We start from the raw sequence: 57,671 nt of genomic DNA on the forward strand, positions 1-57,671 counted from the left end.
TGATCGATGCCTGGCTGGCCGCCGGGATCACCCCGGTCTTCTCGGGGGGAACGCCGGGCCGGCCTGTGGGAGCACGAGCAGCCCCGGGGAGTACACGCGGGCCTTCGCGGCCGGCGCCGTGGACAGAGAGGACCTGATCGCCCCATTCAGCAGCCGGGGACCGGCCTCGCCGGAGAATGGCGGGAGCATCAAGCCCGATGTCGTGGCCCCCGGGGTGAGCATCCGCTCCGCAACCCATCTCTGCGACAGTTGCTACGGCCTGGCCAGCGGGACCTCCATGGCCGCCCCCCACGTGACCGGTGTCGTGGCCCTGGTCCTCTCCAAGAACCCCACGCTCGCGCCCGGTCGGCAGCGGGTGATCGTTGAGCGGAGTGCCCGCGCGATCCAGGACCTGACCTGCGGCGGCCGTCCAAGCGACTACAACGTGTACGGTTGGGGGCGCATCGACGCGCTGCGGGCTGTGAACGCCACGCCTGCGGTGTTGCCCTGAGAGAGGAGGTGAGAGCCGCGGGCACCTCTGCGCCGGCCCGCTGACCGGAGGGACCATTACGAGGACGGAGGGGGTGATCGAGGCCGACAGGCAGGATTCCAACATAGAGGAGGGACAGAGATGCAGCGCGTGGTTCCGATGCTGGCGGTCTTCCTGCTGGGTGTGGCCCTCACCTGGGCGTCCTTCAGTGCCTCCTCGGCGGCGCAAGGCGCCGCCCCCGGGGTCAACGGTGAAGGTGCCGAGATCGACATCCCCGCCGGGCAGGCGTTCTTCACCACGACGCACTTCACCACCGGGGTGGTGTTCCCCAACTTTGCGTTGATCCCGGGTGTCGTAGGAGCAAGCAACGGAACGGCGACTCGCACCGTCGTCGTCCGGTTCAGCGCTGATGCCTACAACTCTTCCAGCGCCAGCCGTTCGGTGGTGAGGCTGCGCGTCGACGGCGGTCCATGCATCGTTGCTGGCCCGGAACTCTTCAACAACAGCCATACCGGTTCGGGTGTCCCCCTCGAGGTCCGCACCTGGCAGGGCGTCGTCCGGGCGGGGCCGGGCTTCCACACCTACCAGATGTGCGGGGCGGTCTTCCCGGCTGGCGCCGGCACCGCCTCCTGGGGCTTCCGCACCCTCACCGTCGAGGCACGCGCTAGCACGCCAGTGCAAGTCCGCTTCGCGCTCTTCCCCCGGAGGAAGCTGGCCGCGTGGGCGGCTTCCTCCGGGGTCCTGTTCCGGGATCCCCCGAATTCTCCGGGATCTCCCCGGGAGCCCAGCACCGAGCCCACCCCTGTTGACGCCGCCGTCGGTCCAGGCCATCCTTGAGGGGTAGTGTAGACCGACGCGTCGGTCTCTTCCAGCAGGCACAAGGGGTTCTACGGAAGTGGCCAGATCTACCGCAGACACCGCCATGCGGGAGCGCCTCCTGGCCGCCGCCATGGAGGTCTTCGCCGCCCGGGGCTACCACGGTGCAGGGGTGGAGGACATCGTCGCCGCCTCCGGGGCTTCCAAAGGGGCCTTCTACCACTACTTCGAGAGCAAACAGGCCATCTTCCTCACCCTGATGGAGCGCCTGGCCGACCTGGTGGAGACCTCGGTCGAGGGGGCCATCGCCGCCGAGGAGGGTGGGGGAGCGCTGCGCAAGGTCGAAGCGGCACTGCGCACGGTGCTCGAGACAGTTGGCCAGCACCGGGACCTGGCGAAGATCTTGCTGGTCGAGGCGGTGGCGGTCGGTCCCGCCTTCGAGCAGAAGCGGCTGGAGATCCACCGACGGTTCGCCCGCCTCATCCAGCGCCACCTGGAACGGGCGGTGTCGGAGGGCTCGATCCCTCCCCAGGACACCGCCCTGGCCGCCCAGGCCTGGATGGGCGCGCTCGCCGAGATCGTCTCCCAGTGGCTCCTCCACGACACGGAACCGTTGGAGCCGCGCCTCCCGGCGCTGCGGGCCCTCCTGCTCCGCAGCATCGGGGCGCCGATGACACCGGGGGCCCTGGCCCAGCACGCCACCGCGGGGGCGGGTGAGGCGTGAGCGTCGTGCGCCCTGTGCCGCTCGAGCGGGTGCTGGAGGCGGTGGAACAGCACCTGGCCAGCCGGCACGTCTGCACCCTGGCCACCTCCCACCAGGACGTGCCCTGGGCGGCGACGAGCTTCTACGTGGCCTGGGGCCTGGACCTGGTCGTCTGCCAGGGACGGCGCGCCCGCACGCTGGCCAACATGCTGGCGAACCCGCGCACCGCCTTCGCCGTGGACGACCGCCGCGCCGACGCCTGGCTGCAGGGGCTGGGGCTGGCCAGGCGGCTGGAGGCGGACGAGGAGCGGCGGGCCCGCGAGGCGCTGCAGCGCGTCGCCCCGGAGTTCACGCACCACTTCACCAACCCCGACTACCCGGTGCTGTGCATCCGCGTCCAGGAGCTGACCTTCGCCGACCGCCCGCACGGGATCTACCCCCGGCAGCGGCTGGTGCGCCAGGGGGAGCGGTGGGCCTTCGGCGACTGAGGGAGGGAGCATGACCGAGAGCACCCCCCGGCGGACAGCCCACCGGCGGTTCTGCGCCGCTCGCCTCCTCGCCGCGCTGTGCCTGGCCGCGCTCGCGGCCGTGCCGGGTCATGATGCGGCCGCGCAAAGCCCGGGCCTCCTGCGCATCCGCGTGGTGCACGTGCCGGTGCTGATCTTCGCGCCGCTGTACGTGGCCATCGAGCGCGGCTACTTCGCCCGCGAGGGTCTCGAGGTCGAGCTGATCGGCACGCCCGGCGGCGCCTCCTCCTTCGTCGTCCTGGCCAGCGGCCGCGCGGAGGCGGTGGTTGGCGGGCTGGGCGCGGCCCTCTTCAACGCCGCCGCGCGCGGGCTGGACTTCAAGGTGGTCGGCCCCGCGCACATGGAGCGCCCGCCGGTGAGCACGCCGCTCGTGGTCAGCCGGCGCGCCTACGAGAGCGGGGAGATCCGCCGGGTGGCCGACCTGCGCGGCAAGCGCGTCTCCGTGAACGTGCTGGGCTCGGCCACGGAGTTCTGGCTGCACGCCGCCTTGCTGCGCGGCGGCCTGACCGTGGACGACGTGCAGATGGTGGCGGTGAACTTCCCCGAGGTCCCGGCGGCCCTGGCCAACGGGGCCATCGCGGCGGGGCTGCTGGGGGAGCCCCTGGCCACCCTGGCCGAGGACCGCGGGCAGATCGTCCGCCTCAGCGACGACTTCATCAACGGCATGCAGGTCACCGCGCTGTACTTCAGCGGCGAGTTCATGCGCGCCCACCCGCGGCAGGCCACCGGCTTCCTGGTGGCCTGGCTGCGGGCGTCGCGCGACCTCCAGGGGGACGCCTACCGCCGCGACGACGTGGCGCGGATCGTCGAGAAGTACACCGGGGTCCCGGCGGCGGTGGTGAAGCGGGCCGCCCCGCCGGTGCACGAGCCCAACGGCCGGATGAACTTCAATGACTTCAAGCGGCTCCAGGAGTACTTCAAGAAGCGCGGCGCGCTCACCTACGGGAAACCGCTCGAGCCGGCGGCGTACATCGACACCCGGTTCGTCCGGGAGGCGCTGCGGATCCTGGGCCCCTACACCGCGCAGCGGTGAGCACGCCGCTGGCCGCGGCCCCCGCGGACACCCGCGCCCCGGCCGGGCGCGCGACGGAGCCGGCGATCCTGGTCGAGGGCCTCACCAAGGTCTACCCCGGGCGGGGCAGAGAGCCGGTCGTGGCATTGCAGGACCTCACCTTCACCGTGGGGCGCGGAGAGTTCTGCGCGCTCATCGGCCCGTCCGGGTGCGGCAAGACCACCCTGCTGCACATCCTGGCCGGGCTGCTCCCACCCACCGGGGGGACGGTGAACGTCCCGGCCCCGTCCTCTCCGGGGCCCGCGCCGCCCCACCCGACCGGCGTCGACCGGACGTGGCCGGGAGCGGCGGCCGCGGTCGTCTTCCAGGGGGTCAGCACCTTCCCCTGGTACACGGTCACCCAGAACGTCGAGTACGGGTTGCGGATGATGGGCGCCCCGCGCGCCCTCCGTCGCGAGCGCGCGGAGGCCCTGATCCGGCAGGTGGGCCTCTGGCCCTTCCGCCACGCCTACCCCCACCAGCTCTCCGAGGGGATGCGGCAGCGCGTGGCCATCGCCCGGGCGCTGGCCACCGACCCGGCGGTGCTGCTCATGGACGAACCCTTCGCCAACCTGGACGAGCAGCACCGGCTGCTCCTGCAGGACGAGCTGCTGCGCATCTGGGAGGCGAGCGGCAAGACCGTCCTCTTCGTCACCCACAGCCTGGACGAGGCGCTGCGGCTGGCCGACCGCGTGCTGGTGATGACCGCCCGGCCTGGGCGCCTCAAGGCCGAAGTCCCGGTGCCGCTCCCGCGTCCGCGCGACTACCGGGAGGTGCGCCGCGACCCGCAGTACGGTGCGCTGAGCGCCCGGCTGTGGGAGCTGCTGCGGGCGGAGGTGGTGGCGTGAGGCCGGCCGCGGGCCACGGAGGTGACGGGGTGAGGCCGCGCACCGGCGCCCCGACGCTCCTCCAGGCAGAGGTGGTCCGGTGAGCGCCCGGGCACCCCGCGGGCTCACGCTGCTCTCGCCCCTGCTCTTCCTCCTCACCTGGGAGGCGCTCAGCCGCGCCGGCGTGCTGGACCCCCGCTTCTTCCCTCCCCCCAGCGCGGTGCTGGCCACGCTGGCGGCCATGACCCGCAGCGGGGAGTTCCCCCACCATCTGGGCGTGAGCGTCCGGCGCATCCTGCTCGGCTTCGTGCTGGGCGCCGCCCCGGCCGTGGTGGCCGGGCTGGCCATGGGGCTGAGTGCCGCCGTGCGCGCGCTCCTGATGCCGCTCGTGGCGGCGATTTACCCCATCCCCAAGATCGCCGTCTACCCGCTCGTGATCTTCTACCTGGGGATCGGGGAAGGGTCGAAGGTCACCATCGTGGCCCTCAGCATCTCCTTCCTCGTCCTGCTGAACACCATGGCCGGGGTGCTGGGGCTCGACCCCGCCTACTTCCGCATCGCCCGTGCCTACGGCGCCCGCGGCTGGGGGCTGTTCCGCACGGTGGCCCTGCCCGGAGCGGCGCCGGCGATCTTCACCGGGCTGAAGCTCGGCATGGGCTTCGCCCTCATCGTCATCGTCGGGGCGGAGCTGCTCGGCTCGGACGCGGGGGTGGGCTTCCTCATCTGGCGCGCCTACCAGATCTTTGCCGTGGACGTGATGTTCGCCGGGCTGCTGGTCACGGCGGTGCTCGGGTGGGTGGCCACGGCCGCCCTGGACTGGCTCGAGCGGCTGGCCCTGCCCTGGCGGCCATGACCGTCGAGCGGACGCCGGCGCCCCACGCGGCCCCGGGCGCCCGGCCGTCGGTCGCAGCCGTCTGGTGGCGCGCCGCCCGCCCCTTCTCCCTCACCGCCTCCCTGACCCCCGTGCTCGTCGGCGTGGCGGCGGCCCACCACGACGGGCGGTTCGACCTCCTGCGCGCCCTGGCCACGCTGCTCGGGGCGGTGGCCATCCAGGTCGGCACCAACCTGATCAACGACTACTACGACTACGTCCGCGGGGTGGACGAGCCCGGCGTGGTGGGCCCCAGCGGGGTGATCCACCAGGGCCTGCTGCCGCCGGAGGTGGTGCGGCGCGGCGGGCTTGTCGCCTTCGGCGTCGGGGCGGCGCTGGGGCTGTGGCTGGCGGCCTCCGCCGGGTGGCCGATCCTGGTGCTGGGCGTGCTGAGCGTGCTGGCGGGCTACGCCTACACCGGCGGTCCGCTCCCTCTCGGGTACGTCGGGCTGGGCGACCTGGTGGTCTGTCTCTTCATGGGGCCGGGGATCGTGCTGGGGGCCTACTATGTGCAAACTCGGGCACTCGGGCCCACGCCCCTGTGGGCCTCGCTGCCGCTGGCCGCGCTCGTCACGGCCATCCTCGTAGTAAACAACCTGCGTGACCTGGAGAGCGACCGCCGCAAGGGCAAGCGGACGCTGGCCACGCTGCTCGGGCGCAGCGGCACGCTGTGGGAGTACGCGCTGCTGGTCGCCGCCGCCTACGCCACCCTCGTCGGCGGGGCGGTGGCCGGGGCCCTGCCGCCGCTGGCGCTGGCGAGCCTCCTGACCCTTCCCGCGGCCTGGCGCACCTGGCAGGCGGTGCGCACGGTCACGGATCCGCCGACCCTCACGCGGGAGGGGCTGCGCGGCACGGCGCGCCTGCACCAGCACGTGGGCCTGGTGCTGGCCGCCGCCCTCGCCGTGACCTGAGGCTGACCCCTCGACCGCGAGTCACGCTGTCCCCCCGGCCGGCGCCGCAGGCCTGCCGTTGAGCGTGTGCCGCAGCAGCCGCTGCGCCTCGCGGTCGAAGTAGAAGTCCCCCTCGAACGGGTGGCCGGCCAGCAGCAGCGGCAGCCAGTGGCGGTCGTCCTCCCACATCTCGTCGTAGGGGAGCGCCTCGACCGGGTGCCAGGCCAGGTGGCCCTCCCGTCCCGCCCGCGCCTCGCCGGCCACCGTGCCCGTGCGGAAGACGTGCACGATCCAGTCGGGGGCCTCCTCCTGGCCGAAGTAGAACCGCAGCAGCCCGGCCGGCTCGAGGTTGGAGACGCGCAGCCCCGTCTCCTCCTCCACCTCGCGCACCGCACCGGCCACCGGGTCCTCACCCGGCCGGAGCTTGCCCCCGGGGGCGTTCCACTTGTCCCCGCCCCACAGGTGCGGGGCCTTGCGCAGGAGGAGGACGCGGCCGTCCCGCACGATGTAGCAGAGCGTGGCGTGGACCGGCATCGCTCCGGTCAGCCCTCCAGGACGCGCACCTCGCGCGGCAGGGCGCTCAGCCGTTCCCCGCCTTGCTCGGTCACCACCACGATCTCCTCCAGGCGCACGCCGAACTCCCCCACCAGGTAGACCCCCGGCTCCACGCTGAAGGCCATCCCCACCTGCAGCGGCAGGTCCGCGGTCTCGGTGATGGAGGGCGGCTCGTGGCCGCTCAGCCCGATCCCGTGGCCGGTGCGGTGGGTGAAGTGGGCGCCGTAGCCCGCGCGGGTGATGACGCCGCGGGCGGCGCGGTCCACCTCGCGCGCCGGCACCCCCGGCCGGACGGCGGCCAGCCCGGCCTGCACCGCCTCCTCGACGATGGTGTGGATCACCCGGTAGCGCGGGGTGGGGGCGCCGAGGAAGGCCATGCGGGTGATGTCTCCCATGTAGCCCTCCACCCGGCCCCCCAGGTCCACCAGCAGCGGCTCCCCGCGCCCGAGCGGCCGGATGGTGCTGTGGTGGTGGGGGAAGGCGGAGTGGGGGCCGCCGGCGACGATGGCGAAGGGGACCTCGGTGGCGCCGTGGGCGCGCAGCGCCTCGCCGGCGACGCGGGCCAGGTCGACCTCGCGCAGCCCCGGCCGGGCGGCGGCGAAGACGGCCTCGACGGCGGCGTCCGCCGCCGCTGCGGCGCGGCGCAGGGCGGCGATCTCCTCGGGGGACTTCACCATGCGCAACGGGGCGAGCACCGTCGATGCCGGGACGAAGCGCGCCTCCGGCCAGGTGGCCTGCAGGAGGAGCAGGGCGTCCGCGCGCATCGTGTCGCCCACCGCGATGGTGCGCAGGGTGCCCAGCCGGCGGCGCGCCTCCCGAAGGGCCTCCGCCGGACCGGTGGCGTCGGCGTAGGGGAGCGCCTCGAACGGCACCCGCGGCGCCGCTTCCGCGGCGTTGAGCTCGGGGACGAGCAGCACCCCGCCGTCGCGGCCGATGAAGAGATAGCAGGGACGCTCGTCGGGGTGCGGGGAGTAGCCGATCAGGTAGAGGAAGTCGTCGCCCGGGGGGATCGCCACGAGGTCGAGGCCGGCAGCCGGCAGGCGGTCGCGCAGGGCGGTCAGGCGGTCGGTCATGGCTCCTCCTCGCAGGACGCGGACGGCACCGCGGCCGGTGTCACGCCTACGAGTGTACACGGGGTAGCATAGAGACGTGCCCGCTCCCGACCTGCAGCTCCCCACCGGCGAAGCACCGGCCGCCGCGCGGCGCCGCGTCCGGCGGATCATCGCCCGGCTGGCCGAGCGCTACCCGCAGCCCCGCGTCCCCCTACGCCACCGCAACGCCTTCGAGCTGCTCGTCGCCACCATCCTCTCCGCCCAGTGCACCGACGCCATGGTCAACCGCGTCACCCCGCAGCTCTTCGCGCGCTTCCGCACGCCGGAAGCCTTCGCGCGCGCCGACCCGCGGGAGCTGGAGGCGCTCATCCGCCCCACGGGGTTCTTCCGCCAGAAGACGCAGGCCCTCCAGGCCATGAGCCGGGCGCTGCTGGAGCGGTTCGGCGGCCGCGTCCCCCGCACCATGGAGGAGCTGATCACGCTCCCCGGCGTTGGCCGGAAGACCGCCAACGTCATCCTGGGCGGGTACTACGGCGTCCCGGGGGTGGTCGTCGATACGCACGTGCGCCGGCTGAGCCAGCGCCTGGGCCTCACCGCCCACGACGACCCCGACGAGATCGAGCAGGACCTCATGCGGCTGGTGCCGCGGGAGGAGTGGTCGGCCTTCTCGCTGCGGCTGATCTTCTTCGGGCGGGAGGTGTGCACGGCGCGCAACCCCCTGTGCACCGCCTGCCCCCTCGCCGACCTGTGCCCGTCGGCACCCTACCGCGGCTCGCCGCCCTGGATGCGCCGACGCCGCCGCGGCGCCGGCGCGCCGGCCTCGGCGCGCGCTCCGGCGTCCCTGTCGAGTCCGGCGGGGCCCGCGCGGACGTCGGCGACGTCGACCGGGACCCGAGCGGCGCCTCGCCCATCGGCCGGGGCGCGTCCTGCCCGCCGGCGCGCCTCCGGTCCCAGCCGCGGGTAGGTGCGGCAGAGGTCGGTGAGGGGGCAGCGGTCGCACCGCGGGCGGCGGGCGGTGCAGATCAGCGCGCCGAAGTCCATCAGGGCCTGGTTGTAGTCGTAGGCCCGCCGCGGCAGGAGCCGCTCGGCCAGCGCCCACAGCGCCCGGTCGGGCGCCGGGCGGCCGAAGAAGACGCGCTGCAGGACGCGGCGGACGTTCGTGTCGAGCAGGGCCGCGCGCCGGCCGAAGGCGAAGGAGAGTAGCGCCCCGGCGGTGTAGGGGCCGACGCCGGGCAGGCGCAGGAGGCGGGCGCGCTCGGCGGGGAGGCGGCCGCCGTGCTCCGCCAGCACGGTGCGGGCGATCTGCCAGAGCCTCACAGGGCGGGCGTTGTAGCCCAGCGGGTACCAGACCTCGCGCACCTCGGCGACGTGGGCGCGCGCCAGCGCCTCGAGGGAGGGGTAGCGGCGCAGGAACTCGCGGTACTTCGGTACGACGCGGTCGACCTGCGTCTGCTGCAGCATGACCTCGGAGACGAGGACGCGGTAGGGGTCGCGCGTGCGGCGCCAGGGGAGGCGCCGGCCGGCGGTGCGGTACCAGCGCAGCAGGCGGCGGACGAAGCGGCGCCGCCGGGTCGGGGACGGGGGCCGGGGCGGGCGGGAAGGCGATGACGGCATCGACCGGGGAGGACGATTCGCCGGACCGTCCGGGGAGCTCCTCTGCCGGCCGCGACCCGATGTTGGGGAGAGCTCCTCCGCCGGCCGCGACCAGACGCGCCGGGGAGCTCCTCCGCCGCGGCACCCGACAGGGGCCCGGCCCTTGCCGCGGTGGGTGCTGACAACGACATATCTTCGTTGTGAGTGAAGGCGGTGCGGACGAGGAGGCAGCGGTGCGCGTCTACATCTCCGTGGACATGGAAGGCATCACCGGCGTGGCGGTCTCCCGACACGTCCAGCCGACGGAGAAGGAGTACGACCGGTTCCGCCGGTTGATGACCCAGGAGGCCAACGCGGCGGTCGAAGGGGCGCTCGCCGGCGGGGCGACCGACGTGGTGGTGGCCGACGGCCACGGCCCCATGACGAACCTCCTGGTGGAGGAGCTCCACCCTGCCGCCCGCCTGCTGAGCGGCAGCGACCGGCTGCTGGGGCAGCTGGAGGGGATCGACGGCGGCTTCGACGCCGCCTTCTTCGTCGGCTACCACCAGCGCGAGGGCGGGGGCGAGGGGATCCTCAACCACACCTTCCTCGGGCGGATCGTCTACGAGGTGCGGCTCAACGGCGAGCCGGTGGACGAGGCGGCGGTGAACGCCGCGCTGGCCGGAGCCTTCGGCGTCCCGGTGGCGCTCGTCACCGGGGACGCCGCCGTCTGCGCCGACGCGCAGCGGCGTCTCCCCGGGGTGGTCACAGCGCCGGTGAAGGAGGCCGTGGACCGCCTGGTGGTCCTCTCCCTCACCCCGGAGCGCGCCCACGCGCTGATCCGTGAGCGCGCGCAGCAGGCCCTGGCGGCGGTGGCCGCCGGTCGCATCCGCCCCACCCCACCGCCGCGGCCGGCCACCTTCGAGGTGGACTTCAAGCGCACCAGCCCGGCCCGCATGGCCACGCTCTTCCCGTCGGTGGAGCGGCGGGGCCCGCGCACCATCGCCGTGACCGACGACGACTACGTGCGCGCCTTCAAGCAGTTCTGGGGGGCGCTGGTCATCGGCTTCGCCACGGCGGAAGGCCTGTTGTGACCCCAGGATCGGCGGGATGAGGAGGACGCAGATGCGCACGCGGTCGACCGTGATCGCCCAGCACGGCGTGGTGGCCACCGGTCACCCGCTCGCCTCGGCCGCCGGCCTGCAGGTGTTGCGCTCCGGCGGCAACGCCATGGACGCCGCCCTGGCGGCGGCGGGGGTGCTCGGCGTCGTCCAGCCCATGATGAGCGGGCTCGGCGGCGACACCTTCCTGCTGTGGTTGGACGGCCGCACCGGCGCGGTGACGGCGCTCAACGGCAGCGGGGCGGCCCCGCTGGGAGCGACGCGGGAGCACTTCGTCGGCCGCGGGTTCCAGACGATGCCGCTGCGGGGGATGGCCTCGGCGAGCGTCCCGGGTGCGGTGGACGCCATGGTCACGGCCCTGGAGCGCTGGGGGAGCGGCCGCTGCTCCCTGGCCGACCTCCTGGCGCCGGCCATCGCCTACGCCGAGGAGGGAGCGCCGGTGGCCCCGCGCGTGGCGGAGTGGTTCGCCGAGAGCGCCGAGGTGCTGGCGCGCTTCCCCTCCTCCGCCCGGGTCTTCCTGCCGCAGGGGCGCCCGCCCCGGGCGGGCGAGGTGCTGGTGCAGCGCGACCTGGCCGCCTCCCTGCGCCTGGTCGCCCGGGAAGGGCGGCGGGCCTTCTACGAGGGGGCGCTGGCCGAGGCGATGGTGCGCTACAGCACCGCCCACGACGGGCTCTTCACGCTGGAGGACTTTCGCCGTCACCGCAGCGAGGTCGTGGAGCCGCTGGCCACCACCTACCGGGGCTGGACCGTCTACACCACGCCCCCGCCCTCGCAGGGGATCATCCTCCTGCTCATGCTGAACCTCCTGGCCCAGGTCCCGCGGGAGCGGCTGCGCTGGGGCGACCCCGAGGGGGTCGTGCTGGCCGTGGCCGCCAAGCAAGCGGCCTTCGCCGACCGGCTGCGCCACCTGGGCGACCCGCGGATGGTCGCCAACCCGCTCGAGGAGTTGCTCAGTCCGGCACACGCACGCGAGCGTCTCGAGGAGATCCGCCGCGCGCTGGCGGCCGGCGTCCCGCGCGGCGCGCTGCAGGCCGCCGGCCCGTCGGGCGGGGACACTACCTACCTGTGCACCGCCGACCGGGAGGGGAACATGGTCTCCTGCATCACGAGCCTCTCGGCGAAGTTCGGGTGCGGTGAGGTGGTCGAGGGGACGGGGATCCTGCTGAACAACCGGGCGGGGCGCGGCTTCCCGCTGGACCCCGACCACCCCAACGTGCTCGCCCCCGGCAAGCGCACGATGCACACCTTGTTGCCGGTGGCCGCGACGGGTCCGGCCGGCGAGCGCCTGGTCTTCGGCACGCCCGGCGGTGACGGGCAGCCCCAGTGGAACCTGCAGGTCTTCCTGAACCTGGTCGAGTCGGGGATGGAGGTGCAGCAGGCGGTAGACGCGCCGCGCTGGCTGCACGTCCCGGGAACCGACCCGGCCACGATCACGCGCGACCCCGAGGTGCGGCTGGAAGAGGGGTTCCCGCCGGCGGTGGCGGCCGCCCTGCGCGCAGCCGGCCACCGCGTGGTCCCCATGGTCACCGAGGAGGGGGGCGGGGCGCAGGTCATCCTGGCGCGCGGCGGGGTGTACGAGGCGGGGTCCGACCCGCGCGTGGACGGGCTGGCCATCGGCTGGTGAGCGGCGCGACACGGTGCCCGGGAATCGCCCGGGTGCTGGACGCTCCACCCGCGCGGCGTGATCCCGGCGTGAGTCTCCGCCGCGCGGCGTGATCCCGGCGTGGGCGCCGCTGCACCGCGCGTCGTGATCCTGGGCGGCGGCTTCGCCGGACTGGCCGCCGCGCTCACCCTGGCCCGCCAGCGCACCGGTGCCGACGTCCTGCTCATCGACCGGCGCAACTACCACCTCTTCACCCCGCTCCTCTACCAGGTCGCTACGGGGCTGGTCGACCCGGACCACGTGGCCCAGCCGCTGCGCTGGGCCGCCCGCGCGGGGTTCCGCTACGAGGCCCGCACCGTGCAGACGGTGGAGTTCGGGGCGCGCCGCGTGGCCACCGCGCAGGGACCGGTGCCGTACGACGTGCTGGTGATCGCGCTCGGCACGGTGACGCACGACTTCGGCCTCCCCGGGGTGCGGGAGTTCGCCTTGCCGCTCAAGACCCTGCCGGACGCCACCCGCATCCACAACGCCGTGCTGGCAGCCTTCGAGCGCGCCGCGCTGGAGGCGGATCGCGCGGCGCGCCGGCGCCTCCTCACCTTCGTCATCGTGGGGGCGGGGGCGACCGGGGTGGAGCTGGCGGGGGCGCTGGCCGACTTCATCCGCCTCAACCTGCGGCGGGACTACCCCACCGTGCCGGCCGACGAGCCGCAGGTCCTGCTGCTCGAGGTCGCCCAGACCGTGCTGCCGGGCCTCGACCCGCGCCTGGCCGGCCCGGCGCTGCGGGTGTTGCAGGCCCGCGGCGTGGAGGTGCGGCTGGGGGCGCGCGTGGCGGAGGTCCTCCCCGACGGCGTGCGCCTCGACGGCGGAGAGCGCCTCGTCGCCGGGACGGTCGTCTGGGCGGCGGGCGTGCGGCCCCACCCGCTCGTGGCCGACCTGGGGCTGCCGACAGGGCGCGGCGGGCGGGTCGTGGTGACGCCGGCCCTGGCACTGCCCGACCGTCCGGAGGTCTTCGTGGCCGGCGACCTGGCGCTCGTCCCGGACCCGCGCACGGGAGGCCCGCTCTCGCAGGACGCGGCGGTGGCCGTCCAGGAGGGCGAGGCGGTGGGCCGCGCCGTGGCGCGGGTCGTGCGCGGGCAGGCGCCCGCGCCCTTCCGCTACCGCCACCAGGGCGTGATGGTCTCCCTGGGCCGCCACGCGGCCGTGGCCGAGGTGCGCGGTCTGCACTTCAATGGGTTTGCGGCCTGGCTGGCCTGGCGTATCATCCACCTGAGCAAGATCATGACCCTCCGCAACCGGCTGGGCGTGGTGCTGGACTGGTCCTTCGCCTACGTCTACCGGCGCAACACCGCCCTCCTGCGGGACGGCATCGACGAGTGAGGACGCGGGAGGCGGAGGTCTCCCGGGAGGTCAGGGATGGGTGAGGTGCGCCGCGAGCGCACGCTGATCTTCGTCAAGCCCGACGGGGTGCAGCGGGCGCTGGTCGGGGAGATCCTGCGCCGCTTCGAGCGCGCGGGGCTGCGCCTAGTCGGGCTGAAGATGGTGCACCCCTCCCGCGACTTCCTGGAGCGCCACTACCCGGCCGACGAGGCCTTCATGCGCACGCTGGGCGGCAAGACGCGCGAGGCCTTCCAGGCGGCCGGCCTGGACGTGAAGGCGCAGACGGGCAGCGACGACCCGCTGGAGATCGGCCGGGCGGTCCGGGGCTGGCTGATCGACTACGTGGCCAGTGCCCCGGTGGTGGCGGCGGTGCTGGAGGGCATCCAGGCGGTGGCCACGGTGCGCAAGCTCGTCGGCGACACGCTGCCGGTGCGCGCCGCGCCCGGGACCATCCGCGGCGACTTCTCGGTGGACTCCCCCACGGTGGCGAACCTGCAGCGCCGCCCGGTGCGCAACCTGATCCACGCCTCGGGCACGCTGGAGGAGGCCGAGCAGGAGATCGCCCTCTGGTTCCGCCCCGAGGAGCTCTTCGAGTACCGGCGCGCCGACGAGGAGATCGTCCAGGGCCCGTGACGCGCGGCCAGCGGACGCTGCTCTGGGCGGTCGTGGCGGCCGCGACGCTGGTGGGGCTGGCGCTGCTGGCCGCCGGTGTGCCCGAGACCGCCGTCGAGCTGGGCCGGGTGGTGCGCCGGCCGGCCGACCCGGTGGCGCTCGGTGCCGGGCTCCTGCTATTGGCGGTCGCGGCGGTGGTGGCCTACCGGCTGCTCGGCCCCCGCTAGGTCCTGCCCCCCGGCGGACGGTCTCCGGTCAGCGGTCCGAGACGGTGCGGCCTACCACCCAGCAGGACGCAGCCAGGACGTTGTCCGGCCGCGGCTCCCCGGGGAGCGTCTCGCGGTCGGCGAGCACGGTGACCTCGACCTCGCTGGCCACGTCCAGGCGCCAGTACGGTGCGCCGGTGGCGGCGTTGGTCAGGAGCCGCGCACGGACCACCACGCCCGTGATGAGCGCTGTGGCCTCGGGTTCGACCCCCGGCTCCGCGTCGGCGGTGTGGCTGCCGACCGCGACGAAGGAGCGCACCGGCGGCTGGTAGGTCATCTGCCGCACCGCTTCGTACGCCGCGGCGCTGGGGAAGAGGTGCGCTTCGTGTACGAGCCCGGCGAACTCCACGGTGAGCACCGTTCCCGTGCGCAGCGCCGGGCGCGCCAGGGGGAAGTCCACCAGGTCCATGCGCACCGGGAACAGACCGCTGAGCGGCTCGTCCGGCTCCCGGGGCTCCAGCCACCCTTCCACCCACCCCGCCTGCTCCTCCTCGGGGTCTTCGCCGTAAGCCGTCAGCGCCAGGCGGTGAATCCGGCCCGCGGCGTAGAACGGGGTGGCTTCCAACGGGTAGCCCGAGGGGTCGATCAGCGCCCAGACCTCCGGGCCGCCGCCGACCTCCCAGCGCGCCAGCGCCCCGCCGCCGACCAGCGGCAGGTGGCGTCCCCGCGCCGCCGCCTCCTGCAGCAGCGCGCGGTAGTCGGCCATCTCGCGCACGGGGAAGCCGATGGCGGCGAAGTGGCTGGACACGGGACGGCTGCAGGTCCCGGGTTCGGGCCTCAGCGGAGGCCGCGCACGGCCGCGTGCAGGTGCCGGAGCTCCACCAGGAAGGGACCGGGGAAGGCGACCTCGGCCACCGGCAGCCCCGGCCGCCGGCCGACCGCGATGCAGACGGTCGCCGGCGCACTCGGCAGCCCCGGCCGCCGGTCCGGGGCCTCGTTCAGGTCGCTGCGCGGGTCATAATACTCGCGGATGTCCATCCCCGGGTTCCGCCTCCGTGTTGTGCCCGGATAGGGCCCGTCACCGCGACGAACCGCACCCGCCTACCTTCCACGCCGGGCGGTCCGAGCCCTCCGGTGCCTTCCACTTCCCCGATGGCTTCCTGTGGGGGACCGCCACCAGCGCCTACCAGGTGGAGGGGTTCAACACCAACGCCGACTGGTGGGAGTGGGAGCAGCAGCCGGGGCGCATCGCCGCCGGCGACCGGTCGGGCGCCGCCTGCAACTGGTGGGTGGCGGCAGAAGCCGACTTCGACCGCATGGCGGCGCTGGGGCAGAACGCGCACCGCCTCTCCGTGGAGTGGAGCCGCATCGAGCCCGAGCCGGGCCGGTGGGACGAGACGGCGCTGGCCCGCTACCGCACCATGGTCGCCGGCCTGCGCGCGCGCGGGATCACGCCCATGGTCACGCTGCACCACTTCACCTTTCCCCTGTGGGTGGCGCGGCGCGGCGGGTGGCTGTGGCCCGGGCTCCCGCAGGCCATGGCGCAGTTCGCCCGTCGCGTGGTCGAGGCCCTCGGCGACCTCGTCACGCTCTGGTGCACCCTCAACGAGCCGGTGGGCGCCATCGTCAGCGGCTTCCTCACCGGGCGCTTCCCGCCGGGGGGCGGGGGGCTGCGCCGGGCCCGGCGCGCCCTCGTGCAGGCGGTGCGCACCCACGCGGCCCTGTACCGCACCGTCCACGCCCTCCAGCCCGCCGCGCAGGTGGGGCCGACGGCGTACCTGCGCCTCTTCGACCCGGCGCGGCCCGTGCCGTTCGACCGGGCCGTGGCCGCGGTGCAGGACCGCCTGCTGAACTGGGTCTTCCTCGACGCCCTGCACACCGGACGCCTCCCCGCCCTGCTGCACCTCCCGCCGCTGCCGGAGGCCCGGGGGACGATGGACTTCGTGGGGGTGAACTACTACACCCGCGACCTCGTGGCGCTGGACCTGCGCGCGCCCCGGCGGCTCTTCGCCCGCAACTTCCACGCCCCCGGGGCGCTGATGAGCGACGGGGGCTACGGCGAGATCTACCCGGAGGGGCTCTACCGGGTGTTGCAGCGGGCCCGCGCCTACGGGCGGCCGCTCTACGTCACGGAGAACGGCCTGCCTGATGCGGACGACGACCAGCGGCCGGCCTTCATCCTCGACCACCTGCGCCAATTGAGCCGCGCGCTGCAGGCCGGCTGCGACGTCCGCGGCTACTTCCACTGGACCCTCGTGGACAACTTCGAGTGGGCGGACGGGTGGACACTGCGCTTCGGCCTGATCGCCCTCGACCCGGCCACCCAGACCCGCACCCCGCGCCCCAGCGCGGAGGTCTACGCCGCCATCTGCCGAAGCAGTATGGTGCCCGGGGTGCGCACCGTGTTCGAGCCTCCCGCGCGCTGACCGCGGGGCGACGGGGGACGGCACCGGCGGAGGGTCGTGGCGGAGGGGCGCAAGGTCCGGGGGTTCGAGCCCAGGCTCTGGGCCAGCTGGAAGCCGTTCGGCATCGGCGAGCAGCGGCCCAACAACTACCTGGAGATCGGGAAGGCGATCTGGGAGAACCGGGACCGCCTGCCCTACGCCTGGCGCATCCTGGCGCACGGGGTCTGCGACGGGTGCGCGCTCGGGACCGCCGGGCTGCGTGACTGGACCCTCCCCGGGATCCACCTCTGCAACGTCCGCCTCCGCCTGCTGCGGCTCAACACGCTGCCGCCGCTGGACGTGCGGCACCTGGTCGACGTCGCCCCCCTGCGCGGCCGGACCAACGACGCCCTGCGGCGGCTCGGCCGCCTGCCGGTCCCGCTGCTGCGCCGGCGCGGGGAGGCGGGCTTCCGGCCGGTCTCGTGGGACGCTGCGCTGGCGCTGGTCGCCGACCGCATCCGGGCGGCCGGGCCGGAGCGCCTCGCCTGCTACCTCACCAGCCGGGGGATGCCCAACGAGCACTACTACGCCGCGCAGAAGGCCGTCCGGGCCATGGGCAGCAACAACATCGACAACGCCGCGCGGGTCTGCCACGCGCCCAGCACGTTCGCGCTAAAGCAGGCCCTGGGCGTGGCGGCCACCACCTGCTCGTACGCCGACCTGCTCGGCACCGACCTGGCGGTCTTCATCGGGTCGAACGTGGCGAACAACCAGCCGGTCATGATGAAGTACCTCTACTACGCCCGGCGCCTGGGCACGCGCGTCGTGCTCGTGAACACCTACCGCGAGCCCGGCATGGAGCGGTACTGGGTGCCGTCGGTGCTGGAGAGCGCCCTCTTCGGGACGCGCATGGCCGACCGGGTCTTCCTCATCACCACCGGCGGGGACATCGCCTTCCTGAACGGGACCCTGCGCTGGATGGTCGCCGAGGGGTGGGTGGACCGGGCCTTCATCGACCGCCACACCACCGGCTTCGCCGCGCTGGCCGACGCGCTGGCCGCCCAGCCCTGGGAGGCGCTGGAACGGCAGAGCGGGGCGAGCCGCGAGGAGATGCGCGCCTTCGCCCAGATGGTGGCCGAGGCGCAGACGGCGGTCTTCGTCTGGTCCATGGGGGTGACCCAGCACGACGTCGGCGAGGGGAGTGTCCGCGCTATCATCAACCTGGCCCTCACCAAGGGTTTCGTGGGGCGCGAGGGCTGCGGCCTCATGCCGATCCGCGGCCATTCCGGCGTGCAGGGCGGGGCGGAGATGGGCGCCTACGCCACCGCCTTCCCCGGCGGGCTGCCGGTCACGGCCGAGCACGCCCGGCGCCTGAGCGAGCAGTGGGGGTTCCCCGTGCCGGCGTCCCCGGGGCTCACCGCCCCCGAGATGGTGGACGCCGCCGCCGAGGGGCGGCTCGACGTCCTCTTCATGGTCGGGGGGAACTTCCTGGAGGTGATGCCCGACCGGGCCTACGTGCGGCAGGCGCTCGAGCGCGTCCCGCTGCGCGTGCACATGGACATCGTCCTCACGAACCAGATGCTGCTGGAGCCGGCGGAGGCGGTGCTCCTCCTGCCCGCCACCACCCGCTACGAGGTGCCGGGCGGCGTCACGCAGACCACCACGGAGCGGCGGGTGATCTTCAGCCCGGAGGTCCCCGGCCCCCGCATCGGCCAGACCCGGCCGGAGTGGGAGGTCTTCATGGACCTGGCCCGGCGGGTGCGCCCCGACCTGGCCGACCGGCTGCACTTCGCCGGGCCCGCTGCCATCCGCGAGGAGATCGCCCGCGTGGTCCCCTTCTACGACGGCATCCAGCACCTGCAGCGGGAAGGCGACCAGTTCCAGTACGGTGGGCCGCTGCTGTGCCGGGGGTGGACCTTCCCCACGCCGGACGGCCGGGCGCACTTCGCCGTCGTCCCCCTGCCGACCCTGGAGCGGCCCGAGGGGGCCTTCCTGCTCAGCACCCGGCGCGGCCGGCAGTTCAACAGCATGGTCCAGGGGCGGCGAGACGCCCTCACGGGGGCGGCGCGCGAGGCCGTGCTCATGCACGAGGCGGACGCGCGGCGCCTGGGCCTGCGCGACGGCGACCGGGTGGTCCTGCGCAACGAGGTGGGGACGTTCCACGGCCGCGTCCGCCTGGCTCCGGTCATGCCGGGGACGCTCCAGGTCCACTGGCCCGAGGGGAACGTGCTCATCTCCGCGCGGCGCCGCTCCGCCGACGTGCGCATCCCCGACTACAACGCGGTGGTGTGGGTGGAGGTCCCCCCCGACCGCCCGCCGGAGGTGACGGCGTCACCGTGACCGGACCCGCGGCGGGGGCCACGCTGTCACCATGATCCGGCGCCCCGGCAGCCAGGTGCGGACGACGGTGCACGCCGTGCGCGGCGGCACGGTGGAGAGGCGCACGGACGCGCTGGCCACCGAGGAGCCCCTGGAGGTCCGCCTGGCCGCGGGTGGCCAGCAGCGCACCGTCGCCGTGACGATGCGCACGCCCGGCAACGATTTCGAGCTGGCCGCCGGCTTCCTCTTCGGCGAGGGGGTGGTCGCCTCGCGAGAGGAGATCCGCCGCATCGCCTACTGCCTGGACCTCCCCGCCGAACAGCTCTACAACGTCGTCACCGTGGAGCTGCGCGCCGGCCGGCTCCCCGACCTGGCCCCGCTGGAGCGCTACGGCTACACGACCAGCGCCTGCGGCGTCTGCGGCAAGGGGAGCATCGAGGCCCTCACCCGCCGCGGCTGCCGGCCGCCCGCGGGCGGCCTGCGCCTCACCCACGAGACCCTCGTGCAGCTCCCCGAGCGGCTGCGGGCCGGGCAGCGCCTCTTCGCCCCCACCGGGGGCCTGCACGCCTCCGCCCTCTTCGACGCGCGGGGGACCCTGCTGGCGGTGCGGGAGGACGTGGGCCGGCACAACGCCATGGACAAGCTCGTCGGCTGGGCCCTGCTGGAGGGGCGCCTGCCCCTGGACGACCACATCGTCATGGTGAGCGGGCGGGCCAGCTTCGAGCTCGTGCAGAAGGCGGTGGCCGCGGGCGTCCCCGTCTTCTGCGCCGTCTCGGCGCCGAGCAGCCTGGCCGTGGAGACGGCGCGGGCCTTCGGGGTGACCCTGATCGGCTTCCTGCGGGGCGATCGTTTCAACGTCTACAGCGGGTTCGAACGGCTGGTCCCCCGGGCGCCGCTCTCCGGTGCGTCCCCCGCCCCGGGGATCTCCGCGCCCCCCGGCAGGTCCGCCTCGCGCTGAGCCCGCGCCAGCGCCTCCCGGTAGTCCGCCGGGGTGTTCACGTCGAGGAAGGAGACGAGGTCCGGGTCCGCCCGGCGCAGGTCCGCCTCTTCCACGAGACGCACGCGGAGGCGCCCCAGGAGGTCCCGCATCGCCCCGCCGCCCTGCGCCAGGACCTCCGCCGCCGCATCGGCCACGCTCCGGTGGTAAGCCGCACAGACCGGCTGCGACCGCCCGCCCACCACCGGCACGGCCGCGTCATGTCCCGCGGCCAGATCCGCCAGCAGCCGCAGCAGGGCGGGTTTGACCAGCGGCAGGTCGCAGGCGACGCACACTGCGGTGTGGGTCTCCGTGGCCAGCAGCCCGGCATGGAGGCCGCTGAGGGGGCCGAGGCCGGGGAAGCGGTCCACGACCACTTCGCCCGCCGGCAGGCCCGCGGGCCTGCCCGCCGGCAGGACGGCACGGTCGTCCTCGCCAGACAGGACGGCGGGATCGCGCACGACCACGAGCACGCGCGGGCAGACCTCGGCCACCCGGCGCACCACCCGACCGAGCAGCGTGGTGTCACCGAAGGGCAGCAGGGCCTTCGGCCGCCCCATCCGCCGGCTGCGCCCGCCGGCCAGGACGATCCCCGTGACCGCCCGCATGCGCGGCTCATCGTACCATGAGGGCGAGGAGGGCGACGGTGGCGGTCGACCCGGAGACGGCGTTCCGACGGATCCTCGAGCACGCGACGCCGCTCGGGACGGAGCGCGTGCCGGTGCACGCTGCCGCCGGTCGCGTCGCCGCCACGCCTCTCCGCTGCAGCCGTCCCGTTCCCCACTTCCGCCGCGCCGCCCTGGATGGCTACGTCGTCTGGCGCGACGACGTGGCGGAGGCCTCACCCCGACGACCGGTGCGGCTGCGCGTCACGGGGGCGGTGCGCATGGGCTCGCCACCGGGCGAGGGGCCGGGCCGCGGGGAGGCCTGGGCGATTCCTACCGGCGGGGCGATGCCGCACCGAGGCGACCGGGTCATCCCCGTCGAGCACGTCCGCCGAGAGGGCGACGGCCTCGTGCTCGAGGTACCCCCTTCGAACAAGACGCACGTCATCGAGGCCGGCGAGGACATTGCCCACGACACCCTGCTCGTCTCGCCGGGTGAGACGATCCGGCCGGGTGCCGTGGGGGCGCTGCTGGCGTGCGGGACGGCCGAAGTGGAGGTCTACCGCCGGCCACGGGTGCTGCTGCTCTCCACGGGGGACGAGCTCGTCCCCCTCCCCGCCGGAGCGCGCCCGCCGCACCGTTCCGTGCCGTCCGGGCGCATCCCCAACACCAACACGCCCGTGCTCGCCCTGGAGCTGGCGGCGGCCGGGTGCGCAGTGCAGACGGCCGGCGTGATCCCGGACGACCCGGCCGCGCTGGCCGAGGCGCTGGGAGAGGCGGCGGAAGGTCCCGCCGACGTCGTCCTCTCCACAGGCGGGGTCTCCGTGGGAGCGGCCGACCGCGTGCCGCAGACCTGGCTCGGGCTGGGCGCCCGCGAGGTCGTGGGCCGCCTCGACCTGAAGCCCGGGGGACCGTTCTTCGCGGGGCTCCTGGGGGCCAGGTGGGTGGTGGGGCTGCCCGGCACCCCCGGCGCCTGCCTGGCCACCTACCACCTGCTGGTGCGTCCCGTGCTGCTCCGCCTGGCGGGGCACCGGCACGTCGTGCGGCCCATCCGTTATGCCCGCCTGCGGACCGACCTCAGGCGGCCATCCCACCGGACGCAGGCGCTGTGGGCCGTCACCTCGGGCGAGCCGCCCGAGGTGGAGGTGCTGGATGGCGGAGCCGGCCTGCGCGGAGCCGTGCGGGCGAACGCGCTCGTCCTCCTGCGGGCCGGGACCCCACCGCTGCGGGCCGGCTCGCGCGTGCCGACGCTCGCCCTCGACCGTCCGGAGGATCGGGCCGACCTGGTGATCCCGCCTGCGATACGATCGCCACTCGTCATCGGCGTGGTGGGTCCGTCGGGCAGCGGCAAGACCGCCCTGATCGAGGGCGTGGTGCAGCGGCTGCGGGCGGACGGCATCGCCGTGGGCGCGGTCAAGCACGCCGCCCACGGCTTCGAGGTCGACCGCCCCGGGAGCGACAGCGACCGGATGGTGCGGGCCGGGGCCGCGCCCGTCCTCCTGTCAGGCCCGGAGGAGCAAGTCCTGCGCGTGCGCCGCGACGCCGCGGGGCTCCCCGTGGCGCGCCTGGCCGGTGCGGTCGTGGCAGTGGCCGAAGCGCTCGGGCAGCCGCTCGAGCTCCTCCTGGTGGAGGGGTTCCGCCATCCCGACCGGCCGTGGGTACGGGTGGAGAGTGAAACGCCGGCGGGCCCCCGCGACGATGGGGCGGGCCAGCCCTGGCGCCAGGTACCGGCACTGGCCGACCTGCCAGCCGCGCAGCGCGCTGCGGTGCTCGACGACCTGGCGGCGCAGATCCGTTCCTGGCTGCGGGAGGGGGCGCAGCCGGGCTCGGGGTGAAGGGGGCCTCGCCGCTTCAGGGGGCGAGCGAGATGGCCGGGGCCTGCGCGCAGGCCTCGGGGACGCGGGCCGTGAAGAGGAAGACCTGGCGCTGTCGCGCCGCCGCGGCGAGCAGCGCCGCCACCGCCTCGGCGCGCGCCGCGTCGAAGTGGGCGAAGGGCTCGTCGAGGAAGAGCGGCGGCGTGCGCCCCTGACAGACCAGGTCCACCAGGGCCAGCCGCACCGCCAGGTAGAGCTGGTCCGCCGTGCCGCGGCTCAGGTGCTGGGCGCCCTTCCACCCGCCGGCGCGGTTCACCCACACCTTCGGGACGAGGCCGCGCTCGTCGAGGCTGACCCGCTGGTAGCCGTCATGGGTGGCCTGACGGAAGTACTCACTGACCCGACGCTCCACGAGTTCCCGGGCCGGCACGAAGGACTGGCGGCGTGCTTCCTCCAGCAGCTGGCGGGTCAGGTCGAGGACCGCCGCCTCGGCCTGCACGGCGGCCTGCTGCGCGCGCAGCGCCGCCAGCCGCTCCTCCAGCACCAGGAGCTGCTCGGCGTGGTCGGGCATCTCGGCGAGTTGCCGCTGCAGCTGGGTGCGGCGGTCGCGCAGGAGCGCCGCCTCCTTCTCCAGCCCTTCCAGCTCGCGGGCCAGCCGCTCGGCCGGGGCTGCGGCCGCCGGGGCCGTCTTCCCCTCCGACCGGGCGCTCACCCGCGAGCGGAGCTGCGCCACCTCCGCCTCCAGGTCCCGCGCGCGCTGCTCCAGGGCCTCGCGCGTCTGGTTCCCCAGCAGCTGGTGGAAGGCCAGCCGCAGCTCCTCGTGCTGGTGCACCGCCTCGATGAAGGCGGCGTACTGCTGCTCCACCGCCTCCACCGAGGCCACGCCCAGCGCGTCCAGCCGGGCGCGGAAATCACGGGACGCCGCATCGAGCGCCCCGCGCGCCTGCTCCGCCTGCTGGCGCAGGCGCAGCACGCGTTGCTCCTGGGCGCGGTAGGCCGACTCGGTCTCGCTGACGCGCCCGCGCGTCCGCATCCCCAGGAGGATGACCACCAGGCCGGCCAGCGTCGCGCCCCAGGCGCCGGGCAGGTCGCGCAGCAGGGCCAGCAACGTCCCCGCAGCGGTGGCGGCGGCCCCGAAGCCGCCCAGGATCAGGCCCACGCCGCTGCGGCGGCGCGCCTCGCGGTGTCGCGCGGCCAGGTGCTCCAGGGTGCGCTCCTCGCGGTCCAGGGTCTCCCGCGCCGTACGCAGGGCCTGCTCCAACGCGGTGAGCTGCCGGCGGGCCTGCACCAGCTCGCGCAGCGCCGCCTCCCGCTGGTTGCTGACCTGCTGCGCCCGCGCCTCGAGCGCCGCCAGGCGCTCCGAGAGGGTGTTCAACCGCGCCAGCAGGTCGCGCGACTGGCTCAGCTCCCGCTCCACCTCCTGCAGCCGCCGGCCCAGCGTGGCCTCCTGTTCCAGGGCGGCCAGGCGTTCGCGGCGGGATGCCACCTCGCGCTCCACGGCGGTCAGCCGCCGGGTCACGGTGCGCAGCTCGACGGCCAGCGCTTCGGTGTGCTCGGCGCGGCGCTCCAGGTCGCGCCGTTGCGCCTCCAGAGCGGTCACGGCCTCGGCCCCGGAGCCCCGGCCCGCGCCGACGGTCCGGGCCCGGCGCTCGTCGAGCCAGCGCAGCGCCGCCTCCACGTCTTCGGTCCCCGCCCCGCTCAACACGCGCGCAAGCTGCCCGGCGATGTGCCGGCGGTCGTCGGTGAGGCGGGCCAGCTCCCCCTGGGCGACGAACGCTGTGGAGCGGAAGAGCGTCTCGGAGGGGACGCCCAGCCAGGCCAGCATGCGCTGCTGTACCGCACGGGTGTCCGCCGTGCGCTCACCGCCGTCCTGCCTCTGCAAGAGGGCCGTGCCGGCCTCGAAGTCCTTGCGCAGCAGGTAGGCCCGGCCGTCCGCCTCGAACTCGAGCGTGACCTCCCCGGCGCGGGTCTCGCCCCACGGGCGCACGCTCTCGACGAAGCCGGCCGGCGGCGCGGCCGGGTTCACCGCCAGGGCGGCGTAGAGCGCCTCCAGCACCGTGGATTTGCCGGCCTCGTTGGGTCCGCAGATGACGTTGAGGCCCGGGGCGAAGGTCCCGGTCCAGTCGGCGAACTTCTTGAAGCGGCGCAGCCGCACGCGCCGCAGGATCACGGTCCCTTCCCTCCCGTCTCCAGCAGCCACAGCCCCAGCCGGGCGGCCTGCGCCACCCGCCTGGCCTCCTCCGGGGTGCGGGCCTCGCCGAGGCGGCGCTGCGCCAGCGCCAGGAACTTCCCGCGGACGGTCACGTCGCCCGCCTCGGGGGCCTGCAGGCCCACCGTCGCCTCGTCGCTGATCTCCAGCGCAAAGAAGCGGGGCCCCAGGCGCTCGCGCACCGCGGCCACGTCGAGGAAGTGCCCCGGCGGCACCTCACCGGTCAGCCGCACGTGCAGGACTAGGTCGCCGTCCGCGTGGGTCTCGAGGGCGGCCGCCAGCGCGTCGATGGTGGCGAGCGACGCTGCCGCCACCGTGACGACCTCCGCGCGGCGCCGGCCGAGCCGCAGCGCGGAGACCTGCGGCGGCCCGTCGCCCAGCGTGACCAGGAGGCCGCCTTCGCCCTGCCCGTCCCGGTCCACCAGTTCGGGCGTCCCAGCGTACCAGGCGGGCACGCTCGCGGGGATCGTGTGGACCCGGTGGAGGCCCCCCAGGGCCAGGTAGGCCAGCCCGGCGTCCCGCGCCTGGGCCAGCGCCTCGGCGGCCTCCTTCACCCCGACATGCCCCACGCCCACGGTTGCGACGCCCGTCGCTGGCGCAGGCACGCGCCACGGCCCGCTCTCCCCGCGGCGTCGCGAGCGGCCGCTGATCGCGAGTGGAGCGTCGGGCACCTCGACGACGGCAGGCGTGGGCGGCAGGACGGTGACGCCCGGAACCCCCGCGAGCGCCCCGCCGGCGTAGGTGCCGTCCGCCTCCAGCGCGTCGGCCTCGCCGGCGGCGATGACGACGGGGATCCCCGCGGCCGTCACGCGGCCGAGCTGACCGGCGACGAACTCGGCCAGCTCGCGGGGCGGCCGCGGCGTGGCGAAGAGATCCCCGGCCACCACGACGGCGCGCACGTGCTCCGCCAACCCCTTCTGCAGCGCCCTGGCAAACGTCTCGCGCACCTGGCGGCGCTGGGCCGCCCCGCGCTCCCCCAGCCAGGGCAGAGGCGCCCCCAGGTGGACGTCGGCCAGGTGGAGGAGGCGCACCTTACCGGCTCTGGCCATGGGTCACGATGGCCTCTCGCACGCCGTGGCCGGCGACGGCGGCCACCTCGAAGCGCACCCCCTCGTACACCACCACGTCCCCCACCCGGGCCGGCCGCTCCAGCAGGGCCAGGATGAGACCGCTCGTCGTGTCGACCTCCTCGTGCTCCAGTTCGACGCCCAGGTGCTCCCCCACTTCGTCCAGCCGCACGGTGCCGGCCACGTGGAGACGGCCGGCGGCGTCGCGCCAGATCTCCGGGCGCTCCCCGGCATCCGGCTCGATCTCGCCGACGATCTCCTCGAAGAGGTCCTCGATGGTGACGATGCCGCGCGTCCCACCCTGCTCGTCCAGCACCACCACGAGCTGGCTGCGGGACTGGTGCATCACCTCGAGGACCCGGTCGAGCGGCGTGGTCTTCGGCAGGTAGGCCACCGGGCGGGGCCGGTCGACCGCCAGCGGCCGTCCCTCCACCAGGCGGGCGAGGAGGTCCTTGACGTGCACGGCGCCGACGATGTGGTCGAGGTCCTCACGGTAGACCGGGTACCGGGTGTGCGGGTCGGTCACCAGGATTTCCTCGATTTCCTCCGGCGTGGCGTCCTCGGGGATCCCGGTCACCTCCACCCGGGGGACCATCGCCTCCCCAGCGGTCAGCTCCCCGAACTCGAAGAGCTCCCGCAGCACCCGCCCGGCCTCGGGGCGCAGCAGGCCGGTGGCCTGGCTCTCCTCGACGATGAGCTGCAGCTCCTCGGGGGTGTAGTAGTACTCGGCGGCGCTGGGGCGCCGGGTGAACCCGACCAGCCGGAGCAGCCCGTTGCCGAGGGCGTTGAAGCCGACCACGAAGGGGTAGAGCAGGGTGCGGATCCACAGGACCGGCGGGGTGACGGTGAGCACGGTGGGCTCGGCGTACTGGAGCGCCAGCGACTTGGGCACCATCTCCCCCACGACGATGTGCAGGTAGGTGAGGACGGTGACCGCCAGCACGCTGCCGGCGGCGTGGGCGGCGATCCAGCGCGCCGCGCCCCACCCCTCCAGGTGCGTGGCGATCCACCCGGCCACCACGTGCTCACCGTACATGCCGAGCCCCAGGCTGGCGGCGGTGATGCCGAGCTGTGCCGTGGCGATGTACTGGTCCTGCCAGCGCGGGTCGCTCAGGATGCGCTGCACCAGGCGGGCGATCCGCTCCCCCGCCGTCGCCCGGCGGCTGATGGCCGGGCGCGGCACGCCCACGATGGCGAACTCCGCCGCGACGAAGAGGCCGTTCAGCAGGACGAGGGTGAGGATGACCAGCAGCGGGATCACCGGCGTCCTCCCGCGACCTGCACCGGGCGCACGGCCACCGCCGCGACGGCGTGGTGCTCGACGGCCATCACCTCGACCTCCACGCCGTCGATGGTGACCCGCTCCCCCACCTCGGGGAGGTGGCCGAGCGCCTCCACCACCCGTCCCCCCACCGTGTCGGCCTCGCCGTCGCCGAGCGGGCCGATCCACGGCTCCGCCTCGTGCAGGCGCATGCGGCCGGGCAGCAGCAGCCGCCCGTCGGGGAGGCGCTGGGGCGCCGCCGCCTCGGCCTTGAACTCGTCGGGGACCGGCCCCAGCAGCTCCCGCAGGACGTCCTCCAGCGTCACGAGCCCGGCCACGCCCCCCAGCTCGTCGATGACGATGGCCATCTGCGAGCGGGACTCCCGCAGCAGCCCCAGCAGCCGGTCGGCCCGCACCATCTCCGGGACGCGCGGCACCGGGCGCATCGCCTGCCGCACCAGGTCCGGCGGGACGACGCGCTTCCCGCCGGCGGCGCGCATCGCCCGCACCCACCCCACCGTGAGGTCGCGGGCGTGGACGATGCCCACGATGTCGTCGATGGTGCCCCGGTAGACCGGCAGGCGGGTGAAGGGCGAGGCGGCGACGGTGCGCAGCACCTCCTCCACGGGGTCGTCTATGTCCACGGCGACCATCTGCGTCCGCGGGACCATGAGCTGGCGCACCTTCCGCGTGGTGAGCTGCAGGGCGCGTTGCAGGCGGCGGTGCTCGTCGGGCTCGAGCAGACCGCCGTCGCGGCTCTCCGCCAGCAGCAGGGCGATCTCCTCGGGGGAGTGGACGTGCCGGTGCCGCGCCTGGGGGATGCGCAGCAGGCGGAGGAGCCAGAGCCCGCTGCCGTTGAGCAGGGCAATGAACCAGGAGAAGAGACCCAGGGACCACTGCATGGGGAGGGCCGTGGCCAGGGCCACGGCCGTGGGATTCTGCAACGCCACGGTCTTGGGCATCAGTTCGCCCAGCACGATCTGGAGGGCGGTGAGGCCTCCCAGGACGGCCACCGAGGCCACGGAGAGGGCCAGCGCCTCGCCCCACCCGCCATAGGTCGCCAGCAGCGATGCCAGCGCCGGCGTCAGCGTGGCCTGGCCGTAGGCGCCCAGGGCCAGGCTGCTGAGGGTGATGCCGACCTGGCAGGCAGCGATGTAGCGGTCCAGCCGGCGCGGGTCCTCCAGGTGCGGCAGGAGGCGGCGGGCCAGCGTGTGCCCCTCTTCGGCCAGCTGGCGAACGCGGCTGCGGCGCACGCCCACCGCGCCGAACTCGGCCAGGACGTAGAGGGCGTTGACCGCGATGAGGAAGAGGACAACGAACCCGACAGTGAGGCTCACGATCCGCCTCCCCTCGGATCGTGCGGGACGGGCTCCCCTCCGGGGTCGGCCATGGGCACTCCCATCATACCATCCAGGGGTTCTATTGCCTTTGAGGGCGGTATTTCAGGCCTTCAGGCGGCTTTCTTGTGGTCACGGACCGTGGGCAGCCAGGGCGGCACGGTGCTGCCTGACCAGGTGGACGACCCAACCGACCACTCCGGCGACGGCGAGGAGGACAAGGGTGGCGCGGGGAAGCCACCCCCACTGGGCCCAGCGCGACGCCAGGTAGGCGAAGAGGGCCAATCCGGCCACGGTGTAGAGGAGCGAGCCGATGAGCGTCCACAGGAGGAAGGTCGGGAAGGGCATCAGGCCTACCCCGGCCAGGCAGGACCCCCAGGGGCGCAGCTGACCCAGGAAGCGGACGACCAGGATGGCCACGGCGCCGTGGCGGACGAAGAGGTCGCGGAGCGGCCGCTGGACGGCCGCCGCCCCCGGCCGTCCGGAGAAGGCGCGCCTGAGCAGCCAGCCACCCTGCCGGCCGACGAGGTAGGCCGCCACCGAGCCGAGCAGTTGCCCTCCCAGCACGGCCAGGAACGCGACGGGATGGGGGAGGCGGATGGCCACCAGGAAAGCCGCCTCGGTGGGGAAGGGGACGAAAGCACTCTCCAGGGCGAACGCCGCGAGCACACCCCACGCCCCGTAGCCCTCGACGACGGTCATGACGGCCTCGGCCAGGGAACGCACGCGCGGTCAGGCCAGCCGGTAGACCCGGCGGGCGTTGCCGGCCAGGATCAGGGCGCGCTGCTCGGGGGTGAGCTCCAGCCGCTCCAGGATGGCCGTCTGCTCCGCCAGGATGTGACGCCGGTACTCCAGCGGGTTGGTGGAGTCGGTGCCGAAGAGGATGCGCTCGGGCCCGTAGGCCCGCAGGGCGTCGCGGAAGACCTCCTCCAGCGAGGGGGCGCCGGGGGTGAAGAGGCGCCAGTTGTTGGTCCCGGAGGTGTCCACGCAGACGTTGTCGGTGTGGTAGGCGAGGAAGAGCGTCTCGCGCAGGAAGCCGGCGCCGAAATGGGCGATGATGAAGGTGACCTCGGGGAACTCCTTGACCGGCGCCGACAGCGGCAAGGGGCTGGCGTAGCTCAGGTCGTAGAAGGCCCCCACCGTGATGCCGAAGTGGAAGAGAACGGGCAGCCCCTGCTCGGCGCACGCCTCGTAGAGCGGGTAGAGGATGCGGTCGTTCGGCAGGAAGCGCTGGATGGGTGGGTAGAGCTTCAGGGCGCGCAGTCCCCGGGCGCGGAAGGTGCGCACCAGGCGCGGGGCGTCGGGGTGGAGGGGGTCCACCAGCGAGCCGATGACGTGCAGCCGGTCGGGCTGCACCGCCGTGAAGGCGGCCAGCTCCTCGTTGGCCTCGCCCACGGCGATGAACAGCCCGGCCGCCACCCCGGCCTCGTCGAAGGCGCGCAGCCAGCGGCGGGCGTGCTCCTCCACCGTGATGCCGCGCAGCGCCTCCAGGCGCTCCTCCAGGGTCCGCCCGCGCACGCGCGCCCGCTGGACCGCAGCCTCCCGCAGGGTCCCGTACCGCCTCACCGTGCGGCGCACCATCTCCTCGGTGACCAGGTGGAGGTGGGCGTCGATGACGGTGGAGCGGGCGGGGGCGTCGGCCGGCCCGGGCGCTGTGGCGGCCGTCACGGGGCGGTCACTGGTGGAGGATCTTGGAGAGGAAGAGTTTCGTGCGCTCGTGCTGGGGGTTGGTGAAGAAGTGCTCGGGCGTCCCCTCCTCCACGATCACCCCTTCGTCCATGAAGACGATCCGATTGGCCACCTCGCGGGCGAAGCCCATCTCGTGGGTGACGACCAGCATGGTCATCCCGGTCTCCCGGGCCAGCCCCTTCATGACGTCGAGGACCTCCTGGATCATCTCCGGGTCGAGCGCGGAGGTGGGCTCGTCGAAGAGCATGATCTTCGGCTGCATGGCCAGCGCCCGGGCGATGGCCACCCGCTGCTGCTGCCCGCCGGAGAGCTGGGCCGGGTAGCTGTGCGCCTTCTCGGGGATGCCCACCCGCTCCAGCAGCTCCATGGCCACGCGCTCCGCCCGGGCGCGGGGCCACCTGCGCACCCGGATGGGGGCGAGGGTGATGTTCTGCAGGGCGGTGAGGTGGGGGAAGAGGTTGAAGGACTGGAAGACCATCCCCACCTCGGAGCGCACCGCGTCGATGTTGCGCAGGTCGTCGGTCAGCTCGATGCCGTCGACGATGATGCGGCCGCGGTGGTGCGCCTCCAGGCGGTTGATGCAGCGGATCAGGGTGGACTTGCCCGAGCCGGAGGGGCCGGCGATGACCACCACCTCGCCGGGCCACACCTGCAGGGAGATGCCCCGCAGGACGTGCAGCCGCCCGAACCACTTGTGCACGTCCTCGAGGATGATGATGGGCTGCCGCTCCCGCTCCTCCTGCGGGGCCGGCGGTGTCGGGCGCTCCAGGGTCTGGACCGTCTCGCCGACCATGGTCGTCGACTCCATTCTACGCCATGCGCCTCCCGGGAAGGTCCCGCATCGTCTGCTATCGCTCCCCCAGCCCGAGGCGCCGCTCCAGGGCACGGCTCCCGGCCGACATCAGGTAGGAGAAGACGAAGTAGACCACCAGCAGGAAGACGTACACCTCGCGCACGTCGTGCAGGTAGGCGGTCACCCCGAGCAGCGCCCGGCCGATCCCCACCAGCTCGGTCAGGCCGATGATCACCGTGAGCGAGGTGTCCTTGAAGAGGCTGATGAAGTGCCCCACCAGCGCCGGGATCATGTTCTTGAAGGCCTGGGGCAGCACCACGTAGGCCATCGCCTGCCAGCCGGAGAGGCCCAGCGCCCGCGCCGCCTCCCGCTGCCCCCGCGGCACGGAGAGGATGCCGCCCCGCATGATCTCCCCGACGTAGGCCGCCGAGAAGACCGTCATGGCGATCATGGCCCGGTGCACCTTCGTCAGCACGTCCCCCGAGACCAGGGTGGCGAAGACGAAGAACCACAGCAGGACGGTGATCAGCGGGACGCCCCGGATCACCTCGATGTACACGGTGCAGACGACCCGCACCGCCGGCAGGGCGGAGACCCGGCCCATCCCCAGGAGCACGCCCAGCGGGAAGGAGGCGCCGATGGCCACGACCGCCAGCAGCAGGGTCAGGTAGAGGCCGCCCACCTGTTCGATGCGGATCGGCGCGGCCAGCCACAGCACCGCCCCCACCGTCGCCCCCCACAGCCCCGCCAGCCCCCGCGGCGCCACCCGCGCCCGTACGCCGGCCGCGGTGAGCAGCGCCGCCGCCGCCACCAGCCCGCCCGCCCACCAGGCCCGCCAGAGGTGCTCGTGCGGCACCAGCCCCACCGTCCAGATGCGCAGGTTGTCGGTGACGACGCCCCACCGGGCGTGGACCGCCCAGCGCCAGATGGCCCGGCCCAGGAAGAGGACGGCGGCGGCGGTGAGGACGGTGAGCAGGGCGTTGAACCAGCCGTCGAAGAGGTGGCGCCGGATCCAGCCCAGCGGCCCCAGCCGCTCCTCGGGCGGGGGGAGCTCCTGCGGCGGGAAGACCTCGGCGCGCGTGACCATGGTCAGGCCGGCAGGGCCAGCACCCGGCGGATCAGGTTGAGGACGGCGGAGATGGCCAGCGACATGGCCAGGTAGGCCAGCGTCACCACGGTGAAGGTCTCCAGCGAGCGGAAGGACTGGCTGCTGATGGTGCTGGCCACGGTGAGCAGCTCGGCGAACCCCACGCCGATGGCCAGGCTGCTGTTCTTCGTCAGGTTCAGGAACTGGTTGCCCAGCGGCGGGATGACGATGCGCAGGGCCTGCGGCAGGACGACGAAGCGCAGCGCCTGCGTGTAGGCCAGCCCCAGGCTGCGCGCCGCCTCCATCTGGCCGCGCGGGATGGCCAGGATCCCGCCGCGGACGATCTCGGCGATGAAGGCGGAGGTGTAGACGGCCAGCCCGACGACCAGCGCCGCGAACTCGCTGCTCATCTGGAAGCCGCCGTCGACGACGAAGCGCCCGAAGCGCTCCGCCACGGTGCCCCCCACGGCCAGCCCGCTGTTCGTCAGCACCACGGCGCCGCCCAGCAGCCGGAGCGGCGGGTGCTGCAGGGTGCCGGGCGGCAGCTGCAGGAAGACGGCGAAGTACCAGAAGAAGAGCTGGACGAGCAGCGGGGTGTTGCGCAGGAACTCCACGTAGGCCAGCGCCAGCCGGTTCACCAGCCAGTTGCGGGAGAGGCGGGCCACCCCCACCACCAGCCCCAGGGCCGTGGCCAGGGCGATGCCCAGCAGGGCCACCTTCACGGTGTTGAAGGCCCCGGCGATCATCGCCTCCGCGTAGGAAGCGTCGGGGCCGAACCGGGTGAGGCTCCACGTCTCCAGGTCGATGGTGGGGCCCAGCGCGCTCAGGTGGAAGCCGGCGGGCCGGTCCCAGAAGCCCCAGTCCAGGTGGATGCCGCGGCGGGCCACGCCGCGGGCCACGGCCGTCCACCCGGCCCAGCCCAGCCCGGCGACGGCGAGGAGGAAGAGGACCTGCAGCAGCACGGCCCGGGCGCGCGCGTTCGTCAGGAGCGCCGCGGCCCGGGCCGCCAGCGGCCGGGCGGTCCGGGAGGGCCTCGCCTGACGACGCTCCGGACCGCCCCAGGGCGTCATGCGCAGGGTCCGCCTAGCTGCGGAAGGGGCGGCTCGTCAGGGCGCCGCCGTCCCGCGCCAGCATGTTCCGCGTTCCCCGCCGCGGGATCTGGATCTGTGCCGCCGGACCGAAGTAGCGGTTGTAGATCTCGCCGTAGTTCCCCACCAGCCGCACCGCCCGCATCAGGGCGCCGCCGCGCGCCTCGATGAGCGGCTTGGCCACCGGGTTGCGCTCGGCGATCTCCCGCAGGCGCGTCTCCGAGCTCGCCGTGATCTGCGTGATGCGCAGCTCCTCGGCCAGGATGAGGCCGTAGACGGTCCAGTCCACCGTGTCGGCCCAGGCGGAGTCGTTCTGCGCGTACATGGGAGCCAGCGGCTCGTCGCTGAAGACCTCCCCCACGACCATGAAGTCCCGCGGGTTCGGCGCCGTCGCCCGGAAGGCGGCCAGCTGGCTGGCGTCGGTGGTGAAGGCGTCGCAGCGGCCCGCCACCAGCCCGTTGAAGGCCTCGGCGGCCTGGGCGAAGGTGATCAGCTCGAAGCGGAAGCCGCGCAGCCGCAGCTGGTCGGTGATGTTGCGCTCGCTGGTGGTCCCGGTGTGGACGCAGATGCGGGCGCCGTTGAGGTCGTTGAGGCTGCGGATCCGGGAGGTGCTGCGCACCAGCAGGCGCTGCCCGTCGTAGAAGGTCACGGGGCCGAAGTCCACCTGCTCGTCCCGTCCGAAGGTCTGCGTCGTCGTGCGGAAGACGACGTCCACCGAGCCGGAGACCACCGCGGGGATGCGCGAGGCGGCCGTGAGGTTCACGAACTCCACCTCGTTCACCCCGGCGAAGGCAGCCACCGCCCGGCAGAAGTCGGCGTCGAACCCCCGCATCGTGTTCGTGCGGGGGTCGATGAAGGAGAACCCGGGGGTCGTGCCCGACACCCCGCAGATGAGCTTGCCCCGGGCGCGCACCACGTCCAGGCGCGACCGCGGCGCCTGGGCCTGCGCGACGTAGGCGGCCACGCCCACGGCCAGGAGAACCGCTAGCACCAGGGCGACGACCTGACGCATCTTCCACCCCCCCAAGGTTGGGCGGTCCCTGCCGGAACCGCCGGACCCCGGCCGGCTCGCTCCCGGGCCGCCGGAGCACCAGGAGTATTTTCCGATCCCGGGAGCGCTCCTGCCCAGAGGGACCGCCCGGCGCGCTCCTACCAGTAGGCCGGGAACCGTCGGGCCACCTCGCGGGCGCGGCCCCGGAACAGGAAGCCGATGGCCACCCCGGCCACGAAGCCGCCGATGTGCGCCCACCAGGCCACGCCGCCCTGGACGGCCCCGGGCGCGAGCTCGGCGGTGCCCTGGAGGAACTGGATGAGGATCCAGAACCCCAGGACCCAGACCGCGGAGAGCGGCACCAGCCGGATGACGTAGAAGGCGACGACCAGGGTGTCAATGCGCGCGTGCGGGAAGAAGACCAGGTACGCGCCCATCACCCCGGCGATGGCGCCGCTGGCGCCGATGAGGGGGACCTGGGAGGCCGGGTCGACCAGGATCTGGCCGACGGCGGCGGCCACGCCCGAGACCAGGTAGAAGACCAGGAACCCCAGGTGGCCGAAGACGTCCTCGACGTTGTTCCCGAAGATCCACAGGTAGAGCATGTTGCCGCCCAGGTGCAGCCAGCCCCCGTGCATGAACATCGAGGTGAACACCGTGGCGTAGACGGGCTGCGGGCTGGGCGGGGGGAGGTCGACGGCCCGGGTGATCTCGTAGGGGCGCATCCCGAAGGCCAGGACGAAGGCCTCCAGGCGCTGGGGCGGCATCTGCCACATGAAGAGGAAGACGAGGACGTTGACGACGATCAGCAGGTAGACGACGAGCGGCGTCCCCACGCCCGGGTTGTGGTCGCGCAGCGGGATCATGCCTTCTCTTTTATCATCGGCCGCGAGGTCTCCTCTCGCGACCGCGCCGCCTGCCGTGTCCCTGCCGGGATGTGAGGAGGCCGGGACAGAGTCCCGGCCTCCGGCCTGCTCTTGCGGAAATGAGGTTCGACCTAGACCGGCCGTCGCACGACCAGCGCCCGCCAGATGGCGAGGAAGACGATCGCCCCGACGGTGGCGACGATGATCGACCAGATGTTCACGCCGGTCGCTCCCGGCTGTCCGAAGGCGGTGAAGATCCATCCCCCGACGATGGCCCCGACTACCCCGATGAGCAGCGTGGCCAGGAAGCCGCCGGGATCAGGACCGGGAAAGAGCGCCTTGGCCAGCCAGCCGGCCACCAGTCCCACGATGATCCACGCCAGGAAGCTCATCTCTCCACCCTCCCCTCAGTCGCGCACCACGGTGCGCGGGCTCCGCGAGACGGCGACGATCGCCACGATGATGACGAGCACCAGCACCAGGCCGACGATGATGGCCCCGTGGTCTGGTCCATCCCGAAGATGGTGGGGCCTGGAGGGCCGAGCGGTCCGGGCGGTCCGGGAGGTCCCGGCGGCCCGGGCGCACCGGGAGCCCCCGGAGCCCCGGGGGCTCCCGGCGGAGCGGGCTCCGGTGGCGGTGGTTGCGGGCCTGGCGGTGCGGGTGGCGGCGGCTCCTGGGCCAGGACCAGCGGAGCACCAGCCAGGACGACGACGAGGAGGACCAGTGCGGTCCAGAGGATCCGTCTCATGACACCCTCCTTCCGGGTAGGGTCGCGGCCATTTTTCCCCCGCCCGCGTGCGCCCGCCGGGGCGTCTATGGTTCGTTAAGCCGCGCCGTCGAGCCGCGCCGAGCCTTCGCAACGCCCGCGCCCCGTTCACGGGGCCGGACCCGTACCAAGAGGGCCCGGTCTGCCCGAGGGCGAAGACCTCTCCCACCCGACCTGACCACCCGGGACCATGACCCCAGCCATCCCCGCCGCAGCGCGCAAGCTCGCCTGGGACGGCATCGCCCGACGGGCGCAGAGCCTCCGCATGCTCGGGGCCCGCTTCGTGCGGGACATGGGCGTCGACCTGGGCACCGCCAACACGCTCGTCTACGTCAGCGGGGAGGGCATCGTCGTCCGGGAGCCGTCGGTGATCGCCCGCACCGCCGACGGGCGGATCCTGGCCGTGGGGGCAGAGGCGAAGCGCATGATCGGGCGCACCCCCGCGGACATCATCGCCGTGCGCCCGCTGCGTGAGGGCGTCATCGCCCACTTCGAGACGACGACCGCCCTGCTGGCCCACTTCATGCGCCAGGCGGCCCCGGTGCGCCCCTGGCTGGGCCCGCGGGTGGTCATCGGGGTGCCCAGCGGCGCCACCGACGTGGAGCGGCGCGCCCTGGTGGAGGCCACGCTGAAGGCCGGCGCCCGCGAGGCCTACCTGGTGGAGGAGCCCATCGCGGCGGCGGTGGGGGCCGGCCTGCCGGTGGAGGAGCCGGGCGCCAGCACCATCGCGGACATCGGCGGCGGGCGCACCCAGGTGGCCGTCATCTCGCTGGGAGGGATCGTGGTCAGTCGCTCCGCCCGCGTGGCCGGCGACGAGATGGACCAGGCCATCATCCAGTACGTCCGCCGCGCCTACAACATGGTCATCGGCGAGCGCACGGCCGAGGCGGTGAAGATCGCCCTGGGGTCGGCGCACCCGCTGAGCGACGGCGACCGCACCGCGGAGGTGCGGGGGCAGCACGTCGTCTCCGGGCTGCCGCGCATCATCCGGCTGACCGCGGCCGAGCTGCGCCAGGCGCTGGCCGAGCCGCTGCAGGCGATCGTGGACACGGTGAAGCAGACCCTGGAGCAGACGCCCCCGGAGCTCAGCGCCGACCTCGTGCAGCGGGGCATCGTGCTCACGGGCGGGGGGAGCCTGCTGCCGGGCCTGCGCCGCCTGCTGGCCGACGAGACCGGCATCCCCGTGCGGCGCAGCGACGACCCGCTCTCGGATGTCGCCCTGGGGGCGGGGCGCGCCCTCGAGCACCTCCGGGCGCGTCGCGTCGCGCTGGCGCCGTCGGGGAGCGCCTGACCTGCCGGACCGTCGCCGACGCGCCGCAGCCGCTCCATCGGCGCGCAGGGCGCACGCGCCGCGCCGTCGTGCAGCGGGACAGCGGCGCCCCGTCGGGAGCCCGCCGGGGGCGCCGGCGTCACGTGAAGAAATCTTCATCCCACCTTCAGGACCCCCTCATCCTCCGGGGGCACAAAGAGATCGAAGACCATGGCTCCCGACGCCCTGCTCCGGCGCTCTGTGCGGGTCTGCCTGCCGGCCCTCCTCCTGGCCGGGTGTCTGACCCTCCTCCTGGCCGCGCTGGAACTGGCGGCCCCCTGGCCCCTGAAGATCGCCGTCGACCACGCCATCGGCGATGCGCCCCTGACGGGCCCCCTGGCCCCCCTGGACCCACTTCCGCCCCTGACCCTGGCGGCGGCGGCGGCACTGGCGGGGCTGGCCCTCGTCGCCGCCGGAGGCGTCCTGCGCTTCCTGCGTGCCTGGCTCGTCGGTTCCACGGCGGAGCAGCTGGCCGCCGACCTGCGGGTGACGCTGTTCGCCCACCTGCTGCACCGGTCCCTGCGCTTCCTCGACCGTCACCCCTCGGGCGAACTCGCCACCCGCCTGTCCAGCGACGTCGCCCGCGTTCAGGAGCTCCTGGTGACAGTGCTCCAGAGTACCCTGCCGGACGTCGTGACGCTGGCGGGGATCTTCGCCATCATGGCGTGGATGGACATCCGCATGGCCCTGGCCGCGTTGCTCATCACGCCGGGGCTGGCCCTCCTCGTCTTCGGCATCACCCCGTGCATCAAGGCGCGGCAGCGGGAGGCCCGGGACCGCCAGGCCGCACTGACCGCCTGGTCGGTGGAGCGCCTGCGCCACGTCCGGGTCCTGCGCGCCTTCGGCCGGGAGGAGGAGGAGACGCAACAGTTCGCGGGCGCCTGCACGGCCGTGGTGCGGAGCGTCCTGGAGACCCTGCGCCTCCAGGCGCTGTTCAGCGTTGCGGCCGACCTGGTCCTGGCCGCAGGCGGCGCGTTCATCCTCTTCAGCGGAGTCCGGGCGGTCCTGACCGGACGCCTGACGGTGGGGGACCTGCTGGTCATGCTCACCTACCTGGGCACCCTCTACCGGCCGATCCGGTCGTTGGCCCGGCTCAGCGGCGATGCCGCGAAGGCGGCCGCCAGCTGGGAGCGGCTGCGGGAGGTCCTGCGGGCGGAGAACGATGGCCACCCCGCGGCCCCCCGGCAGTCCGGCGGCGTGGAGCGGCCGCACCCTCGTGTCGGGCGGTGGTATGGCGGAGGGGGCCGCTCCGCCGCCCGCGTCCCCGCCGGCCCCGCCGTGATCGCGCTGCACGATGTCACCTTCGGCTACGACCCCTCCGCCCCGGTGCTGCGTGGTCTCTCGCTCCAGGTGGACCCCGGCGAGATGGTGACCATCGTCGGCCCTAACGGCGCGGGCAAGTCGACCCTGCTGTGGCTGCTGCTGCGCCTCTACGATCCGGACAGCGGCAGCATCACCTTCGGCGGGCGGGACCTGCGCGACCTGGACCCCGCCTGGCTGCGGCGGCACTTTGCGCTGGTCCCGCAGGACCCCTGGATCCTGGACGGGACGGTCGCCGAGAACATCCGCCTCGGTCGCAGCGACGCCACCGAGGCGGAGGTCCGCGCGGCCGGACGGGTCGCTCTGGTGGAGGAGTGGGTGCGAACGCTGCCCGCCGGGTACGACACCCGCGTGGGCGAAGGCGGCGTGCGCCTCTCCGGGGGGCAGCGCCGGCGTCTCGCCCTGGCCCGGGCCCTGCTGCGGCAGGCGCCGATCCTCCTGCTGGACGAGCCGACGAGCGGGCTCGACGCCGCCTCGGCGGCGGCGGTGCTGGGCGCGCTGCGGCGCACGGCGCACGGCCGTACAGTCGTCGTCGTCTCGCACGACCTGCGGTGTACGGCGCTGGCCACGCGTGTCGTCGTGCTGCGCGGGGGCCGTGTGGTGGCGGAGGGAGGCCGGATGTGGCCGGTGTCGCCCGACGGATGCCGGCCCGGGTCCGTGCGGGAAGTCGTGAGCAGCGTCGCCGACGCGGCGGTGATCCCCACCTGAGGCACGTGGACCCGCCGGGTGACGGAAGGAGGTGATGCGCGGTGGCGATCAAAGGGGTGCCACGGGTCTTCCATGGGGGCAACAGCGGGAGCGGTGGCGGGAGCACGGCCCCGACCCCGCCCACGCCTCCGACCCCTGCCACGGTCACGACGACCACGACCGTGTAGTGCGCACGGGGGGAGGGCGTCGCTGCTCCTCCCCCCGGCGGCTGCCCCGCCCCCCCACGGGCCGAGTCGACCGCTCGCGTGGCGATGAAGGCATGCTGACGCCGTTGCACCGCTGTCTGGACACCCCGCGACCGCAGGCCGCCCTCGGGGGCGAGACCTACCGCCCCGGCCAGCCCATCCTGCCGGGCCTCTACGCCTGTGCTCGCCTGGGAGCGGGGCGGCGGTGCGAGGCCTGGCTCGTCTGGGCCGTCACGCGGTGGGCTGCGGTCGTGCTCAAGCTGCCCCGGCCGGATCGGGCCGCCGACGAGCGCACCCGCAGGGCCCTGGCCCGCGAGGCGGCGATCCTGGCCTCCCTCGCCCACCCGGCGGTGCAGCGCCTGCTGGAGGCCCATGCCGACGCCCCTCGGCCGTACCTGCTCTTCGAGTACGTGGAGGGGCCGACGCTGGACCAGGTGCTGCGGACGGAAGGGCCCATGCCGGTGGGGGATCTCCTGCGCCTGGGGATGCAGATCGCCGGCGCGCTGCACTACCTCCACCAGCAGGGGCTGGTCCACCTCGACCTCAAACCGGGGAACGTAGCGCTACGGGACGGTCGGGTGGTCCTGCTGGACTTCGAGCTGGCGCGGCGGGTGGGGGAGGCTGCTGAGAGACCCAGGCCCCGCGGTACCCCGCCCTTCATGGCGCCGGAGCAGATCCGCGGCGAAGCCGCTTCTCCTGCGATGGACCTCTTCGCTCTGGGAGTCACGCTCTACCAGGCGGCGACCGGTTTCCTGCCCTTCCACCCCGCGCGGGAGGGCAGGGAGTACACCTTCCCTCAGCTGAACGCCGCGCCTCTCCCCCCGCGCGCGCTGCGTCCCGACCTCCCGCGCGAGGTGGAGGCCGCCGTGCTGGGCCTCCTGGATCCCGACCCGCGCCGCCGGCCCGCCACGGCGCTCGCCACGCTGGCCCTGCTCGGGCAGGCGCTCCCGCCAGGTGAGGAGGCCACCTGGCCGGCCTGGGCGGATCGGCTCCTGCCGGGGCCGTCCGGTTGCGCCCCGCACCGTGACCTGCCGTAGTGTTGTCAGAGGCGAGCGGCGGTGACGCCCCAGGTGCTGCTGATCGAGGACGACCCGAGGATCCGGGAGGTGGTGGAGCGCGGCCTGGGCGCCCGGGGGTTTTCCGTCCTCTCCGCCGCGGACGGCGCCTCCGGCCTCGACCTGGCGCGGACGCTGGACGTGGACGTCGTCCTGCTCGACCTGCGGTTACCCGACCGGCGGGGAATGGAGCTCCTGGAGGAGATCCGGGCCATCAGGCCGCGGCTCCCCGTCATCGTGCTCACGGCCCTGGGGGACCTCACCTCCAAGGTGGGCGGGCTCGAGGCGGGCGCCGACGACTACATCACCAAGCCTGTGGCCATCGAGGAGCTGGCCGCGCGGATCCGGGCCCGCCTGCGCGCCCGCGACGATGTGGCGGTGCTGCGGGCCGGGCCGCTGGTGGTGGACCTGGCCGCCCACCGCGCCTTCCTTCACGGCCGGGAGGTGCCGCTGTCGCCCCGTGAGCTGACGCTACTGGCGGCGTTCCTGCGGCATCCCGGACGGGTCCTCTCCCGAGTGCAGCTCCTGCAACTGGTCTGGAACCTGGAGTTCGACCCCGGCTCCAACGTCGTCGACGTCCACGTGGCCGCCCTGCGTCGGAAGATCGGTGCAGCCTTCATCGAGACCGTGCGGGGTGCCGGCTATCGCTTCGTCGTCCCCCCGTCCGGCCCCGCGGAGCCGCCTTCGTGACCGCCGACGTCAAGGCGACGCTGGCGGCGTTGGCGGCGGCCCTCCTCTTCGCAGGAGGCATCCTGCTGGCGGGGACGCGCTTCCGCGGCGGCGGCGAGCTGCCGCTCCCCGCCGTGACCCTCGGCCCCGGGACCGCGGCAGGACCCGACGCGGGCATCCGCTCGACGGCGGACCGCCCGACCGTCCTCTGCCGGACCCTGGCAGAGTACGGCCCGCCCGTGCCCGGGGCTCCCCCTGCCTCAGGCCGGGAGCGACGGAGCCAGGAGGGCCGCGGTGACTGTCCGTAGGCGAGCCCTGCCGCTGCGCGCCCGGCTGGCGCTGACGCAGGGGCTGCTGGTCGCGGCTACCCTCACCTTCGTCGTCGGCCTGACGGTCAACCTCACCCACACGTACCTGACCCGCGAGCTGGATGCCCGCCTGCTGGCCACGGTGCAGGAGTTCGCCGCCGGGCCGGCCCGGCGGATGCGCTCCGCCGACGAGCTGCCAGCTCGGGTCAGGGCCTGGCTGGCCACCCGGGCCATGGCCCCCGACGAGGTCCTCGCCGTCCGCACGCGCGGAGGCCTGGTCATCAGCGCCGGGGGCCCGTTCGACCTGGCGCGGGTGGATGGGATCGCCGGGATCCTCCAGGCCACGACGCCCCGGTGGTTCATCCGCGACGGTCCCGGGGTCCGCGTCCGCCTGGCGGCGGTGCCCCTGCTGCTCGACGGGGTTCCGGTTGGGACGCTGGTGGTCGCAACCCCGAAGACACGGCTGCGGGCTTCGCTGCGGGCGCTCACCTGGAGGATCATCCTGCCCAGTGCCCTCGGCCTGGCCCTGGCGCTGATGGTGGGCTCCCTGGCGGTTCGGCAGTCGCTGCGCCCGCTGACGCAGATGCTGCAGCAGGTCGAGGCCATCCACTCCAGCCGGGACCTCTCCCGTCGCATCGGCGCCGCCGGTCCCCCCGATGAGGTAGGCCGGCTGGCCGCGGCCTTTGACCGGATGCTGGCAAGGGTGCAGGAGGTGTTCCGTGCCCAGCAGCGCTTCGTCGCCGACGCCGCCCACGAGCTCCGCACCCCGCTCACCGTGGCGCGGGGCCACCTGGACCTGCTGGCGCAGGCGGTGGGCACGGCGGACGAACGGCGCTCCGTGGCCGTGGCCACCCAGGAGCTGGACCGGATGGCCCGCATCGTCAGCGACCTCCTCCTGCTCGCCCGCCTGGACGAGGGGCTGCTGCTGGCGGCGGCGCCGGTAGACGTGGAGCTGGTGGCGCGCGAGGCGGTGCTGCGCAGCGTGGCGGCGGCCCCCCACGGCACCGAAGTGGCCGTGGAACCGGGACTGTCCGTGCTGGCGGACCACGACCGCTTGCTGCGGGTTCTGACGAACCTGCTCACCAACGCCGCAGTGCACGGGGGTGACGCGGTGCGCATTACCCTGCGCGCCTGGCGCGACGGCGACCATGGGGCGATCTGCGTGGCCGATACCGGCCCGGGCATTCTGCCCGAGGACCTGCCCCACGTCTTCGAGCGGTTTTACCGGGGCGCGGCGGCGCGTCGGGGGACGGAGGGTGTGGGGCTGGGGCTGGCCATTGCCGCCTCGCTGGTGAAGGCCATGCGGGGGGAGATCACCGTCCGGTCGGTGGTGGGGGCGGGCAGCGAGTTCACCGTCAGGCTGCCGCTGGCTTCGCCCCCGGCAGCGGGTCCTCCTGATGGACATGGGGCCGCGGTGGACGCGGCGGACGATGGTACAGGTGTCGGGGATCCGGAGAGCCCCGGCTGGGCCCCGCTGGCTTCCCGGTCATCCGGTCAGAGCTCAGCCTGAAGAGGGACGGCAGGACGAAGTCCAGCTCCCTGGTAGACGAGAGCATGCTGAGGCCGGCCTTCCGCCTGCTGGCGAAACGCCAGCCTCATCACCACTGGCTCCCCGAATGTAACAGTATTCGACGCGGCCGCCCAGGCTGGGCCGAGCCCGAGATCTGGTTCCGCATCGTCCACGTCGCCGTGGACGGCCCGAACGGCGCGCCCGTGGCCGCCTACCGCGAACAGACCGTCGAGATCGCCCTCGGGCCCAAGGGGGCCTTCGAGAACGGCAATATCTGCACCCTGACGCGCCGGGTGCCCGCCGACCGGGTCATCAACGCCCTCCCGCCCCGGGTCCGCAACCGGAAGCCGCCCAAGGCCCCACGGACGCCTCGGGTGGTCGAGCTCCTCCGCAAGGCCATCGAGTGGCAGGCCCTCCTGGCATCAGGCGAGGCCTCCAACCAGGCCGACATCGCCCGCCGGGAGGGCATCACCCGCGCCCGGGTGACCCAGGTCATGGGTCTCCTCCGCCTCGCGCCCGAGATCCAGGAGCACGTCCTGTCGCTCCCCGACATGGTCCGCCGGCCCGCGATCACCGAGCGGGCGCTCCGGCCCATCGCGCAACTCGAGAAGGCGTCGGACCAGAAGGCCAGGTTCCAGGAGCTTGTGGCGCAGGTCCAGTAGGAGATGGGTCGGATCACCGCGGTTGCAATTCGAGCACATGACCCTTCGGCATGCCATCCCACGTCCGTCCATCGAGGACGCGGCCATTCCGCTTCTTCTGTACGCCGCCCCACTGCTTGAAGAAGAAGGGGACGCCTGCCGCGCGGCACTGTTTCCGAATCTCCCTCACCCACTTCGCCTCGATAGGTCGCGCGCCGGGTCCGCTCTCCCCGCCGACGATGACCCAGTGGATGCCGGAAAGGTCGAGAGTACCCAAGGGGCCCAGCAACGGCTCCAGCGACAGGAACCGCACGGCGGCCGGCACCTTCCGAAGGTGATCGGCCCGCCAGAGGTACTTGGCGGTCTCAATCGACACACCCATCCACACGTTCGGAGGCCAGTTCAGGTCCGGGGCGAGCTCGGCCAGCCTCTCCGACCGCTTGGTGAGGATCTGGAACGTGTGCCACGAGGCCCTCTCCATCGTGCTGAACACTCTCTGGACGAAGTCGAGGGGGACATTCTCGTGGAAGAGATCGCTCATGCTGTTCACGAAGATGGTCCTGGGCTTCTTCCAGGTGAGGGGAAGCTCAAGGCGATCCGGCCACAGGCGGAGGTCGAAGCCCTGCTCGTAGGGATGACCGGGAACGCCGCGCCAGCGTTCCGCGAAGGTCTCGGCGTAGCAGTGCTTGCACCCCGGGCTGACCTTGTTGCAGCCCGTCACGGGGTTCCACGTCGAGTCCGTCCACTCTATCGTGGACTTTTCGCTCATCTCTCCCCTCCTTCCTTCGGGGGGAGAAAGCGCACGCGGTCCTTCTTCTGCAGACCACGATCCGTCTTGGAACTGACCGGCGTGATCTCGACGAGGCCCTCCTCCTTCAGCTGCTTCACGACAGAGCGATAATGCTTCTCGATGAAGGGCAGGTCCCAACTCTCCTCGCGGATCTGATCAAACTCGACCTGCTTCCCGGCGTACTCCCTCAGGAGCGCCTGTCGCAGTTCTTCTTCGCGCGGGGAACTTGAAAAGAGCATACCGTGCTTCTCGCCGCTGAAATCGAACAGACCTTCCTCGTCCCCGAGCGGCCACATCACCTCCTTCATGAGCAAGGCCGCCTTCGAGTGGTTGGATGCGTGGATGAGGTAGTACTTCGTGCGGCTCTGGGCCATTTCATCTTCGACGTCGAACCGGATGCGAAACGGCAGCTTGTAGCGCGCGTTGACCTTGGACATGAAGTACTCAAGGAAGCCCTGCTCCCGCTTCCACCCGCTCTCCCTCAAGAACGGCTGCGTCCGCCATTCGTCATTACCGAACATTTCGTCGAGGTGGTGCTGCACCTTCGCGTTACCGGCGTCCATGTTGATCCGGTAGAACATGAAGTTGATCAGCGCCTCCGTCTGCGGGCGTTTCAGGATGTCGTTCAGGATCGGGACCGTCAGCGGGTGCCCATACGGGTCCACCATGAAGAACGACGGTGCGAGCTTCGGGACTTGCCCAAGGAGCTTCGGCACGAACTCCTTGACGTCCTCCGCCATCACATGCACCTGCACTCCCTGTCCGTAGGGCTGCACGCCTTTCAGCTCGGCATCGAGCGACGCTCTTTGCTTCTCGTCCTTCTCGACAAGGATCACGGTCATTTGGTGACCTTTCGCCTTGGCGAGATACTCCTGCGCCGCACGCACCGCGATGATGGGCGAGCCGTCAACCTTCTGCCCCTCGAACTCGTAGGCGCCGGGACCCGCGTAGCAATCGAAGTAACAGAGCCGACGGTTTCGGGAGCCCAGGATGTGTTCCCACGAGGGCAGATACTTCTGCAGGATGATGTGCTTGATCCGCGAGACCTGCTTGAGGTGTTGCGGACCGTCATCATCCTGAATTGCGTCTGCGGCCATTCCGGCCTCCTCTACTGAAAGGCCCCTTACACGCGGAACCGGGGGACACCCTACTTCCATCGGCAATCCTCGCCCCGACACATCAGGCGTCGCGGATCTGCACCTTGTCTGCGAGCCCCAGGTCATCCAGGATCTGACGGAGGTCCGCCGTCAGGCTCCCCGCCACGTCGCGGTTGACCGTAACGGAGAAGTCCACGCCGACCTTGAGATCGGAGCCGGACCGGAGCTTCGGCAGGACCTTCGTCCCCAGTCGATTCCACACCTCGGGTGGGACAGCACCCACGAGGCGGATGGTCTTCGTCTGGACTCCAGGGGCAGGCCCCGGGCCGGGCTCGGGTTCGGGACCAGGTCCGGGACCCGGCACCGGAGGACCCGGCTGCGGTTCCGGCCCCGGAGCAGGCACTGGACCACCTGCCTTGAGCGCCTGCGCCTTGGCCTTGGTCAGCAAGAAAACACCCGAGTCGAACGCGACCTCGTCCGCAGTAACGGGCTCCTGGAACCAGATACGCTCGTAAGTGCCGTCGGGCCTCTGTCCCGAAGCGAGACCGAAGTCGCCCCTTCCGACGAACTCGACGATCTTCCCCCGCAAGGTCATGTCGGGATCGAGCAGCCGCGTGAGCGAGCCGTTCAGGAAACTCTGCCGCAGGCTGGCGAGCGGCCACGCGCCGGACTCCTTCAGCGCAGGCGGCCAGTTCCGATCGATGTAGCCCGCACCGACGGACTCGTTGAGCAACGCCGCCGACTTGAGCGCGGCGATGACCCTGCCGCACAGAGTTTCGCCGCTGCTGGAGTGCCCAGCCCCCAGGTCGATGGTCTTGAGCCCGTCGGCCTCCTGGTGGTCGGCGATCACGGCGAAGCGATAGCCACCCCAGACCTCGTCCTTGGCGGCGTCCTCTGCGGCGGCGACCTTCGACTGGAGATCGGCGCGATCCGTCCGGTCGAAGTCTCCACCCAGCGTACCGTCGGCCACTTCACGGGCCACCCGCTGCCAGGCGAGCCACAGCTCAACCTTCTCGCGCAGGTCCCGGCCCGGCTTCTTGATGCACCACACGAGCGACCCCGGGTAGAGGCGCGGGGATCTGCCCCGTTGCTTCGTCCATTCAGCGATTTGCTCCCGCAGCGAACCACTGCCCGTCCACTCGGCCTCCGGCTCGGTTATCACGAGCGTTAGCCTTGGAGAGTCCGGGACCTCCGCGCCGTCCCGTGGGAAGAGCACGACGGGAATGCTGGCTCCCCGGCGGAACTCGTCCTCGACGAGCTTGCGAATTGCCGGCTTGATCTCGGTCTCGTCGTCCAAAGACGCTCGGCGGTCACTGACCACCTTCTTCATCGTGGGTTGGTGGCTGATCTTGAACCCGTCCGAGCCCACCTTGCGGATGAAGTAGGACTTGTCCTCCAGCGCGAAGGCGGCGTTGTCCACCGAGGTCGTGTCCACCTCCGGCTCGCCGAGGGCGAACCGCAGTTCCGGCAGGTGCGCGACCTTGTCTGTCTGGCCCCCCGACGACTCGAAGAGGATCGCCGTTCCCACCCGGCGGTGGATGTCGCGGAGCGGGCCTTTTGTGTCCGCGTCCAGCGCCTTCGCGTGGGCCTGCTCGCCGGCGATGTCCGCGTCGATGGCCGCGACGAGCCGGGACTCCCCGAGCTGGCCGAGGATGACGCTGCGGAAGCCGGGATCGAAGAGCGGAGCCGACCCGAGCGTGATGAGGGGCTCCGTGCGGGCTTTGCGGAAGCTCTCCTGGGATGCGATGGCGATCCACTGGGCCAGCATCGCCAGCGTCCCACGCGTCTGCTGGTACTGCGAGAGGGCCTGCCACTTCCGCTGGAAGACCGAGAGCGTGGCCGGATGGAAGGGGTAGCAGGCCTCGAATCGGCGAAGGAGGAATTCCCGCGCCTTCGCCTCCGTCGCCGCCGTGTCCACGGCCGTCCACTCCGGCGGAAGCTGCGCCCGCCGTTCGAAGCACCAGTCGGCGAAGGCCTTCGCCACGTTCTTCCTGGTGCGCTCGCTTCCCAGGTCCTCGAAGAGACGCCGCCGGACGACTTCGCTGATCTCGGTCTCGTCGTTGGCGATGAGGTCCTTGGCGACACGCCGGACGACCTTGGTGATCTTGTCCTGCCACTGCATGTCCCAGTCGGTCATTTCGACCTGGCTGCGCGGGAGGCTGATCACGGCCGCGCCGTGCGTCGTCCCCGTGGTGGCGACCGTCAGGTTCTGGATGAAGGCGTGGAACGACTCCGCCATGCCGCGATGCCGATTGAGGAAGTTGAGGACCTCGTCGAAGAGGAGGAGCACCGGCGCGCCCGCCGCCTGGAAGACGCGGGCGATGGACTCCGTCCCGGGCGGGGTCGTCTTCGCGGCCGTCCCGAGCACCTCGACGCCCTTGTCGCCCGCCAGCTGGCGGGCGATGTCGATCCATGGGGTCTCCCGGCCATCCTGGGGGTCCCAGGCGTTCCCCACGAACACGCCCACACGCGCCTTGGGGACAGACGAGAGGCCAGCGTCCCGGAGCAGGTCGGAAACCCCCGAGTACCCGGCTGCCTTCTCGCCGCTCGTGCCAAGGTGGTAGAGGGCCGTCAGCGTGTGCGTCTTGCCGCCGCCGAACTGGGTGATCAGGGTCAGAACCGGAGCGGTGTTGTCGGTCTTGCCCGAGAGCCTTCGGAGCACCAAGCCGGCGTGCTCGCGGAGCGCCCTGGTGAAGCAGGTGCGGGAGAAGAACTGCTTGGGGTCGCGGTAGTCCTCCGGGGCCGTCTTCGCCACGACCTGCTCGAGGGCGATGGCGAACTCGTCCGGGTTGAAAGACCGTCCTTCCCGGACCTCCTTGCGCGGCGTGGCTACCCTGTACCAAGGTTCCATGACGGTCCTCCTACGGTCTCTTCATGCGCGCGAACAGCTCGGTCGCGGACTTCTTCAGCCGTCCGAGGTTCGCGTATGCTATCGGCTCGAACGCGCTCTGGCAGGAATACATGCGGTAGCGGATGCCGTCGGTCACGACCACGTCCCGGGGTGTACCGAGCGCTTCCACGTAGCCCTTCGCTTGCTCCAGCGCTCCTTCGACGCCCGCCCCGAGGCGCTTCGCCTCGATCACGAGGTGGCAGTTCTCCGGGGTCCGCGGGAGAGCCCGGAACAACGCCACGTCGATGTAGCCCCTGCCTGCCGGCAGGCAGGGCCACTTGACGGCGATGCGTTCCGGCGGCCAGCCCAGCGCGCCCAAGAACGGAACCACGAAGTGGGCGATCAGTTCGTCCTCGCTCGGGTGCTCGCCGAACGCCTGCCGATCCCACAGGAGCGGGACGAGGTCGTTGGCCGCCGCCACGAGCCCCTGGAGGGCTGCAGGCACATCCTCCAGAGGCGGTTCCTCCGCCGGGAGATCCGGCAACGCGACCGTTTGCCAGTGCGTCGGCGGCGAATTGAGGAAACGATCCGCGTAATCCGTCACCTCGTCGTTCCACGTCCGCGAGCAACGCGTCGGGTTGGCCCCGAACACCGGGGTCGTGAACGTGTGCTCCTGCGGGAGCTTGCACCAGCGCACGCGGCGGGCGTGCTGGAGGTCCCACCCGTTCACGTCGTCGAACTGGTTGAGATACAGGTAGTCGCTGGCCACGATCCCGACCGCGCAAATCCTCGAGATCCCCGTGCGTAGCAGGAAGACGTCGCCGATCTGGACCTCGCTGGCGAAGCGACGCACGAAGCCGCCCTCGAACTCGTCGTCGTCGCGTTCCGGCTTCCAAGGGCCCGCGTCTCCCGGACCGATGAGGCCGACGCCGTACTTCAAGAAGACGTCCGCATACGGCCGGGACGCCTGCCCAGCCGCCAGCTGCCAAATTCCCCTTGTGGTCGTCTTCTCGTTCATCGCCATCATCTCGGGACCGCCAGGAGCATCGCGTCCAGCAGGCGCTTCTCCTCGCTGCTCTTCGGGTACAGGGCAGAGAGCGCGTTGGAGAGGCGGAGGAAGTCCGGCCCTCGCTCTTGCTCTGCCTTCAGCAAGGCGCGCAGGGCGTTAGCCCGACCGCCGGCCTGAAGCAGCATGGCCATGTGAACGCGATCGAGTGTCGTCGCTTCGCGGCTGGTCTCCAAGGCCTCGTCGGGTACGTCCGCGCCTGCCTTTCTACGCCCGCGACCGCGTCCCTTGCCTTTCGCCTCTTCCTCGTTCTCCGAGAAGAGCATCAGTTGATGGATGTCCTCGGGAGGGGCTTTCTCCAGCCTCTGGGCGACAGCATCGGCACCATCTTTCCCGAAGAGGATTCTGGCGCGCTCCGCTACCGACAACAGCCGAACGACCCCCTTCTTCGTCTCGATGATCCGGCCTTCCCACTTGGGCAGGTTGATGCCCAGGGGCTGAGCGAATCGACGCACAACGTCGAAGACGAGCGTGTAGCCCTTAGCCTTCCCCTGGGAGGTCTCCTCTTCTTCGTCCTCCTCGGTGGAGACTTCCTCCTCGTCGATCTCCTCAGGTCCAGCTCCCGCAGATCCCCCGTTGGTGCTTTGGAGCGTCCAGAGGAAAAGCGCCGTCAGTCGCGCATCTTCCTCGACAGCTCCCGCAGCGCCATTCCGGGCCTTTGCCTCAGCGGTGCCGAGCACCTGCTCCAGGGCAGCACGTCCGACGACTTCCCACACCTTCTCCAGGTATTCGGCGAGCTTGACCTCCCGGCCATCGGCGGTCTCGACCTTGCGGTAGCGGCTGAAGATCTCCAGTGCGGGGCCTATGCAGGCGAAGACGAGATCCGCGCCGCGGATGCCTTCGGCCTGCAGCCGCTCCATCCAGTCTCCGACGCGCTTGGGCAGTTCCCGCAGGACCTCACCCCAGTCACCGACCTTCGCGTTGTCCGGCCGCGGGCGACAGACTAGGTGCACGCTCGTCTCCAGTGCGGCGTAGCCCTGTCCGCGCATGCGCTGCTTTCTTTCCGTGGCTATCGGCCAAGAGCCGGTCGTTCGCCAGCCGGCATCCACAAGTGCTGAGACCAGCGCCTCCCAGCGGTCCGTCTCCTTGTGAGCGAAAACGACCGACCCGACGCCGTCTTCCCGGATGGTTCGTTTCATCTGGCCGAAGGCTTCTTTCATCCGGCTTTCGTACCAGTCCCGGTCATGGACGCCGCCGTCGCTGACGGCGCGGTTCTCCGTCAGCTCTCGCGCCTTTTCCGTCTCAACCGCCGAGAATGCCTGCGGCAGGCGGCCACGCAACCCGAGCCGGAGCCATCCGTAGAAGAAGTCGGACAGGTGGGCGTAGGGAATCTGATTCGCATACGGCGGATCGGTAAAGATCACGTCCACCGACTCCTCCGGCAGGACTGGATCAAGAGCGTTTGCGAGAAGCGGTGACGAGGGCTGATAGCGCGTCGAGGCCAGTTGCCGAAGGGCGCTGCGAACGCTTCGGACCGAGTAGCCCAGCCCTTCGCAGTTCGGGCTCAACGGATTCCCTTCCACGAAGTCGGCACGCATCGGCACACCGGAACCCTGTATGAAGACCGATGTTACGCCCTCCGAAAGCCAGACGCAGAGCGAGGTGTGATACTGGGCGTTGTCGGAGTAGGCCGTGTAGAGGCATGCCGCCAGGGCGATGAGCAGGTCCTTGTCCTTGACCCGTTGTCCCGCCTCCTTGAGCGCATCTTCGATGACCTCGTGGATGACCCAGCGGGAGAAGCGCTGGCGCGGGGCGAGGACATCCGCCCAGTTCGTGATCCCGAATGGCCGCGGGCGGAACCCGGTATCGCCCTCGGGAGGTGCAGGCGGCATCTCAATGTGAACCTCATTCGCCCTGCTCCGGGCCTCCTCATACGCAGCCAAATCGGCCTTTGCCGGCGTGTAGTAATCCTTCCCTCGACCAGTCGAATTCTGTCTGACCACTGCCAGCAGGATGGCGTCTTCCGCTCCTCCACGCCTCTCTCGAAGCTGCGCTTGGACGCGCATGCGGCCCGTGACCATGTGACATTTCGGACAGGTCGCGTTATTGCCCGCGACCGTTCCGCGTTCGACCTCCTTATCGCTGGCCGGTTCGAACACCTCGATCCGAGGTTCGAGCGAGCCATTCGGATACAGGATGCGCAAGGCCTTCTTCCGGCCTTTGGCCTGGGATAGCCACAGGTTGCGGACCAGCGGAATCGTCGCGCCACAGCCAGCAGCCTCGCACCTCACCACCCGCGCCCAAAGGTAGGCGAGGGGTTTGCGCTTCTGTGCGTCGGCCGGGTAGTACTCTTGCAGACGCAGCTCTATCTGCTTCAGAACCCACTCCGACCATTCCTCGAACAGGTCGGCGAGTTCCGGCCCCTTGCGCCCGCACCACTCGAGCGCGATCTTGAGTTGGAGCCATGCGACCGGGTTGAGTTCCGATGCCGTCACCTCGCAGCCAAGGCGCAGCCCTTCGAGAGGAATTGAGCCGCCGCCAGAGAATGGATCGAAGAGGTGCGGCGTCGTGCCATGCGCCGCCTGGATCAGCTTCCGGGCTGTCGAGACGTAGCCTCCCTTGTTCACGAGGTTCCATTCAGCGAGTTCCGCTACGAACGTCAGTAGGGCGCGCAGCAGATCGAGGTCGGAAGGCCCCACCTTTCGGAATTGCTGGAGCTCCTTCCTGGCAACCGCCTTGAACGACTCCGGGCAGTGCGAATCGGTAGGATCGGGTAACAAGAGGGTCAGCAGAAGCGCACGGCAAGAAGCGAGGGGGCGCCGGGCCCACCAACTATGCAGGAGCGAGATGTGGCCGCTGTCCACGCGGGTCTTGATGTTGTTCTCCCGAACGCACGCATCGTTGACCGCCGACAGGGCGAAGTCGATCTCGGCCAGACGCCGGCACTCTTTCAGAATCATGACCGCCTCGGCTCCTTCCAAAGCCGAACCGTGAGGCGGCTCTCCTCGGGGATAAACTCGGGTTCGGTTCCGTTGTGGGCGCGCATGCCCGGGATGATCTTCTCGCGCACTCCCATTCCTCGGAAATCCACGTAGCGGTAGTCGCGCATCACGTTGACCAGCGTCTGGTTCCGCGCGTAGCGCATGCCCGCCTTCATCCCTTCTAGGGTGACCGTGTTCGGCAACCTGCCCGGGCTCTGGATCTCGAGCCGATCCGAATAGACGGCGAGCGTGATGTCCGAGCCCGCCACGCTGTAGTCTCGGTGGACGAGGGCGTTTACGACCGCTTCCCGGAGAACCGCAGGGGGGTAGGCAGGCCGATCAACCCTCTGCCCGCCCTCGAGGTGAGCAGTCGGCTCCGTGTTCCGGTTCACGAAGTCCAGCGCCTGTTCGACGAGGCCCGATTCGGTGATGGAACCATCAGCGGCGCAGAGAGGCACCAAGGGTCCCTTCAACTGTTCGTCCGCGCGGGTGGCGTAATCCGGCGTCGCGCCGGGATAGCACAATGCACGAATCCCCGACTGCGGCAGAAATCGCTTGGGCGTCCTCCCGAAGAGCAGCATGCCGTCAATGCTAGGCACAGCCTGGCCTGCGGACACGGTCATGAGATCCAGATTGCGCAGAAGCCTCTCCCACTCCTCGACGGCTGCTTCGGCGGGGACGCTTCCCCCGAGGACGCGGGCGAAGTAATCGCGGAGCCGCCGGTCGTCGAGATCTTCCAGCGTGGCACCGGGTACGGGCTTCAGACCATACTGGACTCGCCCGGACGCCTGGAACATGCGCTCGAGCTCTTCGCGGCTGGCCTCGCGGCTTGTACTCCCCACGCGGATGAAATAGGTGCGGCGGTTGTTGTGAACCCGTCCGTAGGGTTTGTCCGGGCCTTGGGAGACGCGAACGATCAGGACGTCTTTTCCAGGCTCAACCGCACGCACCCAGGAGAGGTGCGGCACGATGGGAGGCTCGATCTTCACTCGGCAGAGCTCCGCGACCCATTCCTCGAGGTTGGGTCTCGAGGTCCCCGACACGGTGCCATCGTCCTCGATCCCGAGAAGGACGATCCCGCCCTCCAGATTCAGGAAGGCCACGAGTTCCTTGGCGAGCTCGTGGTTCTCAACGTCGTCGCGCTTGAACTCGACGCCGGAGTTCTCGCCGTTTTTCAGAAGTTCCAAGAGTTCGGTCTTCGTCATCGTGTCCCTTCCTAGAAGCCGTACTTCAGGCGCCGCATCTCGAATGCTTCCCGTCCACCTTCCAGGACCTCCTCGACAAGCTCTCTGACGGGGCGGGCGTCGATAGACCCCATGTGCTCCTTCGGCATCCGCGCCCTGCCTTCCTGCCCGGCCTCACCGGAGGCGGTCAATCCGACGATGAGTTCGGCGTCCCCGAGCACGGGTATGTTCGCGTTGTGCGTCGCAAAAACGAACTGCCTGCGCCGTTTCTCCTCGCGCATCTTCGGCACGATACCCTCTGTGATGAACCTGTTGTCCAGATCGTCCTCCGGTTGGTCCACCACGAGAGGGGCATCGGACTCGAGAAGCAGTAGGAGAAGAACGGCCGTCGCCTTTTGGCCCGTCGAGAGACCCTCGAGCTTCTGCCACCGAGCAGGTTGGCCTTCGCCTGCCACGTTCAACTCGATCTGGGTCGTGGGGGCCAAATCCAGCTCCTCGAGTTCCATGACCACTTCCGAGGGTGCCTGCGCGAGCCGGTCTGCTTGCGCTGGAGGCATCTTGTACCTTTGGGCGAGTGCGTCCCTTCCCGATCTCCAGGCGTCGGAGAGTTCCTTCAGGGAGAGGCTTTCGGCCTGCCGGAGCGCATCAAGCGCTTCTGAAAGTCGACCACCGACGCGCTCCTTGAGGAGTTGAAAAAGAGGCTCGCGATTTCCGGCAAAGGTCACCTGGACACGCACGCGTTCGGCGAGTTGCTTGCTGACCTTCTTCGCGGCGCGCTCGAGTTGCCGGAACTCCTCGGCCTTCACGTCTTCCCATTCTGCGAGCAGACTCCGGCGACGGTCTTCGTGCTCCTTCCTGGTTCGCTGGAGAATGGCCTGGCGCTCCCGAAGCGGCCGAAGCTCCTCGATCTGGCGCCTCAGACGAATGAACTCCTCTCCGTCGATCTTCGATTTCTGCAGCTCACGGAGGATCTTCTCGTAGGCCGCCTGAACTTCCTTCTTGCGTACTTCCCACTTCTTCTTCACGTCGGCCAGGCCGCGGTCGGCGACCTCGAGGGCCTCTTGCATCTGCCTGGCTACCGCTTCAAGTTCGCGGTTGAGCCGGGAGAGCACGGTCTCGATCTCTGCCAGGATCTCCTTGCCCGGCAGACCGTCGAGGGCCTTCTGCGAGACGAACACGCGGTCGACTGGCAATGCGCGTCGCAGATCCTCAAGCACCTGTCGGTACGGCGCAAGACGACCGCCGGCCGTCTTGAGAACCTGCTCCTCCCGCACCAGGAGGCTCTGTTCTTTGAGTCGCTCTTCCAGGCCCGCATCCTGGAATCGCTTCAGGGTTTCTTCGAGAGCCGGGAGCGCAGCCAGGCGCTCTTCGACTTGCAGAAGCTCTCTGTCCGAGTCGAGGATCTTCGCTCGAGACTGCTCGAGCTGCCTCCTGACGTCGGCCTTGCGCTGAGCGAGTGCCGCATCCCGCTCCACGAAACGTTCGAGCAAGCGCGTGCGCTTCTCCGGGCTCTTCGCCAGCTCGGATATTTCATGCTGTCCGAACACTTCGACCTGCGGGACAATGGTCGCGGGAGTCAGATTCAGAATCTCGCCGTTCTGGACTCGGATCACCGGTGGATTGGGAATGGTCCGCTCGATGCGATACTCCTGCTTGTTGGGTCGGTGAGAACGGACAAGCAGGGAGATCTTGGTGCCGTTCCTCAGGACGTTCCGCACGATGCCCTCGTGTGCCTTCCGGGCATCTTCGCCGAGCGGTTCCAGTCCAAGGACGTACCGCAGGCTCTCAATCACCGTGGACTTGCCGGTTCCTCGTCCGCCCACGAGCACATTCAGATTCTCGTTGAAGTGAATCGCGGCACCATCGAGGAACCCACCTTCCCAGGCGATGGTGACGAATTCGGCATGGTCTTCGGGAGAAGGAGCGCTGTTCAAGCGAATCCTTGAGCCCGGATCGAGAAAGGCCTGCCGGAGGCCCTCAACACCCACCTCGGACATCTTGATCCAGCAGGTGGCGGAGGGGTCATCCAGGTCCCCGGGTGCCGCGACATCACGAGCGTTCACTACCGCGACGGCGAGCCCGTTGCCTGATACGTGCGGGCGACGGTAATCGGGGTTCTTGTTCTCGACGATGACGCGGACGTCCTGGGGCAGGTCGTCAACGGGCCCCGGAATCTGAACGGCAAGCAGGTTGTCGTCCTTCCAGGCGCGGATTCTCGCCTGTCCGCTCAGCACTCTAAACAGACCGCCGTCGTTCGTTACGTGCGCCGCGATGGTCACTCCACCCTGCTCCCGGACGCAGCGGAGGATGTCCGTGAAGGTCTTGGTCGACGGCTGCGAGGACTGGTCCGTATTGCGAATGCCGAACTCCCCCAGGTAGCGCCCAAGGCGATCCTCGTCGGTGTCCGGGGGATAGATGCACAGCACATGAACCCCTTCGCTGCTCGAGAGCTCAAACCCGGGAAGCACGTGGATGTCACGGTCTTGAGCGGCCTCCCGGATGAGCGCGACGCCGCTCACGTGGTTGTGATCCGTTACAGCCAGCACGGAGACGCCCAACGCCGCAGCCTTGTCCACGACCTGGCGGGCATAGGTTTCGGCGTTCCCTTGGGCGGCCTTGCCGCGATAGGTCGTCGAATAGTGGTGGGGATTGATCTGGAGCGCGCACTTATAGAAGCGAGCCCCGCCGGGCAGCTTGAGAGCGTTCAGGAGAGGATCGGCTTTCGGCGTCATCGATGACCTCCATAACCCGGGCTCTCCTCCCGCACCTGCATCGGCTTCGTCAGGGCATCCAGCGACAGGTAGTAATGCGCCACCTTGGTCGCCTCGTGCCAGTCGAGGCGGGCGGGGTGTTTGATCGGTTCTTGGAGCTGCGGGCTGGTGGTGCCTGCCTGCGCCGCGCCCGTTGCGGCAGGCAGGCAGTTCGTGACCACATACAGCCAGTAGCAATTGCGCGCTGCCGTGCGATTATTTGCACGCGAGCGATTCGCAATTGCACGCGAGCAATTATTTGCTCGGAATTCCATATCGGGTTCCTTTCGTCGAGCCGGCAATTCGCTGGATCTTCCCCAGCCTTTCGAGCCTCTTCAACAGCCGATAAGCCTGCATAGGATTCAGTCGGCAAAGTTCGGCTACCTCGCCCCGGTCAATGGAGCCGTGCTTGTGCACGAACTGCAAGACCATTTGCTCCTGCTGGATCGGTTCGAAGCCGCGTTGACGGACGTAGGCCGCCCGCTCGCCCAGCCGGCGATAGGTCGCGGCCGAGAGGTGCCACGTCCGACCCTTTCTCTCCCCGCGAGACTCAACCAGACCGCCTCCACCAGCCGCTGGAGGAAGCTACGAGCCTCGGCTTGCGCTTTCTGAATGAGAGCGCCGGCCTTATCCGTCGTCAGGCAGCGCTCGATCCACAGGTAGTTCAACAGCAGCAACTCATCGAGCCCCAGTGTGCGCCCTGCCTGACTTTCCTCGGCCACCATCCGGGCAAACTCGAGGTTGGCCTCGCCTCCAGGAAGGACGAGCACGACTCCGGTCTCGTTGCTGCGGGCATAGCTGGGGGCCGGGCGGCCGTTGCGCAGCTGCTCGAAGTAGATGGTGTCGATGCCCCGTGCCGTGCGCTCGACGATGCCGGCGCGCTTGAAGGCGTCGGCGAGCAGCGGATTGCGGGGCCGCGGTTGCGTGACCAGCAGGTTGTCGAGCCGCACGCCCTCGGGGAACCCGCCTGGGTTGCCGATCTCGATGCGGTCCTCGTGCCACTGCACATGAACGGCGCCGAGCCGGGTGTAGTCCCGGTGAATCAGAGCGTTGGCCAGGCCTTCGCGGAACACCGCCGGCGGGTAGTCGGGCACCGCAATGCGCAGCATCCCAACCAGCACTTCCTCCTCGCGATTGCGGGCGCGGAAGCGGGCCAGCAGCTCGTCAACGACGCGCAGCAACGGCCAGCGGAAAAAGTCGTTGACCTGGACCTGCTGCCCCGAGAGCACCTGGAACGCCACCTCGTGTGTCGGGAGCAGCCGGCGCAAAGCCTCTTCCCGTCCGAACAGCAGCAGGCCGAGCACCCGCACCGCGGACAGGTCGTGGCTGGCCTGGACGGCGCCGAGCGCCTTCGCCAGTTCGATGTCCGGCAAGTCTACGAGACCGGCGTCACCGCGCCCCTGGCTCTCGCGAACAAAACGGCGGAAACGGTCGAACTCTAGTGGGTCGAGATCGTCCCACCGAGCGCCCCGGACCACGAGCCCCGAGTAGTCCAGCACGCCTCGGTCCGCCTGGAGCGCTTGCATCTCGTGAAAATGGAACGGAACGCAAGCGGGGCGGCCGTCGCCCCCGACGCCGATGAGGAGCCACGCCGGTGTATCGCCCGAGCGATTGGCCAGGCACACCACCGCCTCGACGAGCTCGCCGTCCGAAAGTGATTGCCGCTCTTCGCCCTTGAACTCCACCAGCAGCGTCTCACCCGCGCCGATGAGGCTCCTCAGATCCTCAAGGGTCACGACGGTCCTCCATAAGGCGGGGACTCCTCCCGCACCTGCATCGGCTTCGTCAGGGCATCGACCGACAGGTAGTAGTGCGCGACCTTTG

51 protein-coding genes and 1 pseudogene are annotated in these 57,671 nt (G+C 71.7%); 25 read left to right on the forward strand and 27 right to left on the reverse strand.

Annotated elements, in window-relative coordinates:
- The 8 genes from RB146_04195 to menA all read left to right on the forward strand — a co-directional run.
- Nucleotides 1-490: S8 family serine peptidase (locus RB146_04195; GenBank protein MDQ7828183.1), on the forward strand; the 490-nt coding region annotated here is incomplete at its 5' end.
- A gap of 120 nt (nt 491-610) precedes the next feature.
- Entirely contained in the window at nt 611-1,306 is a 696-nt protein-coding gene (locus tag RB146_04200) for a hypothetical protein (GenBank protein MDQ7828184.1), read from the forward strand.
- 85 nt (nt 1,307-1,391) lie between these two features.
- Nucleotides 1,392-2,009 (forward strand): TetR/AcrR family transcriptional regulator, encoded by a 618-nt coding sequence (locus RB146_04205; GenBank protein ID MDQ7828185.1) that lies wholly within the window; start codon nt 1,392-1,394, stop codon nt 2,007-2,009.
- Complete coding sequence (locus RB146_04210; protein ID MDQ7828186.1) at nt 2,006-2,476, forward strand: pyridoxamine 5'-phosphate oxidase family protein; 471 nt, start codon at nt 2,006-2,008, stop codon at nt 2,474-2,476. Before RB146_04205 ends, RB146_04210 begins: the two co-directional genes overlap by 4 nt.
- Nucleotides 2,477-2,486: 10 nt before the next feature.
- Nucleotides 2,487-3,548, forward strand: coding sequence for an ABC transporter substrate-binding protein (locus RB146_04215; GenBank protein ID MDQ7828187.1), 1,062 nt, complete (start codon nt 2,487-2,489; stop codon nt 3,546-3,548).
- On the forward strand, nt 3,545-4,414 hold the full coding sequence (locus RB146_04220) for an ABC transporter ATP-binding protein (protein ID MDQ7828188.1): 870 nt from the start codon (nt 3,545-3,547) through the stop codon (nt 4,412-4,414). Before RB146_04215 ends, RB146_04220 begins: the two co-directional genes overlap by 4 nt.
- A 79-nt stretch (nt 4,415-4,493) precedes the next feature.
- Nucleotides 4,494-5,246 carry an ABC transporter permease gene (locus RB146_04225; GenBank protein MDQ7828189.1) on the forward strand — a complete coding sequence of 251 codons (753 nt, stop codon included), beginning with the start codon at nt 4,494-4,496 and terminating at the stop codon, nt 5,244-5,246.
- Nucleotides 5,243-6,175: a 1,4-dihydroxy-2-naphthoate octaprenyltransferase gene (menA, locus tag RB146_04230; GenBank protein ID MDQ7828190.1), complete on the forward strand. Its 933-nt coding sequence runs from the start codon at nt 5,243-5,245 to the stop codon at nt 6,173-6,175. Before RB146_04225 ends, menA begins: the two co-directional genes overlap by 4 nt.
- Before the next feature lie 21 nt (nt 6,176-6,196).
- On the opposite strand, the gene RB146_04235 is transcribed toward menA, so the two are convergent.
- Together RB146_04235 and RB146_04240 are read right to left on the reverse strand one after the other, a co-directional pair.
- The gene (locus RB146_04235; GenBank protein ID MDQ7828191.1) at nt 6,197-6,688 is read right to left on the reverse strand and encodes an 8-oxo-dGTP diphosphatase; all 492 of its coding nucleotides are present in this window, start codon (nt 6,686-6,688) and stop codon (nt 6,197-6,199) included.
- An 8-nt stretch (nt 6,689-6,696) separates the two neighbouring features.
- Complete coding sequence (locus RB146_04240) at nt 6,697-7,782, reverse strand: Xaa-Pro peptidase family protein (GenBank protein ID MDQ7828192.1); 1,086 nt, start codon at nt 7,780-7,782, stop codon at nt 6,697-6,699.
- 76 nt (nt 7,783-7,858) lie between these two features.
- Between RB146_04240 and nth the strand changes: the two are divergent.
- Nucleotides 7,859-8,512, forward strand: a pseudogene (gene nth / locus RB146_04245) (endonuclease III).
- Between the two features lie 11 nt (nt 8,513-8,523).
- Here nth and RB146_04250 read toward each other — a convergent pair.
- Complete coding sequence (locus RB146_04250) at nt 8,524-9,375, reverse strand: A/G-specific adenine glycosylase (GenBank protein ID MDQ7828193.1); 852 nt, start codon at nt 9,373-9,375, stop codon at nt 8,524-8,526.
- Nucleotides 9,376-9,587: 212 nt separating this feature from the next.
- Here RB146_04250 and RB146_04255 point away from each other — a divergent pair, with 212 nt between their 5' ends.
- The 5 genes from RB146_04255 to RB146_04275 all read left to right on the forward strand — a co-directional run bounded on the left by RB146_04255 (nt 9,588) and on the right by RB146_04275 (nt 14,273).
- Nucleotides 9,588-10,427 (forward strand): M55 family metallopeptidase, encoded by an 840-nt coding sequence (locus tag RB146_04255; GenBank protein MDQ7828194.1) that lies wholly within the window; start codon nt 9,588-9,590, stop codon nt 10,425-10,427.
- A gap of 31 nt (nt 10,428-10,458) precedes the next feature.
- Entirely contained in the window at nt 10,459-12,078 is a 1,620-nt protein-coding gene (ggt, locus tag RB146_04260; protein ID MDQ7828195.1) for a gamma-glutamyltransferase, read from the forward strand.
- A gap of 99 nt (nt 12,079-12,177) precedes the next feature.
- Nucleotides 12,178-13,434: an NAD(P)/FAD-dependent oxidoreductase gene (locus tag RB146_04265; GenBank protein ID MDQ7828196.1), complete on the forward strand. Its 1,257-nt coding sequence runs from the start codon at nt 12,178-12,180 to the stop codon at nt 13,432-13,434.
- A 36-nt stretch (nt 13,435-13,470) separates the two neighbouring features.
- Nucleotides 13,471-14,067: a nucleoside-diphosphate kinase gene (locus RB146_04270; GenBank protein MDQ7828197.1), complete on the forward strand. Its 597-nt coding sequence runs from the start codon at nt 13,471-13,473 to the stop codon at nt 14,065-14,067.
- On the forward strand, nt 14,064-14,273 hold the full coding sequence (locus tag RB146_04275; GenBank protein MDQ7828198.1) for a hypothetical protein: 210 nt from the start codon (nt 14,064-14,066) through the stop codon (nt 14,271-14,273). Before RB146_04270 ends, RB146_04275 begins: the two co-directional genes overlap by 4 nt.
- A 28-nt stretch (nt 14,274-14,301) precedes the next feature.
- Here the strand turns inward: RB146_04275 and RB146_04280 are convergent, their stop codons facing one another.
- Both RB146_04280 and RB146_04285 read right to left on the reverse strand, forming a co-directional pair.
- Nucleotides 14,302-15,060, reverse strand: coding sequence for a hypothetical protein (locus RB146_04280; protein ID MDQ7828199.1), 759 nt, complete (start codon nt 15,058-15,060; stop codon nt 14,302-14,304).
- A 29-nt stretch (nt 15,061-15,089) separates the two neighbouring features.
- Nucleotides 15,090-15,290, reverse strand: coding sequence for a transglutaminase family protein (locus tag RB146_04285; GenBank protein MDQ7828200.1), 201 nt, complete (start codon nt 15,288-15,290; stop codon nt 15,090-15,092).
- 20 nt (nt 15,291-15,310) lie between these two features.
- Here RB146_04285 and RB146_04290 point away from each other — a divergent pair, with 20 nt between their 5' ends.
- From RB146_04290 to fdhD, 3 genes are read left to right on the forward strand one after another with little or no spacing between them, the layout of a single operon-like run.
- Nucleotides 15,311-16,678: a family 1 glycosylhydrolase gene (locus RB146_04290; GenBank protein MDQ7828201.1), complete on the forward strand. Its 1,368-nt coding sequence runs from the start codon at nt 15,311-15,313 to the stop codon at nt 16,676-16,678.
- Between the two features lie 36 nt (nt 16,679-16,714).
- Entirely contained in the window at nt 16,715-18,976 is a 2,262-nt protein-coding gene (locus RB146_04295) for an FdhF/YdeP family oxidoreductase (GenBank protein MDQ7828202.1), read from the forward strand.
- A gap of 31 nt (nt 18,977-19,007) precedes the next feature.
- Complete coding sequence (gene fdhD, locus RB146_04300) at nt 19,008-19,913, forward strand: formate dehydrogenase accessory sulfurtransferase FdhD (GenBank protein ID MDQ7828203.1); 906 nt, start codon at nt 19,008-19,010, stop codon at nt 19,911-19,913.
- On the opposite strand, the gene RB146_04305 is transcribed toward fdhD, so the two are convergent.
- A complete protein-coding gene (locus RB146_04305) occupies nt 19,814-20,539 on the reverse strand; it encodes a molybdenum cofactor guanylyltransferase (protein ID MDQ7828204.1) in 726 nt (241 codons plus the stop codon). The genes fdhD and RB146_04305 overlap by 100 nt on opposite strands.
- 38 nt (nt 20,540-20,577) lie before the next feature.
- Here RB146_04305 and mobB point away from each other — a divergent pair, with 38 nt between their 5' ends.
- Nucleotides 20,578-22,371: a molybdopterin-guanine dinucleotide biosynthesis protein B gene (mobB, locus tag RB146_04310; GenBank protein ID MDQ7828205.1), complete on the forward strand. Its 1,794-nt coding sequence runs from the start codon at nt 20,578-20,580 to the stop codon at nt 22,369-22,371.
- Nucleotides 22,372-22,387: 16 nt separating this feature from the next.
- Here mobB and RB146_04315 read toward each other — a convergent pair whose 3' ends face one another.
- The 12 genes from RB146_04315 to RB146_04370 all read right to left on the reverse strand — a co-directional run bounded on the left by RB146_04315 (nt 22,388) and on the right by RB146_04370 (nt 35,130).
- Nucleotides 22,388-24,520, reverse strand: a complete 2,133-nt coding sequence (locus RB146_04315; protein MDQ7828206.1) for an AAA family ATPase — start codon at nt 24,518-24,520, stop codon at nt 22,388-22,390.
- Nucleotides 24,517-25,608, reverse strand: a complete 1,092-nt coding sequence (locus RB146_04320; GenBank protein MDQ7828207.1) for a DNA repair exonuclease — start codon at nt 25,606-25,608, stop codon at nt 24,517-24,519. Before RB146_04320 ends, RB146_04315 begins: the two co-directional genes overlap by 4 nt.
- Nucleotides 25,592-26,887, reverse strand: a complete 1,296-nt coding sequence (locus RB146_04325) for a hemolysin family protein (protein ID MDQ7828208.1) — start codon at nt 26,885-26,887, stop codon at nt 25,592-25,594. The genes RB146_04320 and RB146_04325 overlap by 17 nt, the downstream gene beginning before the upstream one ends.
- A complete protein-coding gene (locus tag RB146_04330) occupies nt 26,884-28,224 on the reverse strand; it encodes a hemolysin family protein (GenBank protein ID MDQ7828209.1) in 1,341 nt (446 codons plus the stop codon). The genes RB146_04325 and RB146_04330 overlap by 4 nt, the downstream gene beginning before the upstream one ends.
- Nucleotides 28,225-28,356: 132 nt before the next feature.
- On the reverse strand, nt 28,357-28,926 hold the full coding sequence (locus tag RB146_04335) for a VTT domain-containing protein (GenBank protein MDQ7828210.1): 570 nt from the start codon (nt 28,924-28,926) through the stop codon (nt 28,357-28,359).
- Nucleotides 28,927-28,956: 30 nt separating this feature from the next.
- A complete protein-coding gene (locus tag RB146_04340) occupies nt 28,957-29,892 on the reverse strand; it encodes an amidohydrolase family protein (protein ID MDQ7828211.1) in 936 nt (311 codons plus the stop codon).
- 7 nt (nt 29,893-29,899) lie between these two features.
- Entirely contained in the window at nt 29,900-30,721 is an 822-nt protein-coding gene (locus tag RB146_04345) for an amino acid ABC transporter ATP-binding protein (GenBank protein ID MDQ7828212.1), read from the reverse strand.
- Nucleotides 30,722-30,761: 40 nt separating this feature from the next.
- Nucleotides 30,762-31,793, reverse strand: coding sequence for an amino acid ABC transporter permease (locus tag RB146_04350; GenBank protein ID MDQ7828213.1), 1,032 nt, complete (start codon nt 31,791-31,793; stop codon nt 30,762-30,764).
- 2 nt (nt 31,794-31,795) lie between these two features.
- The gene (locus RB146_04355; GenBank protein ID MDQ7828214.1) at nt 31,796-32,863 is read right to left on the reverse strand and encodes an ABC transporter permease subunit; all 1,068 of its coding nucleotides are present in this window, start codon (nt 32,861-32,863) and stop codon (nt 31,796-31,798) included.
- Nucleotides 32,864-32,876: 13 nt separating this feature from the next.
- A complete protein-coding gene (locus RB146_04360; protein MDQ7828215.1) occupies nt 32,877-33,893 on the reverse strand; it encodes an amino acid ABC transporter substrate-binding protein in 1,017 nt (338 codons plus the stop codon).
- Between the two features lie 137 nt (nt 33,894-34,030).
- Nucleotides 34,031-34,738 carry a rhomboid family intramembrane serine protease gene (locus tag RB146_04365; protein ID MDQ7828216.1) on the reverse strand — a complete coding sequence of 236 codons (708 nt, stop codon included), beginning with the start codon at nt 34,736-34,738 and terminating at the stop codon, nt 34,031-34,033.
- A 131-nt stretch (nt 34,739-34,869) separates the two neighbouring features.
- Entirely contained in the window at nt 34,870-35,130 is a 261-nt protein-coding gene (locus RB146_04370; GenBank protein ID MDQ7828217.1) for a GlsB/YeaQ/YmgE family stress response membrane protein, read from the reverse strand.
- Between the two features lie 639 nt (nt 35,131-35,769).
- On the opposite strand from RB146_04370, the gene RB146_04375 reads away from it, so the two are divergent.
- The 7 genes from RB146_04375 to RB146_04405 all read left to right on the forward strand — a co-directional run bounded on the left by RB146_04375 (nt 35,770) and on the right by RB146_04405 (nt 43,230).
- Nucleotides 35,770-36,795, forward strand: a complete 1,026-nt coding sequence (locus RB146_04375) for a rod shape-determining protein (protein ID MDQ7828218.1) — start codon at nt 35,770-35,772, stop codon at nt 36,793-36,795.
- 189 nt (nt 36,796-36,984) lie between these two features.
- Nucleotides 36,985-38,841 carry an ABC transporter ATP-binding protein gene (locus RB146_04380; GenBank protein MDQ7828219.1) on the forward strand — a complete coding sequence of 619 codons (1,857 nt, stop codon included), beginning with the start codon at nt 36,985-36,987 and terminating at the stop codon, nt 38,839-38,841.
- A gap of 259 nt (nt 38,842-39,100) precedes the next feature.
- Entirely contained in the window at nt 39,101-40,063 is a 963-nt protein-coding gene (locus RB146_04385) for a serine/threonine-protein kinase (protein ID MDQ7828220.1), read from the forward strand.
- A 21-nt stretch (nt 40,064-40,084) separates the two neighbouring features.
- Nucleotides 40,085-40,771 (forward strand): response regulator transcription factor, encoded by a 687-nt coding sequence (locus tag RB146_04390; protein ID MDQ7828221.1) that lies wholly within the window; start codon nt 40,085-40,087, stop codon nt 40,769-40,771.
- On the forward strand, nt 40,768-41,058 hold the full coding sequence (locus tag RB146_04395; protein MDQ7828222.1) for a hypothetical protein: 291 nt from the start codon (nt 40,768-40,770) through the stop codon (nt 41,056-41,058). Before RB146_04390 ends, RB146_04395 begins: the two co-directional genes overlap by 4 nt.
- Nucleotides 41,045-42,568, forward strand: a complete 1,524-nt coding sequence (locus RB146_04400) for a HAMP domain-containing sensor histidine kinase (GenBank protein ID MDQ7828223.1) — start codon at nt 41,045-41,047, stop codon at nt 42,566-42,568. Before RB146_04395 ends, RB146_04400 begins: the two co-directional genes overlap by 14 nt.
- 44 nt (nt 42,569-42,612) lie before the next feature.
- The gene (locus RB146_04405) at nt 42,613-43,230 is read left to right on the forward strand and encodes a hypothetical protein (protein ID MDQ7828224.1); all 618 of its coding nucleotides are present in this window, start codon (nt 42,613-42,615) and stop codon (nt 43,228-43,230) included.
- Nucleotides 43,231-43,243: 13 nt separating this feature from the next.
- Here the strand turns inward: RB146_04405 and RB146_04410 are convergent, their stop codons facing one another.
- From RB146_04410 to RB146_04450, 9 genes are all read right to left on the reverse strand, one after another.
- On the reverse strand, nt 43,244-43,978 hold the full coding sequence (locus RB146_04410; GenBank protein MDQ7828225.1) for a phage Gp37/Gp68 family protein: 735 nt from the start codon (nt 43,976-43,978) through the stop codon (nt 43,244-43,246).
- Complete coding sequence (gene tcmP, locus RB146_04415; protein ID MDQ7828226.1) at nt 43,975-45,096, reverse strand: three-Cys-motif partner protein TcmP; 1,122 nt, start codon at nt 45,094-45,096, stop codon at nt 43,975-43,977. Before tcmP ends, RB146_04410 begins: the two co-directional genes overlap by 4 nt.
- An 82-nt stretch (nt 45,097-45,178) precedes the next feature.
- Entirely contained in the window at nt 45,179-47,947 is a 2,769-nt protein-coding gene (locus RB146_04420; GenBank protein ID MDQ7828227.1) for a DUF499 domain-containing protein, read from the reverse strand.
- Between the two features lie 10 nt (nt 47,948-47,957).
- The gene (locus tag RB146_04425) at nt 47,958-48,944 is read right to left on the reverse strand and encodes a hypothetical protein (GenBank protein MDQ7828228.1); all 987 of its coding nucleotides are present in this window, start codon (nt 48,942-48,944) and stop codon (nt 47,958-47,960) included.
- Between the two features lie 5 nt (nt 48,945-48,949).
- A complete protein-coding gene (locus tag RB146_04430; GenBank protein ID MDQ7828229.1) occupies nt 48,950-51,892 on the reverse strand; it encodes a DUF1156 domain-containing protein in 2,943 nt (980 codons plus the stop codon).
- Nucleotides 51,889-53,118 carry an ATP-binding protein gene (locus tag RB146_04435; GenBank protein ID MDQ7828230.1) on the reverse strand — a complete coding sequence of 410 codons (1,230 nt, stop codon included), beginning with the start codon at nt 53,116-53,118 and terminating at the stop codon, nt 51,889-51,891. Before RB146_04435 ends, RB146_04430 begins: the two co-directional genes overlap by 4 nt.
- An 11-nt stretch (nt 53,119-53,129) precedes the next feature.
- A complete protein-coding gene (locus tag RB146_04440) occupies nt 53,130-55,829 on the reverse strand; it encodes an AAA family ATPase (GenBank protein MDQ7828231.1) in 2,700 nt (899 codons plus the stop codon).
- Entirely contained in the window at nt 55,826-56,122 is a 297-nt protein-coding gene (locus tag RB146_04445) for a hypothetical protein (protein ID MDQ7828232.1), read from the reverse strand. Before RB146_04445 ends, RB146_04440 begins: the two co-directional genes overlap by 4 nt.
- A 105-nt stretch (nt 56,123-56,227) precedes the next feature.
- Nucleotides 56,228-57,583 (reverse strand): ATP-binding protein, encoded by a 1,356-nt coding sequence (locus tag RB146_04450; protein ID MDQ7828233.1) that lies wholly within the window; start codon nt 57,581-57,583, stop codon nt 56,228-56,230.
- Nucleotides 57,584-57,671 lie beyond the last annotated feature (88 nt).

This window comes from Armatimonadota bacterium, from assembly GCA_031081585.1.
In the GTDB taxonomy this organism is placed as follows: Bacteria; Sysuimicrobiota; Sysuimicrobiia; order Sysuimicrobiales; family Humicultoraceae; genus Geohabitans; species Geohabitans tengchongensis.

Coding starts and splice junctions, on each gene's coding strand:
- RB146_04320 (MDQ7828207.1), bottom strand. CDS start 25,608: ATGGCCAGAGCCGGTAAGGTGCGCCTCCTCCACCTGGCCGACGTCCAC.
- RB146_04270 (MDQ7828197.1), top strand. CDS start 13,471: ATGGGTGAGGTGCGCCGCGAGCGCACGCTGATCTTCGTCAAGCCCGAC.
- RB146_04385 (MDQ7828220.1), top strand. CDS start 39,101: ATGCTGACGCCGTTGCACCGCTGTCTGGACACCCCGCGACCGCAGGCC.
- RB146_04240 (MDQ7828192.1), bottom strand. CDS start 7,782: ATGACCGACCGCCTGACCGCCCTGCGCGACCGCCTGCCGGCTGCCGGC.
- RB146_04205 (MDQ7828185.1), top strand. CDS start 1,392: ATGCGGGAGCGCCTCCTGGCCGCCGCCATGGAGGTCTTCGCCGCCCGG.
- RB146_04360 (MDQ7828215.1), bottom strand. CDS start 33,893: ATGCGTCAGGTCGTCGCCCTGGTGCTAGCGGTTCTCCTGGCCGTGGGC.
- RB146_04215 (MDQ7828187.1), top strand. CDS start 2,487: ATGACCGAGAGCACCCCCCGGCGGACAGCCCACCGGCGGTTCTGCGCC.
- fdhD (MDQ7828203.1), top strand. CDS start 19,008: ATGATCCGGCGCCCCGGCAGCCAGGTGCGGACGACGGTGCACGCCGTG.
- RB146_04305 (MDQ7828204.1), bottom strand. CDS start 20,539: ATGCGGGCGGTCACGGGGATCGTCCTGGCCGGCGGGCGCAGCCGGCGG.
- RB146_04430 (MDQ7828229.1), bottom strand. CDS start 51,892: ATGATTCTGAAAGAGTGCCGGCGTCTGGCCGAGATCGACTTCGCCCTG.
- RB146_04350 (MDQ7828213.1), bottom strand. CDS start 31,793: ATGGTCACGCGCGCCGAGGTCTTCCCGCCGCAGGAGCTCCCCCCGCCC.
- RB146_04345 (MDQ7828212.1), bottom strand. CDS start 30,721: ATGGAGTCGACGACCATGGTCGGCGAGACGGTCCAGACCCTGGAGCGC.
- menA (MDQ7828190.1), top strand. CDS start 5,243: ATGACCGTCGAGCGGACGCCGGCGCCCCACGCGGCCCCGGGCGCCCGG.
- RB146_04285 (MDQ7828200.1), bottom strand. CDS start 15,290: ATGGACATCCGCGAGTATTATGACCCGCGCAGCGACCTGAACGAGGCC.
- RB146_04355 (MDQ7828214.1), bottom strand. CDS start 32,863: ATGACGCCCTGGGGCGGTCCGGAGCGTCGTCAGGCGAGGCCCTCCCGG.
- RB146_04250 (MDQ7828193.1), bottom strand. CDS start 9,375: ATGCCGTCATCGCCTTCCCGCCCGCCCCGGCCCCCGTCCCCGACCCGG.
- RB146_04425 (MDQ7828228.1), bottom strand. CDS start 48,944: ATGAACGAGAAGACGACCACAAGGGGAATTTGGCAGCTGGCGGCTGGG.
- RB146_04440 (MDQ7828231.1), bottom strand. CDS start 55,829: ATGACGCCGAAAGCCGATCCTCTCCTGAACGCTCTCAAGCTGCCCGGC.
- RB146_04405 (MDQ7828224.1), top strand. CDS start 42,613: ATGCTGAGGCCGGCCTTCCGCCTGCTGGCGAAACGCCAGCCTCATCAC.
- RB146_04370 (MDQ7828217.1), bottom strand. CDS start 35,130: ATGAGCTTCCTGGCGTGGATCATCGTGGGACTGGTGGCCGGCTGGCTG.
- RB146_04380 (MDQ7828219.1), top strand. CDS start 36,985: ATGGCTCCCGACGCCCTGCTCCGGCGCTCTGTGCGGGTCTGCCTGCCG.
- RB146_04365 (MDQ7828216.1), bottom strand. CDS start 34,738: ATGATCCCGCTGCGCGACCACAACCCGGGCGTGGGGACGCCGCTCGTC.
- RB146_04335 (MDQ7828210.1), bottom strand. CDS start 28,926: ATGACCGTCGTCGAGGGCTACGGGGCGTGGGGTGTGCTCGCGGCGTTC.
- RB146_04435 (MDQ7828230.1), bottom strand. CDS start 53,118: ATGACGAAGACCGAACTCTTGGAACTTCTGAAAAACGGCGAGAACTCC.
- tcmP (MDQ7828226.1), bottom strand. CDS start 45,096: ATGGCCGCAGACGCAATTCAGGATGATGACGGTCCGCAACACCTCAAG.
- RB146_04445 (MDQ7828232.1), bottom strand. CDS start 56,122: ATGGAATTCCGAGCAAATAATTGCTCGCGTGCAATTGCGAATCGCTCG.
- ggt (MDQ7828195.1), top strand. CDS start 10,459: ATGCGCACGCGGTCGACCGTGATCGCCCAGCACGGCGTGGTGGCCACC.
- RB146_04410 (MDQ7828225.1), bottom strand. CDS start 43,978: ATGAGCGAAAAGTCCACGATAGAGTGGACGGACTCGACGTGGAACCCC.
- RB146_04235 (MDQ7828191.1), bottom strand. CDS start 6,688: ATGCCGGTCCACGCCACGCTCTGCTACATCGTGCGGGACGGCCGCGTC.
- RB146_04375 (MDQ7828218.1), top strand. CDS start 35,770: ATGCTCGGGGCCCGCTTCGTGCGGGACATGGGCGTCGACCTGGGCACC.
- RB146_04420 (MDQ7828227.1), bottom strand. CDS start 47,947: ATGGAACCTTGGTACAGGGTAGCCACGCCGCGCAAGGAGGTCCGGGAA.
- RB146_04200 (MDQ7828184.1), top strand. CDS start 611: ATGCAGCGCGTGGTTCCGATGCTGGCGGTCTTCCTGCTGGGTGTGGCC.